The sequence below is a fragment of the Pseudoxanthomonas composti genome, from assembly GCF_004122095.1.
Lineage (GTDB): Bacteria > Pseudomonadota > Gammaproteobacteria > Xanthomonadales > Xanthomonadaceae > Pseudoxanthomonas_A > Pseudoxanthomonas_A composti.
Genome location: NZ_SAWZ01000003.1, coordinates 113986 through 170180, shown reverse-complemented (window position 1 = coordinate 170180; position 56195 = coordinate 113986). Strand labels below are relative to the sequence as shown.

The window sequence follows — 56195 nt, the reverse complement described above, 5'->3', positions numbered from 1 at the left end:
CGGCACCGCCCAGCCGACCAGCTCGACGCGGCCGAACCCAGCCTTCTCGCGTTCGGCGTTAGCCTCGCGCGTGGCGCCCTGCATGTCCTTGAGCATGCCGTCGTAGTCGATCTTGGCCGCGTCCTCGTCCGAGACATACCCCTCGTCCGAATAGGTCACCACCACCGCCCAGCTGTCGTCGGCGGCCAGCGAGGTCGAGGCCGGCACCACCATGCCCAGTACGCTGTCGTCCTCCGGGTTGCCCCAGAACTGCTCCAGCACCCGGCGCGCATCGGCCTTGTCCAGGTAGCGGAACTCCGGCCCGAGCTGGAAATGCGCCTTGGCTTCCGGCACCTGGATCTGGCCGCTGCGGAAGTGCAGCGAGTCAACGAACGCCTCGGCGCTGGAGGCCCCATCCTGGTCCTGCCGGGCCCACGCCGGCAGCGCGCACATCAGCAACGAGGCGACCAGCAGGCCGCGCAACGACACGTGTTTCATCTTCGGTTCCCCGTCCTTGGGCATCCCCATGCCCGCGGCCGAAGTGTCGCCGAGAGCGGGCGGCGCTGGCAAGGCGGGGCCGGGCTCAGCCGCCTTGCGCCAGGTATTGATCCTTGATGCGCACGTAGTGCTGTGCCGAATACAGCAGGCCTTGGATGTCCTTGTCCGACAGCGCGCGCGCCGGCCGCGCCGGATTACCCACCCACAGCGTGCCGCTGCCCACACGCTTGCCGGGGCCGACCACCGCGCCGGCGGCGACGAAGGCGTTGGGCTCGATCACCGCGCCATCCAGGATGATCGCCCCCATCCCGATCAGGCAGGCATCGCCGATCGTGCAGGCATGGATGATGGTGCCGTGGCCCAGGGTGACGTCCGCGCCGATCAGGGTCGGGTAGCCGCCCTTGTTGTACGGACTGTCGTGGCTGACGTGGATGATGGTGCCGTCCTGCACGTTGGTGCGCGCCCCGATGCGCACGTGGTTGACGTCGCCGCGGATCACCGTGCCCGGCCACACCGAGACATCGTCCTCCAGCACCACATCGCCGATCACCGTGCAGGCAGGATCGACATACACGCGTTGCCCCAATTGCGGGGTCTTGTCCAGGTACGGGCGCAGGTTGTTCATGGCGGCGATTGTAGGCCGCATGCGCGATCGCCATGGTGGACAAGCTTCGCGTTGTCCACCCTACGTCGGGTGGATGACGCGCTTTCCATCCACCATCGTCGCAACACGCACCCATCGCAACGGCAGTGACCGCGTAGGGTGGATGACGCTCTTCCATCCACCAGTGGGTCCCTCTCCAACGCATCGACGCATGCCAAATCCGGAGCCTGTGATGAAATAAGGCCGCAGGCGGCTGCGTACTCGGTTCGCAGCCGCCTGCCGAGCCAGGCGAGGCAAGGATGGAGCCGCGACCGCCGATGCGCTCCCATTCAATCATTTCAACAGGTTAGAACCCGCATGAAGATCGCCAGCTGGAACGTCAATTCGCTCAATGTGCGCCTGCCGCACCTGCAGCAGTGGCTGGCCGATTTCGCGCCGGACGTCGTCGGCATCCAGGAAACCAAGCTGGAGGACCACAAATTCCCGGACACCGCCCTGCTGGAGGCCGGCTATCGCAGCGTGTTCGCCGGGCAGAAGACCTACAACGGCGTCGCCCTGCTGTCGCGGCAGCCCGCGCAGGACGTGCAGATCGGCATCCCCGGCTTCGAGGACGCGCAGCAACGCGTGATCGCCGGCACCGTGGGCGGTGTGCGCATCATCAATCTCTACGTGGTCAACGGCCAGGACGTGGGCACGGAGAAGTACGGCTACAAGCTGCGCTGGCTCGAAGCGGTGCGCGAATGGGTGCGCAGCGAGCTGGCCATTTACCCGAAGCTGGTGGTGCTGGGCGATTTCAACATCGCGCCCGATGCGCGCGACGTGCATGACCCGGCGGTGTGGAACGAGCAGCACATCCTCACCTCGGCCGCCGAACGCGAGGCGCTGCGGGCGCTGCTGGACCTGGGCCTGCACGATGCCTTCCGACTGCACCACCAGGAAGCCGGCGTCTTCAGCTGGTGGGACTATCGCGCCGCCGGCTTCCGCCGCGACCTGGGCCTGCGCATCGACCTGACCCTGGTGTCCGACGCGCTCAAGGCCGAGGCCATCGACGCCGGCATCGACCGTGAGCCGCGCACCTGGGACCGTCCCAGCGACCACGCCCCGGCCTGGGTCCAGCTTGCCTGACGGCCAGGCCGCAACTTGCAAGCACAAAAAAGGCCCGGCAATGCCGGGCCTTTGGCAACGCGTTTGGACTGGCGTTGGTGTCTCGGTCCGCGCGCTTAGCGCACGCTCTTGCGGGTGAAGAGATTCACGATGGCCAGCAGGATCACCGCACCCAGCAACGACCACAGGAAGGTGGCGACCGTGATGCCTTCATTGATGCTGCCGCCGCCCAGGAAACCGGCGATGGCCGCGCCAACGATACCGACCACGATGTTCAGCAGAATGCCCTGCTGCGCGTCGCGACGCATGATGATGCTGGCCAGCCAGCCCACGATGCCGCCCACGATCAACCAGATGATGATGCCCATGTCTGCTCTCCTGTCAGTGTGTGAGGCCCTGCCGCCAGGGCTGGGAACGATTAAGCCGCCGGCGGCGTGAACCCCCCGTGCAAACAATCGGCTGATTTTAGGCGTTTTCACGGGGTTTTCGCATGACCGCAGGCGGCTGTCTTCACACGCCAAGCGGTTGCATACTGCGTTGCCGCATCGCGTTTCCCTGGGTTTGTGCACGTGACTGAATCGCTTGCAACATCGGCGCAATGGCGCATCGGTCCGCTGCAGGTGGCGCTGGAGCCGCATGTGCACGGCCGCAGCGGCGAGCCCATGGCCCGGCATTGGCTGGCGCGATGGACCGGCATGACCGAGCAGGCCGTGCCGCTGACGCGCGATGAGCGCACACGCCCGCAGCTGCACGGCGCACTGGCGGCGCACGACGTCGGCTGGAGCCACAGTGGCCAGGGCCTGCTGATCGGCTTCGGGCCCGGCGTGCAGCTGGGCATGGACCTGGAGTACATCAAGCCGCGACCGCGTGCGCTGGAGCTTTCCGCCCGCTTCTTCCACCCACGCGAACACGCCTGGCTGCAATCGCTGCCGCCGCCGCTGTGTGAAGCAACCTTCCTGCGCATCTGGTGCGCCAAGGAGGCGGTGCTGAAGGCCCATGGCTACGGCATCGCCTTCGGGCTGGAGAAGCTGTGCTTCGCCCAAGGCCGGCAGGGCCTGGAACTCATCGACTGCGATGCGCGCCTGGGCCTGGCGCGCCAGTGGACGCTGCACCAATGGCAGGCCGCGCCCGGCTACCTGGCCGCCGCGGCCTGGCGCGCGCAGCCTGCGCCGTGAGCGGTGAGCGCCCCTGCGCGGCCGCGCCGGCTGCGATAATGCCGGCCATGAATGATGCTTCCCTGCCCGCCGAGGTGCGGCCCGAGCTGGAACGCGGCCTGGCGGCACTGTCGCTGGACGCGGCCCTGGCCGAGCCGCTGCTGGCCTACCTGGCCCTGCTGCACCGCTGGAACGGCACCTACAACCTGACCGCCATCCGCGACCCGCGGCAGATGGTCACCGTGCACCTGCTCGACTCGCTGTCCATGGCCGGCCATGTCGCGGCCGGGCGCCTGGCCGACCTGGGCACCGGCCCCGGCCTGCCCGGCATTCCGCTGGCCATCGCCCACCCGGGCCTGCAGGTCACGCTGGTGGAGAGCAATGGCAAGAAGGCGCGGTTCCTGCGCGAGGCAGTGCGGCAGCTGGGCTTGGGCAACGCCCGCGTGGCCGAATCCCGCGCCGAGGCGGTGCCCGATGCTGGCGCCTTCGACCTGCTCACCGCGCGCGCGCTGGACCGCCTGGCCGGCATCCTGGAAGTGGGCGGCCACCTGCTCGCGCCGGCCGGAAAGCTGCTGGCGATGAAAGGCGTCCACCCGGCCGATGAGATCGCCGAGCTGCCCGCGGGCTGGGCGGCGCTGGCCGTGCATCGGCTCACCGTACCGGGACTTGCGGGCGAGCGCCATCTGGTCGAGGTGGGACGGCAGGCCCCGAAGGCCGCATAATCCCGGGTCCTCCCTCACCCGGTTCAAGGCTCCCATGGCCCGCATCATCGCCATTGCCAACCAGAAAGGCGGCGTCGGCAAGACCACCACCGCGGTCAATCTCGCCGCCGGCCTGGCCCGCAATGCCCAGCGGGTGCTGCTGGTGGACCTGGACGCCCAGGGCAATGCCACGATGGGCAGCGGCGTGGACAAGCGCGAGCTGGAGCACTCAACCTGCGACGTGCTGATGCGCGAGGCGCAGATCAAGGCCGCCATCGTGCGTACGCCGGAGGAGTTCGACCTGCTGCCGGGCAATATCGACCTGACCGCGGCCGAAGTGGAGCTGATGGACAAGCCGGCGCGCGAGCTGCGGCTGAAGGAAGCGCTGGAACCGGTGCGCCCGGACTACGACTTCATCATCATCGACTGCCCGCCGGCGCTGTCGCTGATGACCCTCAACGCCCTGGTGGCCGCCGATGCGGTGCTGGTGCCGATGCAGTGCGAGTACTACGCCCTGGAGGGCCTGAGTGCGCTGATGGACACCATCGAAGGCATTCGCGCGCGGCTGAACCCCACACTGGAGATCGAAGGCGTGCTGCGCACGATGTTCGATATCCGCAACAACCTGGCCAACGCCGTGTCCGGCGAGCTGACCGAGCATTTCGGCGACAAGGTGTTCCGCACCATCGTGCCGCGCAACGTGCGCGTGGCCGAGGCGCCCAGCCACGGCCAGAGCATCGTCGGCTACGACCGCGCCTCGCGCGGCGGCGTGGCCTATCTGGGCCTGGCCGGCGAAGTGCTGCGCCGGCAGCAGGAACGCAACCGCCCGGCCCTGGTTCCCATGGAGACGCTTTGACGATGGCAGCCCCGAAGAAGCGCGGCCTGGGCCGCGGACTGGAAGCCCTGCTCGGCCCGAAGGCCACCGAAGCCCCGCCGCCGGACGCCGAGGCCCAGCCCGGCGAGGCGCTGCGCACGCTGCCGGTGGCCCAGCTGCAGCCGGGCCAGTACCAGCCGCGCCAGGCCATGGACCCGGCCAAGTTGGACGAGCTGGCCGATTCGATCCGCGCCCAGGGTGTGATCCAGCCGATCGTGGTGCGCGAGCTGGCGCCGGGCAAGTTCGAGATCGTCGCCGGCGAGCGCCGCTGGCGCGCCTCGCAGATCGCCGGCCTGGACGAAGTGCCGGTGGTGGTGCGCGAGCTGGACGACCGCACGGTCATCGCCATGGCGCTGATCGAGAACATCCAGCGCGAGGACCTCAACCCGCTGGAAGAAGCCCAGTCGCTGCAGCGCCTGATCAACGAGTTCTCCCTGACCCATGCCGAGGCGGCGCAGGCCGTGGGCCGCTCGCGCGCGGCGGTGTCCAACCTGCTGCGCCTGCTGGAACTGCCGCCGGCCATCCGCGCCCTGCTGGAAGCGCGCCGGCTGGAGATGGGCCACGCCCGCGCGCTGCTGACGCTCTCCCCGGAGCTGGCCAGCAAGCTGGCCTCCGATGCGGCCGAACAGGGCTGGTCGGTGCGCGAGGTCGAGTACCGCGCCCAGCAGTTCGCCGCCGGCAAGGTGCCCGGCGCACAGGGCAGGAAGGCCCCGGCCAAGGCCGAGCCGCAGGCGGACATCGCCTCGCTGGAGACCGAACTGTCCGAATCGCTGGGCACCAAGGTCAGCTTCGCCCACGGCCGCAGCGGCAAGGGCCGGCTGGTGATTCATTACAGCGACCTGGATACGTTGGACGGGGTGCTGGAGCGGCTGCGGCGTTGAAGCTAGGAGCGTTGAAGCTAGGAGCGTTGAAGCTAGGAGCGTTGAAGCCAGGAGTGAGCGAAGAGGAGTGAGGAGTGAGGAGTAAGTGGGACCGTAAGGCGCCGCCATCCCTCACCTCACGTTTCGAGCCATCCCACCTGGCGTTGAAGCGAGGAGTGAGCGAAGAGGAGTGAGGAGTGAGTGGGGCCGCAAGGCGCCGCTGTGTCTCCTCACGTTCCGAGCTACCCCACCGTAAGCGCAGGCTTGGACTTAGACCCCCGCGAAGGGGAAAGTCCTTCGCGGCTACGGCCACCAGGACACGTGGAGCCGCCCTTACACGAAGCCACAGGCGCATCGCACGCCTTCTCTCGCGCCTCGCCAGGCTTCCACTCGTTCCTCGTTCCTCTCCACTCGTTTCTGTATTAGAGCGTCAGCGCTCTCCGCCACCCACCACAGGCAGACGAAGTAACGCTCCAACCCGACCGCTGCGACTCGCGCACAGCCCACGCGCTTTCCTCACTCCTCACTCCTCGCCGTCCTCCCCTCACTCCTCACTCTTCCCCGCTCACTCCTCGCTCCCCCGCCAGCGCCGCCTGAGCGCGCGCCAGCCCCAAGGCCGCCTGCCGGGTCGCCTGGTCCTGCAAGCCGCGTAGCGCGGCCAGGCCGGTGTGCGCGACCTGGAACTGGGCCAGGGCCTGCTGCCAGCGGCCGGCGCGCAGCAGCAGCTCGGCGTAGTCGTTGCGCTCCAGCAGGGTATCGACCGCCCCCAGGCCGCTGTCGCGCCCGCGCAGGGAGATGGCCTGCTCCTGCGCCGCCAGCGCCTGCTCGATCCGCCCCAGCCGCGCCAGCAGGCGCGACTCGTCCACATGCGACTGCACCACCGCCGCGGCATTGGGCAGCGCGCCGGCCTCCAGCAGGCTCTGGCGCTGCAGGCGCGTGCTGGCGACGGCGCCGTTGAGGTCTTCCAGGTTGGCCTGGGCACGCGCCAGCACGCCGTAGGCCCAGGCCAGCACCTGCGGGGCCGCGCCGGGGTCGGCACGCAGCAGCGCCACGGCCTCGTTGGCCCAGGCCAGGGCCTGTCGTGGATCGCGGGTCAGCGTGTGCTCGGCCAGGCCGGCGCGGACCTGGGCCCGCTCCTGCGTGGCCGCGCCGCGCCCGCGCGCCTGCTGCGCCATCGCCGCCTGCAGGCTGGCGATGGCCGCATCGCTGTCCCCCAGTGCGCCATAGGCCGATGCGGCCGACAGCAGCGCGCGGACATGCTGCAGGCCATCGGCCGGCGGCGCGCCCTCCAGCGATGCGCGCGTCTCCTCCAGCGCCGCCCTCAGGCCCAGCTCCTTGCCTGCGGCAGCGAACACGCGCTGGTCGAAGCCCTGTGCCGCGGCCACCCGCTCCACCTCGGCTGCCGAACGCCGCGCCAGGGCCACGGCCTGGTCGCGGGCCTGCAAGGCCTGCGCGGCGCGGACCTGGGCGAGCGCCGCCTGCGCTTGCAGTGCGCGCGCCTGCAGCACCAGCAGGCCGATCGTGCCGGCCATGGCGATAAGCGAGGCGGCAAGCGCCACGTTGCGCCAGCGGACCCGGCGCCTGGGTGCGGCCGTGGACGCGGACGCGGACGCAGGCGCAGGGACGGGTTCGACCAGCGCTGGCAACGCAGGCCGACCGGAAAGCGCCTGCGGCGGCTCGTGCGGCGATGCCTCGGCCATGGCCGCGCGCAGGTCCAGGGCCAGTCGCTCCACGCTGGAGTACGCCCCCTCCTCGGCCGCGGCCACCACCGCGGCCAGGCGGCCCGGCACGACCTGGGTCGCGGCGCGACGCAGCAGGGTCCGCATCAGGCTTGCCAGCGCGCGCGCATCGTCGGTGGTGCGCGGGGCACCCGCGCCCGGCGCCGCACCGCCCTCACCGAACCCCAGCACGCGCACCGCGCCGTCGGCATCGACCACCACCTGCGCCGGACCCAGCTGCCCGTGCACCACGGCATGGCCATGGGCATGGGCCACCGCCTCGCAGGCCTGCAGCAGCGGCGCCAGCAGCTGGGGCACGGCCAGCGACTGGCGCTCGCTCCAGGCCAGCAGCGGTTCTCCTTCGGCATGGGCCAGGGCGAACCAGGGGCGGCCGCCGGCGTCCAGGCCCTGGTCGACCAATTGCGGCAGGCCCGGGTGCACCAGGGTGGCAGCGATGCGCCGTTCGCGCAGGAAGCGCGCCACCTGCATCGGTGTCTGCGGCAGCGGCGGCAGGCAACGCAGCACGACCGGCTGCTGGTCCTGCGCCCGGATCGCGCGATAGCGGCAGCCGAACGCGGCCGGCAGGCGCTCGGCCAGGGTCCAGGCCCCGACCTGCGTGCCCAGGCGGGCATCGACGCCGGCCTGCGGCGCCTCGGCGCCAGGGGTATGCACCTGCAGCGCATCGTCCAACACCTCGGACAGCGACTGCGCGGCCAGCAGCTGGTCCAGCGCCTGGCCCAACCCGGCGCCCTCCCGCGCCGCCTGCGCCAGCAGCGCCTCACGCCCGGCCTCATCCATCAGCTGGGCCTGGTCGAACAGGGCCGCCAGGCGCTCCTGGTGCGCCTGGTCCGGCAGCGCGTTCACCGCGCCCACCTGGCATGGCCCACGGGCGTCGAAGATCTCCACGGCTTGGTCGTGTTCATAGCGGATGCCGCCCCGCGGACAGCGCAGGGTTCAGTGGCACCCTGCCAACGTGATCACCGCCGGATGCCGGACAGTACCGCCGCCGGCCTAAGTGCTTGCATAGGAAAGGAAATCCGTGCATCATGCGCGGCTCACTGTGTCCGGCTGGCCTGCATCCTTGCGATCGGGTCGGCCCGCAGATGGCCCGGAAGCATCGATCCAGGCCGTCCCACGACAGTGGATCCACTCCCGTTCGTGTGCCGCGTTCGCGTGGCGGGGCCGCCATCTCCCAGGCTATGGGCGATCAAAATCACATCGAGGTGCACAGATGTCCCGCGTATGCCAAGTGTCCGGCAAGCGTGTGCAGACGGGTAACAACGTCTCCCACGCCAACAACAAGACCCGCCGTCGTTTCCTGCCCAACCTGCACGAGCGCCGCTTCTGGGTCGCCAGCGAGAACCGCTGGGTCAAGCTGAAGGTTTCCGCGCACTCCCTGCGCACCATCGACAAGAACGGCATCGACTCCGTTCTGGCTGAGCTGCGTGCGCGCGGCGAAAAGATCTAAAGGAGATCAATCATGGCAGGCAAGCGCGACAAGATCCGCCTGATTTCTTCGGCAGGCACCGGTCACTTCTACACGACCGACAAGAACAAGAAGAACACCCCGGGCAAGATGGAAATGAGCAAGTACGACCCGGTCGTGCGCAAGCACGTGATGTACAAGGAAGGCAAGATCAAGTGATCCGATGAGGCGGCCGCGCTGCGGTCGCCCCATCATCGGCGCACGCCCGCCCTGGCGGGATCGATGCTTCCGCGAGAGCCCGCCGCAAGGTGGGCTTTTTTGTGGCTCTTTCCCGGAAGGGCAGCGGGCTACCTTCCTTGGCTTGGGAAGGGCAGCGGTCCGTCGGGCTGCAGCCGCGCTTGGTCTGTTAGAGGATCCTGGCCTGCGTCGAGGCGCTCGGCTGGTTTGCACAGCGCGACTTCGGAGGGGCAGCGGCCCGCCGGGCGGTAGCCGCTTTTCCCTCGGTCAGGGCATCCTGCCCTGACTCGCGCGCTCGGCTCCTGCCTCGCTTGCCGCGGCCACCGCCCGCCGGACCGCTGCTGCACACTTGAGGTTGGAAGGCTTCGATGGAAGAAATCCAAATCCAACTGCGGCGCAGCCTGGGCTCAAGTTGCTTCGCGGTGCCTCTCGCGAATCCTCAGGCGATGAAGCGCAGGCCCACGCCGGGTTCGGTGACGATGTAGCGCGGCGACAGTGCCGAGTCGCCCAGCTTGTGGCGCAGCTTGCCGACCAGGATGCGCAGATAGTGCGTGTCGGCGGTATGCGTGGGGCCCCAGACCTCCTGCAGGATCTGCGGCTGGGTGATGACGCGGCCGGCGTTGCGCAGCAGCAGCCCGAGCAGGGCGTACTCCTTGCGTGTCAGCGCCACCGGCGCGCCGTCCAGGCGCACCTCGCGCTTGACCAGGTCCACGTGCAGATGGCCATCGTCGAACATCGGCATGGCCGCCTCGCCGCTGCTGACCTGCTGGCGCAGCAGCCGACGCACGCGCGCCATCAGTTCCTGGGTGCCGAAGGGCTTGGTGACGTAGTCATTGGCGCCTGCGTCCAGGGCGGCGACCTTCTCCGACTCGCCAGCGCGCACGCTGAGCATGATCACCGGCGCCTGGCTCCAGCGCCGCAGCTCGGCCAGCACCTGGTGGCCTTCCATGTCCGGCAGGCCCAGGTCCAGGATGACCAGGTCCGCGCCCGGGTTGCGCAGGCTGCGCAGTCCTTCCTGGCCGGTGGCGGCCTGCTGCACCTCGTAGCCCTCCGCGCGCAGGCTGATGTCCAGGATGCGGCGGATCTGCACCTCGTCGTCGATGACCAGGATGCGCGCCGGGGGCACCGAACCGACCCGCTCACTGGCCATCGTCCACCTCGTCTTCGGGCATGGGGTTGAGCAGCGGCAGGGTCATGCGGATCAGGGTACCGCGGCCGTCGCGACCGGGCAGCGCCTCCACGCTGCCGCCGTGCGCGCCGATCATGCCCTGGCAGATGGTCAATCCCAGGCCGGTGCCGTGACGGCCGCGGTCGCCGCGCTCGACGCTGTAGAACATGTCGAAGATGCGCGCGCGCTCGGCCTCGGGAATGCCCGGCCCGGCATCGCACACGTCGATGCGCAGGCCGCCCTCGACCTGGCGGACCTCCACCTCCACCGGCGCCTGCGGTGGCGAAAACTTCACCGCGTTCTCCATCACGTTGAACACCGCCTGCTCCACCAGCGCCGGATGCACCCACAGCGCGGGCAGGTGCGGCGCGATGTCGATCCGCAGTTTGGCCTCGGGCTGGTAGCGCTGTAGGCGGCGGGCGGCCGAGCCGATCAGCTCGTCGGCGCCGATCCAGTCGCGGTTGAGGCTCAGGCCTTCATGGCCGAGCCGGGTCATGTCCAGCAGGTTCTGAATGTAGCGGTCCAGCCGCTCGCCTTCGGTCAGGATGGTGTCCAGCAGCGCGCGGCGATCCTCGGCCGGCATCGACTCGGCATAGCCGGTCAGGCTGCTGGCCGAGCCGATCATCGCCGCCAGCGGCGAGCGCAGGTCGTGCGAGACCGAGGACAGCAGCGCCGAGCGCAGGCGCTCGGTCTCGCCGGACATGCGCGCCTGCTCCAGGTCGGCCACCAGCCGGGTGCGCTGCACGGCCTGGGCGATGTCCTCGACCATGGCTTCGGCCAGGCGGCGTTGCTCGAAGTTCTGCGCGGTACCGTCCGCGTCCGTGCGCAGGCCGACCACCCCAACAGGGCCCTTTTCGCCCAGCATCGGCAGGAACGACCAGCCGGCCGCGGCCAGGGTGTCGGTGTGGCGGCCGCTGACCTGCCCGTGGCGCTGGGCCCAGTCGGCGGCGGCCTGGTCGGTGGCCGACAGGGTCTCCTCGTCGCCAGCGATCTGCTGGCCGGCGCGGATCCAGACGCGCGCATCCAGCGCATGGGCCATGACCTTGCGCCCGGCGCCCAGCACCTGGCCCAGGTCGGCGGCGCTGCCCAGCTGGCGCCCGAGTTCCTGCAGGGCGTTGGCATGGCGGTTGGCCGCGCGCAGGGCCAGCACCTGCATGCGCAGGCGCGAGGCCAGGCGCCCTGCGACCAGGGCGGCGGCCAGGAACATGAAGACCGTGACCACGCCCTGGCGCGCGGTGATGTGGAAGGTGAAGCGCGGCTCGATGAAGAAGAAGTTGTAGCCGATGAAGCACAGCGCGGCGGTCAGCATCGCCGCGGCCATGCGCGTGCGCGCGGCGACCATCAGCACCGCCACGATGAAGATCATCGACAGGTCGTCCAGCCCCAGCCAGCGCTCGGTCAGCCAGGACAGCCCGATCGCGCACAGGGTGGCCAGCACCGACAGCGCCGCATCGTTGGCGCGCAGGCGGCTGCCGGCGTGCTGCAGCGCCGCCCGGCGCGCGCGTGCGCGTTCCACCGGGGTGCTGACGATGTTGATCTCCAGGTGCGCCCCGCGCTGGATCAGCTGCTGGGTCAGGGTGCGGTTGAACATGCGCGCCAGCGGGCGCTCGCGGGTGCGCCCCAGCACCAGCGTGGACACGCCGTTCTGGCCGGCGTAGTCCAGCAGCAGGTCGGCGATGCCAGGGCCGTGCAGCAGGGCGGTCTCGCCCCCCAGGCGGCGCGCCAGCGCGAAGGCGCGGTCGATCTCTTCCTGGGTGGCCTCGCCGTAGGCGCGGCGCTGGACCGTTACCACCGTCCACGGCGCGCCGCGCCGCTCGGCCAGGCGGCGCGCCACGCGCACCATGTACTCGGACTGGCCGGCGCCATCGATGGCCACCAGCACCCGCCGGCGCAGCGGCACGCCGACCTGGCCGCGGGCGGCATCGGATTCGCGCAGGGCGTTGTCCACGCGTTCGGCCGCTTCCTGCATGGCCAGCTCGCGCAGGGCGGTGAGGTTGGCCGGGGAGAAGAAGGCCTGCAGGGCCTGGGCGGCCTGCTCGGGCAGGTAGACCTTGCCCTGCTGCAGGCGCTCGATCAGCTCGCGCGGCGGCAGGTCCACCAGGACGATGTCGTGCAGGCGGTCGAACACGGCATCGGGGACGGTCTCGGACACGCGCACGCCGGTGATGCGCAGCACCACGTCGTTCAGGCTCTCCAGGTGCTGGATGTTGATGGTGGTGTAGACGTCGATGCCGGCATCCAGCAGCTCCACCACGTCCTGCCAGCGGCGCTCGTGGCGGCTGCCGGGCACGTTGCGATGGGCCAGCTCGTCCACCAGCGCCAGTGCCGGCTTGCGCTGCAGCAGCGCATCCAGGTCCAGCTCCTGCAGGCGTCGGTGCTGGTAGGTCACCGCGCGCATCGGCTGGCGCGGCAGGCCCTCGAGCAGGGCGGCGGTTTCGCTGCGGCCGTGGGTCTCGACGATGCCCACCACCACGTCCACGCCGCGCTGGAGCTGGTCACGGGCGCGCGTGAGCATGGCGTAGGTCTTGCCCACGCCGGGGGCGGCGCCCAGGAAGACGGTGAGCTTGCCGCGGTGTTCGCGCTGCAGTCCTTCGATGAGGGCGTCGGCCTGGCGGGTGCGGGCATCGTTCATGGGCGTGGATTGTCGCGCGTTAGTGGGATGGCGGGCATCACGCCCGCGCTGTTGCTGTTGCTGTTGCTGTCGCTGTTGCTTGTAGCGGTTGCGGTTGCGGTTGCGGTTGCGGTTGCCGTTTGCCGTTGCCGTTGCCGTTGCCGTTGCTGTTGCTGTTGCTGTTGCTGTTGCTGTTGCTGTTGCCGTTGCCGTTGCCGTTGCCGTTGCCGTTGCCGTTGCCGTTGCTCGAGATTTTGCTTTTCGCCCTTGATCTTCGAGCCGTAAAGCACGCCGAGCACCGGAGCAGAATTGGGGCGAAGAGGCGCGCCTGTTTGAGCGAAGCGAGTTGAGCGCCGTCCCCAATTCTGCGAGGAGCGCAGGGGACCGGGCCGCAGGCCCGGCGTGTGTCCGGCGAAGACGGTTTTGCTTACTTTTGCCAAGACAAAAGTAAGTCGCGCCATTCGGCGCGAAAGCCTTTGACCTTGCTCTGGCCTTCCGCCTTTGCTTCAAGCGCTTTGGAGTGCAAAAAGCAGAGCAACGGCAAAGTCAGGAGCAAAGGCTTTCGCGCTTGCAGCGCGAGTGACTTTTGTCTTGTCAAAAGTCACCAAAACCGCTTTCGCCGGACACTCGCCGCCGCTGCGCGGCGGTCCCCTGCGCTCCTCGGAAAAAACGGGACGGCGCTCAACTCGCTTCGCTCAAACAGGCGCGCCTCTTCGCCCGTTTTTTCCTCCGGTGCTCGGCGAGCTTTACGGCTCCAAAGGTCAAGGACGAAAGGCAAAGGCCAAAGCAACGGCAACGGCAACGGCAACGGCAACGGCAACGGCAAAAGCGAAACACCAAGAGCCAAAGACCGAACACCGAAAACTGAAGCCGAAAATCGAGGAATCAAAAGCCAATTTCTGGTTGCCAATTTCTGGTTGCCAACTGCTCTGCGGAGAACAAGCTGGGCTGGATCAGCGCGTATCGCTGCGCGCGAGCGCCTCCACTGCCAGGTTGAGCTCGAGCACGTTCACCCGCGGCTGACCGAACACTCCCCACAGCGCCGGCTCGGTGGCCGCCTGCACCAGTGTCTCCACCTGCCTGTCGTCGAGCCCGCGCGTGCGCGCCACGCGGGCGATCTGGATGCGTGCGGCCGCTGGCGTCAGGTGCGGGTCCAGGCCACCACCGGATTGCGTGACCAGGTCGACGGGCACCTGCGACGGTGCGACGCCCTCGCGCTGGGCGACCTCGGCGATGGCCGCATCGATGCGCGCGCGCAGGGCCGGATTGCTGCGCGCCTGGTTGCTGCCGGCGGCGGCCATCGGGTTGTAGCCGGCGGCCGAGGGGCGCGGCTGGAACCAGCCATCGCCGCTGAAGGGCTGGGCCACCAGCAGCGAGCCGACGGGCTTGCCATCGCGCAGCACCAGGCTGCCGTTGGCCTGCGCCGGGAACAGCGCGCCGGTGAGGCGGGTGGCCGCCTGCGCATACAGCAGCCCGCAGCCGGCCAGGGTCAGCAGCAGCAGACCCAGCGCCGGGCGCAAATGGGCTTTGGAGTCGGGAAGCGAAACAGCGTGCATGCAAGGGTCCTCGAAAGGGGGTCAGGCGCCAACCACGGCGGCCAGCAGCAGGTCGATCAGCTTGATCGCCACGAACGGCAGCAGCAGCCCACCCACGCCGTAGACCAGCAGGTTCCGGCGCAGCAGCGCCGCGGCGCTGGAAGGACTGAAGCGCACGCCACGCAGGGCCAGCGGGATCAGCGCGGGGATGATCAGCGCGTTGAAGATCAGCGCGGCCAGCACCGCATTGCGCGGGCTGGACAGCTGCATCACGTCCAGCACCGCCATCTGCGGCACCGCCGCGGCGAACAGCGCCGGCAGGATGGCGAAGTACTTGGACACGTCGTTGGCCAGGGAGAAGGTGGTCAGCGCGCCGCGGGTGATCAGCTGCTGCTTGCCCACTTCCACCACGGCCAGCAGCTTGGCCGGATCCGAATCCAGGTCGACCATGTTGCCGGCTTCCTTGGCCGCCTGGGTGCCGGAGTTCATCGCCAGGCCTACATCGGCCTGGGCCAGGGCGGGCGCATCGTTGGTGCCGTCGCCGACCATGGCCACCAGGCGCCCGGCGGCCTGCTCGCTGCGGATGCGCGCCAGCTTGTCCTCGGGCCTGGCCTCGGCGATGTAGTCGTCCACGCCGGCTTCGGCGGCGATGGCCGCGGCGGTCAGCGGGTTGTCGCCGGTGATCATCACCGTCTTGATGCCCATCGCGCGCAGGCGGGCGAACTTCTCCTTGACCCCGGCCTTGACCACGTCGGACAGCTCGATCACGCCCAGCACGTAGCGGCCTTGGCTGACCACCAGCGGCGTGGCGCCGCCGCGCGCGACCTGCTCCACGCGCCCGTTGAGTTCCGGCGGCACGTGGCCGCCCTGCTCGGTGACGTGGCGGGTGATGGCGTCCACCGCACCCTTGCGGATGCTGCGCCCGCCGGTGTCCACGCCGGACATGCGGGTCTGCGCGGTGAAGGCCATGTACTCGGCGCGCTCGGGCTCGGCTGTGGTGCAGCCTTGCTCGCGGGCGAGCTTGACGATGGACTTGCCCTCCGGGGTGGGATCGGCCAGCGAGGACAACAGCGCGGCCTCGCGCAGCATGCCGGCATCCACCCCGGCCAGCACATGGAACGCGGTGGCCTGGCGATCGCCGTAGGTGATGGTGCCGGTCTTGTCCAGCAGCAGCACGTCCACATCGCCGGCCACTTCCACCGCCTTGCCGGACTTGGCCAGCACGTTGGCTGACAGCGCACGGTTCATGCCTGCAATGCCGATGGCCGGCAGCAGGCCGCCGATGGTGGTGGGGATCAGGCACACCAGCAGGGCGATCAGCAACAGCGGGTCGACCGCCACGCCGACGAAGGCGCCGATGGCCGGCAGGGTGGCCACCACGATCACGAAGGTCAGCGTCATCGCCACCAGCAGCAGGGTCAGGGCGATCTCGTTGGGCGTCTTCTGCCGGTTGGCGCCTTCCACCAGGGCGATCATGCGGTCCAGGAAGCTGTGGCCCGGCTCGGCGGTGACCTTGAACACGATCTCGTCGGTCAGCACCTTGGTGCCGCCGATGACGCCGCTGCGGTCGGTGCCGGCCTCGCGCAGCACCGGCGCCGATTCGCCGGTGACGGCGGCCTCGTTGATGGTGGCCAGGCCGCGGACGATCTCGCCATCGGCCGGGATGAACTCCCCGGCCGAGACGATCACGTAATCCCCGGCGCGCAGCGCGGTGGCCGGCACGCGGGCTTCGGTGGCATCGGCCAGCGCGGTATCGACCTTGCGCGCCACCAGGTCCTGGCGGGCGCTGCGCAGCGAGGCGGCCTGGCCGCGGCCGCGGGCCTCGGCGATGGCCTCGGCGAAATTGCCGAACAGCACGGTGACCAGCAGGATCGCGGTGACGGCCAGGCCGAAGCCCAGCGGCGCGTTGCCGGTCAGCGTGACCGCGGCGCTGACCAGGGTGCCGGCCATGACGATGGCCATCACCGGGCTGCGCACCAGGTGGCGCGGGGTGAGCTTGAGCACGGCATCGCGCAGCGCCGCGCGCACGACCTGCGCGTCGAACAGGCTGCTGCGGGTGCGGTGGGAAGGTTGGGTTGTCGAATTCATTGCAGGATCACTCAGTGCAGCGCGAGGGTGAGGTGTTCGGCCACCGGGCCCAGCACCAGGACGGGCATGAACTGCAGCACCGTGAGCACCACCACCACGGCGATCAGGGTCAGCGCAAAGGTCGGCGTTTCCACCTGCAGGCTGCCGGGCGACTCCGGGGCGCGGCGCTTGGCCGCCAGCTGCGCGGCCACGACCAGCGGCAGGATCAACGCCGGGTAGCGGCCCAGCAGCAGCAAGGCCACGCAGCTCAGGTTCCACCACGGCGTGGCATCGCCCAGGCCCTCGAAGCCCGAGCCGTTGTTGGCGAAGGCCGAGGCGTACTCGTAGAACACCTGGGTGATGCCGTGGAAGCCCGGGTTGGTGTTGCCGGTGACCGCCGGCAGCGCCAGCGTCAGCGCGGTCATGCCCAGCAGCACGATGGGCTGCAGCAGGATCAGCAGCGCCAGCAGCTTCACCTGGGGCGTTTCGATCTTGCGGCCGAACAGCTCCGGCGTGCGCCCGGTCATCAGCCCGGCCAGGAACACCGCCAGCAGCAGGTAGACGATGAACTGCGACAGCCCGCAGCCGATGCCGCCCCAGATGGCGTTGACCAGCATGTCCACCAGGGCGATGCCGCCGCCCAGCGGACTGAGCGAGTCGTGCATGGCGTTGACCGAGCCGTTGGAGGTCTGCGTGGTCAACGCCGCCCACAGCGCGGAGGCATCGGCGCCGAAGCGCACTTCCTTGCCTTCCATCAGCGCCGGGTCATGCGCGGTGGCCGAGTAGCCCTCGGCCCACACCAGCGCCGCGGTGGACGCGGCCGACATCGCCAGCATGGTGCCGAACACCATCGCGCTCAGGCGCTTGCGCCCGGTGAAGGCCGAGAGCATGAACACCACGGCCATCGGGATCAGTACCAACGCGATGGTTTCCAGCAGGTTGGACAGCGGCGTGGGGTTTTCCAGCGGCACGGCCGAGTTCGGCCCGTACCAGCCGCCGCCGTTGGTGCCCAGCTGCTTGACCGCCACCATCGCCGCCACCGGCCCCAGCGGGATCTTCTGCGTGGGCAGGTCGTCGCTGGCCTGCACGGGGGTCACCTCCGGGCCAGCGTTCCAGGTGGACGGCACGCCCTGGCTACCCAGCAGCAGCGTCCACAGCAGCGCCAGCGGCAGCATGAAGCGCAGGCAGGCACGCACGACATCGACGTAGTAGTTGCCCACGTCGACGGCGTCGCTCGCCGAGCGCAGTTCCTCTGGCCGGCCCTGGCGTGAGAGGGTCGGCGCCTGATCGCCCAGCCCCGCCATCCCTGGGGAGGCGCTCACCGTCGCAGGCGATGTCGATGGGACATCGCCTGAGCGCGCGACGGCGCGCCCCCCAAACAGGCCACGCAGCGTAGCCACCGCCAACGCCAGGCCCATCATCGGGGTGATGACCTGCAGGCCGGTGATCGCCACCGCCTGCGACAGGTAGGACAGCTGCGCCTGGCCGGAATAGTGCTGCTGGTTGGTGTTGGTCAGGAACGACACCGCCGTGTGCAGCGCCAGGTCCCAGGACAGGTTGGGCACCGCGTCGGGATTGAACGGCAGCCAGGCCTGGGTCATGAAGACGCCCCACACCACCAGCCCCAGCAGCAGGTTGCTCAGCAGGAAGGCGCCGGCATAGCCGCGCCAGGACATGCCGCGCGCCGGGTCCACCCCGAGCAGCGCATACAGCGGACGCTCGACCAGGCCGAACAGGCCATCGCCCGGCATCGGCGTCCCACGCATCACACGCGCCAGGTAGCGCCCCAGCGGCCAGGCCAGCGCAATGGCCAGCCCGAGTGTCAAAACAGCTTGCATCATGGTCGTGGCTCGAACTCAGAAGTCTTCAGGACGCAGGATCACGTACAGCAGATAGGCTGCCGCCACGATCACCAGCACACCGCACAGCAGGGATAGCCACTCGGGCATGGTCGTACTCCGACACGGGTCCAGCGCACGGGCGCGCGGCCCGCACGAGGTTGGATTGAAAGGTGCTGCAGGGAACGAAGAAGGCCTCTGGCGCCCTGCCCGTTCCGGGCCGGACATAGGCTCGCGCGCGGGGCCGTAAAATCTCCACGCCTGCGCACGCGCCGCGGCATAAAGTCGCCGTAAATTCGCGCGTTCTGGGCGAACCCCGCGCCGCGGCGGGGGTGGCTCAGAAGCGGTGCGAGAGGCCCAGGTAGACCTGCGCGTCGGGGGTGGCGTCGTTGAGCCCGAAGTTGCCGCCCAGATCCAGCTGCAGCGCCGGGTTGACCAGATAGCTCAGTGCGAAATCGGCCGAGGCCTGCTCGATGGTCCGCGCCGGGTCGTCGTTGATCGACGACCACAGCTCCACCGCCAGCGTCGCGCGCTGGCCCAGCGGATGGGCCAGGTTCACCAGGTTGACCAGCGCCGGGTGGTGGCCGCTGCCGTCGCTGTCGGCCAGCAGGTCAAGCTCCGGGCCGAAGGTCAAGGAGAAGCGGTTGGGCAGCGACACGCTCACGGGCAGGGCGATCCCGCCTTCCCATGCGTCATTGCCGATGCCCTGGCGGGCGGTGGGCGCCTTGACGAAGGGGATGACCGCCACGCTCACGCGCTCGCCCTCGTGGAAGCGCGCCTTCAGCCGCAGCGTGACATCCCCCGCCCCGTTCAAGGTCTCGCGCTGGCCGGTGCTGCGGTCGGTACTGCGCACACGTAGCTGCGGCGACCAGTTGAGCTGCAGGTCCATGGCCTGGGTGAGGCCGTACTTGAAGGTGGGATTGACCCAGTTGAAGGTTTCCGTGCGCGTGCCCGGCTGGGTATCGCGGGTGTAGCTGCCCAGGTCGCTTTCGATCTGCCAGGTGCCGGCGGGCACGGTGCAGGTGGCGTTGGCCTTGGTCGGGCGGTCGGTGCAGATCGGGGCCGCATCGGCCTGGGCGGCGGCGTGGCCGCAGACACCAGCCAGGGCGCAGGCCATGGCCAGCGACAGGGCGCGTGCACGCCGATGCGTGCGCGATGGGGACGGCCAGGACAGGACAGCGTGGTTCATGTGGTTCGGTTCCATGCCTGCAGCCGTGGCGGCATGCAGATCACAACACACGGACGTCCAACCGTGCACCAGGCACGCGTGGGGGCCGCGATCGAAGAAGGGAGGGTGGATGCGCCCGGCAGCAAGCGCCGCCGCGACACCCGACCACGATAGGAAAGCCGCGCGTAAAGAAGCCATGGCCGCAGGGCGGCTGTGGCGTAAAGAACGCGTCACGCCGGCTCGCGCTGCCTCGGCGCAGCAACGGGTTTGCGCAGGTTTTACGCACAGCCGGCGCGAACGGCATGGCGTCTTTACGCGCCTGCGGCCGACGCTGTGCGCCCCGCACCGCTGATGCCTGTCGTCCCCCTCCATGACCATCCTGCTCATCCAGGGGCCCGGCCTTGCCGCCGACCCCGCGCTTCCTCCCGCGTTGCCAACGCAGCCGCATGCGCGCCTGGAGCTGGCCGCCTGCGACAGCCTCGATGCGCTGCTGCACTGCCTGGCCAGCGAACGCGCCCAGCGCGCCGAGCTGGTGCTGCTGGAGTCCTGCGAGCTGGACCGGGCCCAGTGCGCCTGCTGCGGCCCGGCGCTGCGGCAGGCACTGGATGCCCTGCGCGCGCCCTACATCGAGCTGCACGACCGCGCCGACCAGGGCTGGGAGGACTGGCTGCGGCCGCGACATGCCGCGCTCGCCGTCGTGGCCATCCGCGACGACCGCCGCGCGCGCTACGCCATGGCCCTGGCCATCGCTCAGCGCACCTGCGCGCGCCTGGCCGCTTGATCCCCTGCACAAGGAAACACATTCATGTCCATCGTCATCCTGCGCGGGCCCGAAACGCCGGCCCGCCCATGTTCACCACTGCCACCGCAGGTGCTGCGTGCGCTGATCGAGCGCGCCATCGCCGCCGGCACCACCGTGGCCATCCGCAGCTGCGCCTCCGAGCGCGAACTGCTCAACGCCGTGCGCATCAGCCAGCGGCACGGGGCCGAGGTGACCTTGCTCGATCCCGGCGCCTGCTCGGGCAGCCCGCAGCTGCAGCGCACCTTGCAGGCCTGCGGGACGACCTACATCGAGGTCCACGACGACCACCCCGGCGCGCTGGAGCCCAGCCTGGCCGACCGGCACGGCCATCGCCTGGCCCTGGCCCAGGGCTATGGCGCGCAGAGCTACACCCTGGCGCTGTCGCTGGCGCTGGAGCACCTGGGCTGTGAGGAAGGCGGCGCCCAGCGCGTGGGCATCTGATCGTCATGGACTACCACTACTTCGCCGACTACGAGATCTACGACGGCGGCAGCCCGGTGCTGTGGGGCCAGGCGACCCTGACCTGGCACGTGGAGGCATCCGGCCAGCTGCGACCGGCCCAGGTGCTCGATGCGATCCGCCGGCAGGCGGCGGACCGGCACGGGCTGGAGCCGGGTGCGGTGCGCCTGCGCGCGCTGGCGCGCATGTAGGCCTTCGCTTCCACCTCACCGCGGCGCATCGCACAATCGGGCCATGACCCGATCACCGTGGATGCGATGACCGAGACCTCCGCCATCGGCGGCTGGTTGCTGATCCTGGACTGGATCATCCGCCTGGGCGCGCTGTGCTGGATCCCCACGCGCACCACCCCGGCCGCGGCGCGCAGCTGGCTGTTGCTGGTGGGCTTCGTACCGCTGGCGGGACTGCCGCTGTACCTGCTGTTCGGCCACCCCTGGCTCTCGCGCGAGCGCATCCGCCGCCAGGCCGACGCCTCGCAGGTGATCCGCGAGGAGCAAAAGCCGCTGGCCGCGCTGCGCTGGCAACCGCAGGGCCAGGGCGCCGAACAGGAGATGGTGCCGCTGCTGGAGCGGCTGGGCGACTTCATGCCCACCCACGGCAATGCGATCACGCTGCTGGACGATTACGAGGAGGCATTGCGCGCGCTGCTCGAGGACATCGCCCAGGCGCGCGATCGCGTGCACCTGCTGTACTACCTGATGTTCGATGACCGCGTGGGAGATCTGGTCTGCCAGGCGCTGCTGCAGGCCGCCGCGCGCGGCGTGGAGTGCCGCTTGATGCTGGACGCGGTGGGCGCCAAGCGCGGCCTGCGCGCCTATGCACGGCGGCTGCGCGCCGGCGGCGTGCAGGTGCAGGAGCTGCTGCCCGGCGGCCTGCGCTGGCGCCGCAGCGGCCGCATGGACCTGCGCAACCATCGCAAGATCGCCGTGTTCGACAACCGCGCCGCCTACGTGGGGTCGCAGAACCTGGCCGAGCCGCGCTTCGTGCCCGGCTATCCCAACCGCGAGCTGGTCGCGCGCGTGGAAGGTCCGGCGGTGGCGCACCTGGAGGCGGTGTTCGCCAGCGACTGGTACCTGGAAACGGGACAGCGGCTGGAGGTGATCGTCACCACGCCCGAGCGCCAGGCCAACAGCGCCACGCAGATGCTGCCCAGCGGCCCGGCCTATCCGTTCTCCAACGCGCGCGACACGGTCAACGCACTGATCCACCTGGCCAAGCGCAAGCTTGTGCTGACCACGCCGTACTTCGTGCCCGACGACGGCACGCTGAGCGCACTGCGCATCGCCGCGCTCTCGGGCGTGGACACCCAGCTGATCCTGTCCTGGAGCAACAACCAGCGTCTGACCGCCTGGGCGCAGGAGTCCTATTACGCCGAGCTGCTGGCCAGCGGGGTCAAGATCGCGCTGTACCGCCCGCACTTCCTGCACGCCAAGCACATGAGCATCGACGACAGCATGGCCCTGGTCGGTTCAATGAACCTGGACATCCGCTCCTTCGCCCTCAACGCCGAGATCGGCATGCTCTGCTACGACCCCAACGTGGTGGCGCGCATGCGCCAGATCGAGGCGCAATACCTGGCCGATGCCGAACACCTCACCCTGGACGCCTGGAACCGCCGCCCGGCCTGGCGCAGGAGCCGCGAGGGAATCGCGCGGTTGGCGGATTCCTTCATCTAGGAGTGAGTGATGAAGCGAGGAGTGGGGAGTGAGTAAAGGCGAGGAGTGAGTGGGTGGGGCGAGGAGTGAGGAGTGAGTCAAAGCGAGGCGGTGCCGCTGTTACTCACTCCTCACTCCTCGCTTCATCTACTCAATCCTCGCATGGGCCATCGAACCGATAGATATCCATCGCCAGAAACCCCATCTCGATCCCCGCATCCAGCCGCTGTGCAGTGAACGCGCCGGCCGAGGCGGCGCCCAGGGCGAAGTGCAGGGGCTGCAGGTGCTCGTCGGTGGGATGGGCCTGTTCGGCATACGGTGCCTGGCGGCGGTAGTCCAGCAGCGCATCGACATCCCCGCGCTGCAGTTGCTGCTCCACCCAGCCGATGAAGGGGCGCACGTAGGGCGCTTCCACCGCCGGGTCGGCGCCGCGCCAGTCGTGCAGGTTGTGGGTGATGCTCCCCGAGCCGATCAGCAGCACGCCCTCCTCGCGCAGCGGCGCCAGTGCGCGGCCCAGCGCCAGCTGGTGGGCAGGGCCCAGGCGCGGCTGGATCGACAGCGGCACCACGGGGATGTCCGCCTGCGGATACAGCATGCGCAGCGGCACCCAGACGCCATGGTCCAGGCCGCGGCCCGGGTCCAGCTGCACCGGCAGGCCCGCCTGGGCGATCAACTCCGCCGCGCGGCGTGCCACCTCCGGCGCGCCGGGCGCTGGGTACTGCAGCGCATAGAGCGCGGGTGGAAAGCCGCCAAAATCATGCACGGTCTGCGGCTGCGCGGCGGCGCCCACCAGCGGCGCGTGGGACAGCCAGTGCGCGCTGGCGACCACGATGGCGCGCGGCCGCGGCAGCGCGCGCGCCAGTTCGGCCAGGCGCTGGCCGGTCAGCTTGGGCTCCAGCGCCGTCATCGGCGAGCCATGGGAAATGAAGAGCGAAGGCAGGGCGTTCATGTTCCTCCGAGCGGCACGGCGCAGCGCCGCACCAGGGATGGCAGGACTGCAGGCTATTCCTCCGCAGAGTGTGGATAAACTGCGTTGTCAGCCAAGATCCTTTCCGTACAGGGAAACAATGGACACCATCGAGGCCATGCGCGTGTTCGCCACCGTCGCCGAGCGCAGCAGCTTCAGCGCCGCGGCCGAGGCCCTGGACATGTCCACCGCCAGCGTGACCCGGCACGTGGCCTGGCTGGAACAGCGCCTGGGCACGCGCCTGCTCCACCGCACCACCCGCCGCGTCAGCCTGACCAGCGCCGGGGCCAGCTACCAGGAGCGCTGCCTGGCGCTGCTGGCCGAGCTGGACGCCACCGAGGCGGCGGTCACCGCGCAGGCGCTGGCGCCGTCCGGACAGCTGCGGATCAACGTGCCGGTGAGCTTCGGCATCGCCCGCATGGGCGGGCTGCTGGGGCGCTTTGCAGAGCTGTATCCGCAGATCAGCGTGGACGTGGACCTGTCAGACCGCATGGTCGACCTGGTGGAGGAAGGCTACGACGTGGCCATCCGCATCACCCGCGAGCCGGCCCCGACCCTGATCGCCCGGCTGCTGGCCGAATCGGCGCTGGTGCTGTGCGCCTCGCCGGACTACCTGGCCCGCGCCGGCACCCCGACCACGCTGGCCGAGCTGGCCAAGCACCGCTGCCTGGGCTATCGCTACTACCACGGCGGCGACGTGTGGCGCATGACCGGGCCCGATGGCGAGGAGTCGGTGCGGGTGCACGAGCACCTGCGCGCCAACAACGGCGACCTGCTGCGCGAGGCCGCCATCGCCGGCATGGGCATCGTGCTGCAGCCGGACTTCATCGCCGGGCAGGCGCTGGACGAAGGCCGCCTGGTGCGGCTGCTGCCCGACTACCGCATCCCGCCGGTGCGGATCTTCGCCGTGTATGCCAGCCGCAGCCACCTGGCGCCCAAGGTGCGGGCCTTCATCGACTTCATGGTCCAGGCCTTCGCCGAAACCTGCGGCGAGCGCGTAACTGCCGCGTGACCCGGCGCTTCTAGAATGCCCGCCATGTCCCCCTTGCCCGACCACTGCCAGGTCGCCATCGTCGGTGGCGGCGCCGCCGGCACGCTGGTCGCGCTGCGCCTGCTGGAGGCCGCCACCGCGCCCATGCGCATCGTGGTGCTGGAGCCGGCCGCCACGCTCGGCCAGGGCGTGGCCTATGCCACCGACCGCGCCGAGCATGTGCTCAACGTGCCGGCCGGGCGCATGAGCTTGTGGCCGCAGCGGCCCGGGGATTTCATCGACTTCCTGCTAGCAGATGGCCAGGACGAGGGGGAGGCGCAGCTGGCGCATCGCTTCGCGCCGCGCCGCGACTTCGCCCGTTATCTGCAACAGCGCCTGGCCCAGGTGCGGGCGGGCAGCATGGCCACGCTGGAACATCGGCGCCTGCGCGCGCGCAGCGTCGAGCGCACGGCGCAAGGCCTGCTCTGCGCGACCCTGGAAGACGGCAGCCAGCTGCAGGCCGAAGACATCGTCCTGGCCTGCGGCAATGCCCTGCGCCCGCTGCCGGTGCGCGGGGCCGCGTCCCTGCCCGCATCGATGCGGGTGGACGCCTGGGACCTGCCGGCGCTGGCGCGCATCCCGCCGCAGGCCGCGGTGGCCATCGTCGGCACCGGCTTGAGCATGGCCGACACCGTGCTCAGCCTGCATGCGCAGGGGCACACCGGCCCGATCCACCTGCTCTCGCGCCACGGCCTGCTGCCATTGCCGCACGATCCGGCGCACGCCAGGTCCACGCTGTTGGACACCGAGGCCCTGCTCGGCGAGGGCCTGCGCGCGCGCATGCGCCGCGTGCGGGCCGCCGCGCGCCAGGCCGCACGCCTCGACCTGCCCTGGCAGGCGGTGATGGACGAAGTGCGCCCGCACGTGCAGGCGCTGTGGCGCTCGCTCGGCGAAGCTGACCAGCGCCGCTTCCTGCGCCATGTGGTGCGCTACTGGGACATCCATCGACACCGCATCGCCCCGCATGTCCACGACCTGCTGCACACGCTGCGGGCGCGCGGGCAGCTGCGCGTGCGCGCGGCGCGGCTGGAGCTGGCCATGGCCCAGGGCCGCTGCCTGCGCCTGAGCGCCCACGATGCGCACGGCCATCCCTTCGCGCTGGACGTGGACCATGTGATCAACGCCACCGGGGTGGAGCTGCGCGTGCAGGCCATGCGCAACCCGCTGCTGGAACAGCTGCAGGGCTGCGGCCTGGCCAGCCCCGGCGCGCACGGCATCGGCCTTGACTGCCAGGTGGACGGCCGCCTGCGCGACGCCCCGGGCCAGGCGCAGCCGGACCTCCACGCCATCGGCAGCCTGCGCATCGGCAGCCTGTGGGAGAGCCTGGCCATCCCGGAGCTGCGGGTGCAGGCGGGGGAGATTGTTGGCGCTTTGATTCAGAAACGAGTGGAGAGGAACGAGGAACGAGTGGGGGCAGGCGAGGAGTGAGTGGGGAGGAGTGAGGAGTGAGCGAAGGCGAGGAGTGAGTGGGGAGGAGTGAGGAGTGAGCAAGGCCCGCGATGAGCTTTCGACCCTGTGGGAGCGGCTTCAGCCGCGAAGGGGCCTGCCCCGGAAGTTGCTGAGGGGAAAGCCTTTCGCGGCTGAAGCCGCTCCCACAGGTGGGCTCGATCCACTAGGTGCGCTCATGCAAGCGGCTGTTGCTCTGCTCACTCCTCACTCCTCTGCGCTCACTCCTCGCCTTCGCTCACTCCTCGCCTGCCCCAACTCGTTCCTCGTTCCTCCCCACTCGTTCCTGCCCCATTACACTGTCCGCTCCCTAGCCCCTGCCAGGTCTGACCGTTGATCTCCAAGTGGACCCTGCTGCTGGTCTCGATGGCCTATGCGGCGATCCTGTTCACCGTGGCCTGGTGGGGTGACCGCAAGCCCCAGTATCCCAACCGCCCCTGGCTGCGCCCGATCATCTACAGCCTGGCGCTGGCGGTGTACTGCTCGTCCTGGACCTTCTACGGCGCGGTGGGCAGCGCGGTGCGCCACGGCTGGGGCTACCTGCCGATCTACCTGGGCCCGCTGCTGTTGCTGCTGTTCGGCTGGCGCATCATCGAGCGCCTGGCGCTGATCGCGCGCAGCCAGAACACCGTGTCCATCGCCGATTTCATGTCCGCCCGCTACGGGCGCTCGCGCCGGCTGGCCGCGCTGGTGACCCTGACTGCGCTGATCGGCCTGGTGCCCTACCTGGCGCTGCAGTACAAGGCCGTGGCCATGAGCCTGGCGGTGCTGACCGGCTACGTGCCCAAGCCCGATGAGTTCTTCGGCGACCCGGCGCTGCTGGTGGCGATCCTGATGGCCGCCTTCGCCATCCTGTTCGGCACGCGCCATGTCGATGCCACCGAGCACCACCACGGCATGATGCTGGCCATCGCCCTGGAATCGCTGATCAAGCTGGGCGCGCTGATCGCGGTGGCGGTGTTCGCCTACCTGTGGCTGGGCCAGCACGAGCTGCCGCTGGCCGAGTCCACGCGCATCCTGCTGGAGAACGCGCCGCCGCAGGGCTTCATCGCCCAGACCCTGCTGGCGTTCCTGGCGATCTTCTGCCTGCCGCGGCAATTCCACGTGGCGGTGGTCGAATGCGGCGATGTCGGCGATGTGCGCCATGCGCGCTGGATGTTCGGCGGCTACCTGCTGCTGATCTCGCTGATGGTGGTGCCCATCGCCGCGGCCGGCGTGGCCCTGTTCGGCAGCGACGGCACCGTGCCCAGCGATACCTTCGTGCTGGCCCTGCCGCTGGCCAACGGCAACACCGCCCTGGCGCTGGCCGCCTACATCGGCGGCTTCTCGGCCGCCACCGGCATGGTGATCATGGGCAGCATCGCCCTGGCCACCATGGTCAGCAACGACCTGGTCATGCCGGTGCTGCTGCGCCGGGACCTGGACGAGGACGGCGCCAAGGCCGCCGCCGCCCCGCGCGTGCTGTGGATCCGCCGCCTGACCATCGGCCTGCTGGCGCTGGGCGCCTACAGCTACCACCACAACATCAGCGCCGATTCCAACCTGGCCGCCTACGGCCTGGTGGCCTTCGGCGCGGTGGCGCAGTTCGCCCCGGGCATGCTGGGCGGGCTGTACTGGCGCGGGGCCAGCCGTCGCGGCGTGGAGCGCGGCCTGCTGGTGGGCTTCGTGCTGTGGGTCTACACCCTGCTGCTGCCCGCCCTGTCCCAGTCGGGCTGGCTGGGACCGCAGTGGATCGTCACCGGGCCCTTCGACATCGCCTGGCTGCGCCCGCAGGCCTTGTTCAACCTGACCGGCTGGGACCCGCTGACCCACGGCGTGTTCTGGTCGCTGCTGCTCAACGGCGCGACCATGATGATCACCTCCGCGCGCTGGCGCCCCGGCGTGGACGAGCGCCTGCGCATCGCCCAGTTCCTGGACCCGTACGCGCAGCGGCGCACGCTGGCGCCCAGCGACTGGCCGGGCAACGTGCGCGTGGCCGACCTGATGTCGCTGGCCGAGCGCGTGCTCGGCGAGCGCCATGCCCAGCGCGCCTTCGCCGAGGAGGCCGCCGAGTTGATGCGCGAGCTCAAGCCCGAGGCGCAGGCCGACCGGCTGTGGGTGCAGTTCACCGAGCGCCTGCTGGCCGCGGCCATCGGCGCGGCCTCGGCACGCCTGGTGCTGACCAGCGTGCTGCGCGGGCAAGGCATGGACCTGGGCGAGGTGGTGGCGGTGCTGGACGAGACCGGCCAGGAGCTGCGCTTCAACCGCGAGATCCTCTCCACCACGCTGGAGAACATCAGCTCCGGGGTCAGCGTGGTCGATCCGGACATGCGCCTGGTGGCCTGGAACCGCCGCTACCAGCAGATGTTCGGCTATCCCGAAGGCATGCTCTACGTCGGCCGCCCGGTCGCCGACCTGTACCGCTACAACGCCGAGCGCGGCGAGCTGGGCAACAGCAGCGACGATATCGGCGAGCAGGTCAACAAGCGCATCGAGTACATGCGCGCCGGCTCGCCGCATGTGTTCGAGCGCGTGCGCAGCGACGGCCAGGTGATCGAGATGCGCGGCCAGCCCCTGCCCGGCGGCGGCTATGTCACCAGCTACAACGACGTGACCGACTTCAAGCACGCCGAGCAGGCCCTGCGCGAGGCCAACGAGACCCTGGAGCAGCGCGTGACCGAGCGCAGCCGCGAGGCGGAGATGGCGCAGCAGTCCAAGACCCGCTTTTTGGCCGCGATCAGCCATGACGTGCTGCAGCCGCTCAACGCCGCGCGGCTGTTCACCTCGGCGCTGCGCTTCACCGACAGCTTCGACGAGCAGCGCCACCTGGCCGAGCGCGTGGACGCCTCGCTGCGCGCGGCCGAGGAACTGCTGGACGGCCTGCTGGACGTCTCGCGCCTGGATGCGGGCAAGCTGGAGGCGCAGCTGACCGACTTCGACGCTGGCGAACTGCTGCGCGACATCGCCTCGCAGTACGCGCCGGTGGCCAAGGGCCGTGGCCTGGACCTGCGCGTGCATGCGCGCAGCGCGCCGGTGCGCAGCGACCGCCGCCTGCTGCGCCGGGTGCTGCAGAACTTCATCGCCAATGCGCTGCGCTACACCCGCAAGGGCCGCATCGTGCTGGGCCTGCGCGGGCGCGGCAACGAGGTGGAGCTGCAGGTGTGGGACACCGGCCCGGGCATCCCGCCCAACCACATGCAGCAGATCTTCGACGAGTTCCACCGCTACCAGCAGGCCTTCGACTGGGGCGAACAGGGCCTGGGCCTGGGGCTGTCGATCTGCCAGCGCATCTCGCGCCTGCTCGGCCACCGCCTGGACGCGCGCAGCACGGTGGACCTGGGCAGCATGTTCTCCATCTCCGTGCCGCGCGTGCAGGTGGCCACCGACCTGTACCAGCATCGCAACCGGCCCACGCCGCAGGCCGACTCCCTGGCCGGGCTGCGCGTACTGTGCGTGGACAACGACCAGGAGATCCTGGACGGCATGCGCATGCTGCTCACGCGCTGGAAGGTGGATGTCATCACCGCCAGCACGGTCGACGAAGCGCTGGAGAAGGTGCAGCAGGGCCCGCCGATCATGCTGGTGGACTACCACCTGCACGACCGCATGGAAGGCCTGGATGCCCTGGACGCCCTGCGCGCGGCCAGCCCCCGGCCGATCGCCGGCGCGCTGCTGACCGCCGACGGCCGCGACGAGCTCAAGCGCATGGCGCGCGAGCGCGGCTATCGCCTGCTGACCAAGCCGGTCAAGCCGGCCTCGCTGCGCGCGTTCCTGGCCGCGCACCACACGCGCACGCGCGAGGAGCCCAAGTAGAAGCACCTCGCCGGCACCTCAGAAACGAAAACGCCGCCCTCGGGCGGCGTTTTCAGTTCTGCGGTGAGCGGCTGATGCTCAATCTTCTTCCGGCGGCGGGATCAGACCATCGGGGTCCACCGACAGGCGGCCGGCCATCAGCACGGCCTGGGTGCGGTTGATCACGCCCAGCTTGCGCAGGATGGCGGTGACGTGGGCCTTGATGGTGGCTTCGGACACGCCCAGGTCGTAGGCGATCTGCTTGTTGAGGCGGCCGGCGCCCAGCATCTGCAGCACGCGGAACTGCTGCGGGGTCAAATCGCGCAGGCGCTCGGCCACTTCCTGCTCGTCGCGGCCGATGGCCGGGGCGTTGTGCGCTTCTTCAGGCGCCCAGCGCTCGCCATCGAGCACCTGGCCGATGGCTGTACCGATGGTGTCCGAGTCCACCGACTTGGGGATGAAGCCCAGCGCGCCATGGTCCAGCGCGCGGCGCATCACCGCCGGCTCCTCGCGTGCGGAGACCACCACCACCGGCAGCTCCGGGTGCAGGGCGCGCAGGTGGACCAGGGCGTTGAAGCCGTGGGCGCCGGGCATGTTGAGGTCCAGCAGCAGCAGGTCGGCGTCCGGATGGGCATCGACCAGCGTGTACAGCGCATCGACGCTGTCGGCCTCGTGCAGGGTGGCGTCGGGAAGGACCCGCTGGACGGCGCCTCGCAGCGCCTCGCGGAAGAGCGGGTGGTCGTCGGCGACCAGGATGGTGTTGGCTGGGGGCATGTGGATCACGTTACATGAAAACCATGGTGACGCACCGACGAAGTGGCAGGCCCTCCCAAACCCGCCACTTCGTCCAGCTCCCTCCCAGGAGCCCCGCGCGCCTGTGCGCTGCGGTGGGCCGTCATGCGTTGAGGCTACTTGACCTTGCGCTCGCTCACCAGTGAATCGACCACCGACGGATCGGCCAGGGTCGAGGTGTCGCCGAGCTGGTCCGGCGCGTTCTCGGCGATCTTGCGCAGGATGCGGCGCATGATCTTGCCCGAGCGCGTCTTGGGCAGGCCCGGGGCCCACTGCAGGTGGTCGGGCGAGGCGATCGGCCCGATCTCCTTGCGCACGTGCGCCACCAGCTCCTTGAGCAGCGCCTCGCTCTGCTCCTCGCCGGCCACCAGGGTGACGTAGGCGTAGATGCCCTGGCCCTTGATGTCGTGCGGGAAGCCCACCACCGCCGCCTCGGCGACCTTGGGATGCGAGACCAGCGCGCTCTCCACCTCGGCCGTGCCGATGCGGTGGCCGGAGACGTTGATGACATCGTCCACGCGGCCGGTGATCCAGTAGTAGCCGTCCTCGTCGCGACGGCAGCCGTCACCGGTGAAGTAGCTGCCCGGGTAGGTGCGGAAGTAGGTGTCGATGAAGCGCTGGTGGTCGCCGTAGACCGTGCGCATCTGGCCCGGCCAGGAATCCTTGATGACCAGGTTGCCTTCCGCGGCGCCTTCCAGCTCGGCGCCGTTGGCATCGACCAGCGCCGGCTGCACGCCGAAGAACGGCACGGTCGCCGAGCCGGGCTTGAGCGCGGTGGCGCCGGGCAGCGGGGTGATCAGGTGGCCGCCGGTCTCGGTCTGCCACCAGGTGTCCACGATCGGGCAGCGCGAGTCGCCCACCACCTCGTAGTACCAGCGCCAGGCCTCGGGGTTGATCGGCTCGCCCACCGTGCCCAGCACGCGCAGCGAGGCGCGCGAGGTCTGCTTGACCGGGCCGTCGCCCTCGCGCATCAGCGCGCGGATCGCGGTGGGAGCGGTGTAGAAGATGCTGACCTTGTGCTTGTCCACCACCTGCCAGAAGCGCGAGACGTCCGGATAGTTGGGCACGCCCTCGAACACCAGCGCGGTGGCGCCGTTGGCCAGCGGCCCGTAGACGATGTAGCTGTGGCCGGTGACCCAGCCCACGTCGGCGGTGCACCAGTAGATGTCGTCTTCCTTCAGGTCGAACACGACTTCATGCGTGTAGGCGGCCCACAGCAGGTAGCCGGCGGTGGTGTGCAGCACGCCCTTGGGCTTGCCGGTGGAACCGGAGGTGTAGAGGATGAACAGCGGGTCCTCGGCATTCATGCGCTCGGGCTCGCACTCGGCGGGCTGGCCGTCCACCACGTCGTGGAACCAGCGATCGCGCGGGGCCTGCATGTCCACCGCCCCGCCGGTGTGGCGTACCACCAGCACGGTCTCCACGGTATTGGTGCCGGGCAGCTTGAGCGCGGCATCGACATTGTGCTTCAGCGGCACCTTCTTGCCGCCGCGCAGGCCTTCGTCGGCGGTGATGATCAGCTTGCTGCCGCAGTCGGACACGCGGTCGGCGATGGAATTGGCGGCAAAGCCACCGAACACCACCGAGTGCACCGCGCCGATGCGCGCGCAGGCCAGCATCGCCACGGCCGCATCGGGAATCATCGGCAGGTAGATGGTGACGCGGTCGCCCTTCTTGACGCCCAGGTTGCGCAGCGCGTTGCCCAGCTTGCACACGCGCTCGTGCAGTTCGCGATAGGTCACGCCGTAGCTGGGCGTGTCCGGGCTGTCCGGCTCGAACAGCAGCGCGACCTTGTCGCCGCGCTCGGCCAGCTGGCGGTCCAGGCAGTTGACGCTGGCGTTGAGCTCGCCGTCGGCGAACCACTTGATGCGGAAGTCTTCCAGGGCGTAGCTGACGTCCTTGATCTGGGTCGGCTGCTTGAACCACTCCAGGCGCTGCGCGGCCTTGGCCCAGAACGCTTCGGGCTGCTCGATGGACTCCCGGTAGGCCGCTTCGTAGCCGGCCTGGTCGACGAGCGCCTGCTTGGCGAACGCGGGATTCACGGGGTACAGATCGGTCATTGCAGCCTCCAAAAACACGTGCATGAGTGGGGTAGAAAAACGCCTGAACCTGCCTTCCAAGCAACGCGATCAGTGTGCCGTATTCACGCGTTGCGCGGTGCAGCAGAACGCTTAGACCATGGTCGCAAGTTGCGGATTTATCGACCAAAGATGCATATCCGGCGGCAGGAAGCCACGCGCAGTCTGCTGCCATTCCGCAATGTGATGCGGATGTTTCCGTCCGCTCGACGGCGACTTTCAAACGCTAGGGGATCGACATGACTTCACGTATTGCATCGATGGCAAGACGTCCGCTGGCCTGCGCATTGACGCTGGCCCTGATGGCGCCAGGCGCCGTGCTGGCGCAGACCGCCAAGGAGAAGGAGCTGGAAGCACGTGTGGCCCAGTTGGAAGCCATGGTGCAGACGCTGATGGAGCGCCAGCAGGCGCCCGTCGTGGCCGCCCCGCCGCCACCGCCGCCGCCGCCGAGCGGGCCGGTGACCTCCGCGCCGCCGGGCGTGGCCAGCACCACCCAGCCCAAGTTCCCCGGCACCCCGGGCAGTGGCCCGGTGGCGCAGCCGGTGGCGGTGCAGCCGCAGAACAAGCCGATCCAGGGCATCACGCTCACGCCTGGCGCCAATCCCAACACCACCATCCGTTTCGGTGGCTTCCTCAAGGCCGACTTCCTGACCACCAAGACCTACGACGGCGCGCTGGGCGAAGGCGCGGTCGGCCGGCTGCTGTACATCCCGCAGCAGACGCCGGTAGGCGGCAAGGCCGGCGGCATCGATACCGATTTCCACGCCAAGTTCTCGCGCTTCAACGTGGGCGTGGACACCATCACCGAAGACGGCAACCGCATGACCGGCTTCATCGAAATGGACTTCTTCGGGTCGGACAACGTCTCCAACCAGATCAACAACCTGCACGGCAGCACGCTGCGCCATGCGTATCTGTCCTGGAACAACTGGCTGGCCGGCCAGACCTGGTCCAACTTCATCGATGCGACCAACTTCCCCGAAGCGGCCGACATCCTGGGCCCGACCGACGGCGTGCTCTTCAGCCGTCGCGCGCAGATCCGCTACACCAAGGGCGGGCTGAGCCTGTCGGCGGAAAACCCCGAAACCCTGACCAGCGCCTACAACGGCGGCGGCGCGACCCTGGCCTCCGATCGCGGCGGCATGCCGGACCTGACCGTGCGCTATGCCTGGAAGGGCGACTGGGGCACCTTCGGCATGGCCGCCATCGCCCGTGAGTTCGCCACCCAGACCGCGCTGACCGACGACACCGCCTTCGGCGGCGCGGTCACCGCCGGCGGCAAGTGGATCCTCAGCCCCACCAACGCCATCAGCTACCAGGCCACCTACGGCAAGGGCATCGCCAGCTACATGGGCCTGGGCAGCGGCCCGGACGTGGAAGTGGATGCCCAGGGCGACCTGCATGCCATCGACACCGTCGCCGGCTGGGTGGGCTGGAACCACAAGTTCACTCCGACCCTGCGCAGCACGATGATGTACTCCATCGTGGACATGGACCGCGACATCGCCAACACCGGGCCCATGGGCACCACCCGCATGCAGAGCCTGCGCGCCAACCTGTTCTACTCGCCGCTGCCCAAGATCGATATCGGCGCCGAGGTGATGTACGGCCGTCGCAACGTCGTCAGCGGCGCTTCTGGCGACATCTCGCGCCTGCAGTTCACCGCCAAGTACAGCTTCTGATCGCGCACCGGGCGCGGGTCGCCGGCGGCACCTGGGAGGGATGCCGCTGACGATCCGCCCCCACTCACGCCGGCGCGCGCCGGCACCATCGGTCTCGCACGCGTCATCGCTTCGGAGGGGAAGCATCCATGTCCAGCAGCGCCATCCCAGGCGGCCACAAGGCCGCCCTCACCAAGGGCCACAAGAAGGTCATCTTCGCGTCCAGCCTCGGCACCGTCTTCGAGTGGTACGACTTCTTCCTGTACGGCTCGCTGGCGGCCATCATCGCCAAGCAGTTCTTCAGCGGCGTCAATGAAACCACCGGCATGATCTTCGCCCTGCTGGCCTTTGCCGCCGGGTTCTTCGTGCGCCCGTTCGGTGCGGCCTTCTTCGGCAGCCTGGGCGATCGCATCGGCCGCAAGTACACCTTCCTGGTCACCATCCTGATCATGGGCATCTCCACCTTCCTGGTGGGCGTGCTGCCCAACTACGCCTCGATCGGCTTCGCCGCGCCGGTGATCCTGATCATCCTGCGCCTGGCCCAGGGCCTGGCCATGGGCGGCGAGTACGGCGGCGCGGCGACCTACGTGGCCGAGCACGCCCCCGACGACAAGCGCGGGCTGTACACCAGCTTCATCCAGTGCACCGCCACGCTGGGCCTGTTCCTGTCGCTGGCGATCATCCTGGCCTGCCGCTACACGCTGGGCAACGAGGCCTTCGAGGCCTGGGGCTGGCGCATTCCGTTCCTGGTGTCGATCATCCTGCTGGGCGTGTCGGTGTGGATCCGCCTGCAGCTGAGCGAGTCGCCGCTGTTCCAGCAGATGAAGGCCGAGGGCAAGGGCTCCAAGACCCCGTTCCGCGACAGCGTCAAGGGCGGCAACCTCAAGCTGATGCTGCTGGTGCTGCTGGGCGCCACTGCCGGCCAGGCCGTGGTGTGGTACGGCGGCCAGTTCTACGCGCTGTTCTTCCTGAGCAGCACGCTCAAGGTCGATGCCACCGTGTCCTACCTGCTGATCGCCGGTGCGCTGCTGCTGGGCACGCCGTTGTTCATCTTCTTCGGCTGGCTGTCCGACCGCATCGGCCGCAAGAAGATCATCCTGGCCGGCTGCCTGCTGGCCGCGGTGACCTACATCCCGCTGTTCAAGGGTCTGACCCATGCGGCCAACCCGGCGGTGGAAGAAGCCCGCGCCAAGGCCCCGGCGGTGATCGTGGCCGACCCGGACACCTGCAGCTTCCAGTTCGATCCGGTGGGCGTGCGCAAGTTCAACAGCTCCTGCGACATCGCCGCCACCGCGCTGACCAAGGCCGGCGTGCCCTACAGCGTGCAGGCCGCCCCGGCCGGCACCCTGGCCAAGGTCAACGTCGGCAATGCGGAAGTGACCTCGTTCGAGGGTGAGGGCCTGGCCTCGGCCGACCTGAAGGGCAAGACCGCCGACTTCGGCAAGTCGCTCAAGGCGCAGCTGAGCGCGGCCGGCTATCCGGAGAAGGCCGATACCGCGCGCATCAACGTGCCGATGGCGCTGTTCTGCCTGTGGGTGCTGGTGGTGTACGTGACCATGGTCTACGGCCCGATCGCCGCCTATCTGGTCGAGCTGTTCCCCACCCGCATCCGCTACACCTCCATGTCCCTGCCCTACCACATCGGCAATGGCTGGTTCGGCGGCTTCCTGCCGGCGATCTCCTTCGGCCTGGTGGCCGGCACCGGCGACATGTACAAGGGCCTGTGGTATCCGATCGGCATCGCCCTGATGACGCTGGTGATCGGCGCGCTGTTCCTGCGCGAGACCAAGGACGTGGATATCACCAAGTAAGCTTTGGCGTCATGTCTGGTGCAGAAGGCCGCCCCAGGGCGGCCTTCTGTTTGTCTGGGCAGTTGGGCAAACAGCGGGCAGGCCCGCGGGCTCGCCGATGATGGATGCAAGCGCGCCATCCATGTAGGGTGGACAACGCGAAGCTTGTCCACCGAGGCGTCCGTGGCGGATAAGCCTGCTACACCGCTACGCCCACCCCGTCCGTGACGCGGTGGCGGTGGTGGATGGAAGCGCGTCATCCACCTTACCTACTGCGGTGGCGCGGCCAGCTCCTTGGCGCTCAGGTAGCCATCGCCGTTGACGTCCTGCTTGCGGAAGGTGGCGGTCAGGCGTGCGCGGTGCTGCTCGCGCGTGATCGGCTTGCCGCGGCCGCCCGGCAGCTCATCGGGCGAGAGCACGCCATCGCCGTTGCGATCGCGCGCATCGAAGCTGTAGCTCATCCATGCCAGATACTCCTCCAGGCTGACCCGGCCGTCGCCGTCGCGGTCCATCCGCGCCAGGTAATCGCCGGTGGCGGTGACCTGGGCCCACGCCAGACAGGGCAGACAACCAAGTATCAAGAGAAGTGGGCGCATGCGCGATTCTAGGCATCGCCCGGCCGTCGCGACAGGGCGTGCGAAGAGCGCGCCCATCACTGCGCCAGCGCATACCCACGCAGGCGCGCCGCATAGTCCTGCAGCACGCGGATGCCGCTGGCCTCGGCCTCCTGGCACCACTGCTGCAGCTGGCGCAGGCGCTCGGCCGCATCGTGGCTGCGCGCCTCCAGCACGGCGGCCAGGCGGCGGCGGTGCTCGACCAGGGCGTGGATGCGCGGATGCTGCTCCACCCAGCGCTGCATCTGTTCGCGCGCATCGGGCTTGAGCCAGCGGCCGTCATCGACCAGGCCGCGGCGCAGGCGTGTGGGCAGCCACGTGCGCAGCTTCGCACCGGCCTGCGCGGCCTCCTCGCGCAAAGCCGGGACCAGCACATGGCGCTGATACTCGGTCATGGCGTGGAAGCGGTGCGCCAGCAGCGCCTTGAGCGTATCTGCATCGGGCACGTGGATGTTCGGCCGCAGGTCCAGGCGCGGCGCCACGCGCAGCACCTTGGCCAGGCCCAGCGCGGCCAGCACGCGGATCGCCGCCCAGCCGATGTCGAACTCCCAGCGCCGCATGGAGAATCGCGCCGAGCTGGGGAAGGCGTGGTGGTTGTTGTGCAGCTCCTCACCGCCAATCCACACCGCCCACGGCGTGAGGTTGGTCGAGGTGTCGGCCGATTCGAAATTGCGATAGCCCCACCAGTGGCCCAGTCCGTTGATCACCCCGGCGGCCCAGAACGGGATCCACGCCATCTGGATCGCCCACAGCGCGATGCCGGGCAGGCCGAACAGGACGAAGTTCATGACGAACAGGGCCAGCGGGCCCAGATTGGCGTGCGGCGTGTACAGGTGCCGCTCGATCCAGTCCTCCGGCGCGCCCTTGCCGTACTGGGCGATGTCCGCGCGCTCGCTGCGCGCCTGGCGGTAGAGCTCCACGCCGTTCCAGAACACCCGGCCGATGCCCTTGATACGCGGGCTGTGCGGGTCTTCCTCGGTCTCCACCTTGGCGTGGTGCTTGCGGTGGATGGCCACCCACTCGCGGGTGATCATCGAGGTGGTCAGCCACGTCCAGAAGCGGAACACATGGGCGATCGCCGGGTGGAAATCCACCCCGCGATGCGCCTGGCTGCGATGCAGGTATAGCGTCACCGCGAAAATGGTCAGCTGCACGAAGCCCAGCCCCACCAGCACCAGCTCCCAGGCGCCCAACCCGGCCACGCCGCCCACCAGAAACCCGACCCACTCCATCTCCACCCGTCCCATGCCGTGCCCCTCCCGTGGGCGTGGCCGTCATAATGGGGGCTGCGCTTTCGGACTTCACCCGTCGTCGCCGTATGGTGTTGATGACGGCCAGCTTGCCTTCATGACAGACATCCCACAGACCGCGCCGCTGATCGAACTGGACCACGCCACCGTGATCCGCGGCACCGCCAGCGCCCTGGACGCGGTGTCGCTGCGTATCGACCTGGGCCAGCACACCGCCCTGCTGGGCGCCAATGGCTGCGGCAAGTCCACCTTCATCAAGCTGATCAACCGCGAGCTGTACCCGCTGGCCCGCGAAGGCCAGGCGCCGGTGCGGCTGATGGGCCAGGTGCGCTGGCGCACCCAGGACCTGCGCGCGCAGCTGGGCGTGGTGACCAGCGACCTCACCGCCGACCTGCAGTCCATGCCGTCGCTGACGGTGGAAGACGCGGTGGTCACCGGCTTCTTCGCCAGCTTCGCCCTGCCCATCGATCTGCCGGTCACCGCCGAGCATCGGACGCGCGCGACGCAGGCGCTGGCGCAGGTCGGCGCCTTGGACCTGGCAGCGCGCGAGGTGGGCGAGCTGTCCACCGGGCAGATGCGCCGGGTGCTGATCGCGCGGGCGCTGGTGCACCGGCCCAAGGCGCTGCTGCTGGATGAGCCCACCGCCGGCCTGGACCTGATCGCCCAGCGCGACTTCACCGGGCTGATGTCGCAGCTGGCGCGCGAGGGCATCACCCTGGTGCTGGTGACCCACCACATCGAGGAGATCGTGCCGGAGATCGACCGCGTGGTGCTGCTGCGCGCCGGCACGGTGCTGGCCGACGGCAGCCGCCAGGCGGTGCTGACCGACGCCCTGCTCAGCCAGGCCTACGGCGGGGCGCTGAAAGTGCGCTACGACAACGGCCGCTACTTCGCCAGCAGCTGAGCGCAGCGCACGCTGCCGCTTGGACCGTCCGCCGGCACGCCCCATGTTGATCGGCTCCCCCTGCTGAAGGCCCACACCCGTGCCCGAACTGCCCGAAGTCGAAACCACCCGCCGCGGCCTGGCCCCGCACGTGGAAGGCCGACGCGTGCGCGCGGTGACGCTGCGCCGCGCCGACCTGCGCTGGCCGATCCCGGAGCAGGTGTCCCAGCTGTTGCCGGGCCAGCGCATCGGCCAGGTCGGTCGTCGCGCCAAGTACCTGTTGCTGGAGACCGAAGCTGGCGCGGCGGTCCTGCACCTGGGCATGAGCGGCAGCCTGCGCGTGCTCCCGGCCGACACGCCACTGCGCACGCACGACCATGTGGACATCGCCCTGGACTCGGGCCAGGTGCTGCGCTTGAACGATCCGCGCCGCTTCGGCTGCCTGCTGTGGCAGCCGCCGGGCCAGACCCACGAGCTGTTGCGCGACCTGGGCCCGGAGCCTTTGTCCGAGGGCTTCGACGGGGACCTGCTGTTCGCCCTGAGCCGCGGCCGCAGCGCGCCGGTCAAGAGCTTTCTGATGGACCAGCGCGTGGTGGTGGGCGTGGGCAACATCTACGCGGCCGAAAGCCTGTTCATGGCCGGCATCTCGCCGCTGCGGGCCGCCGGCAAGGTCTCGCGCGAGCGCTACCTGGCGCTGGCCGCTGCGGTCAAGTCGGTGCTGGCCTATGCCATCGGCCGCGGCGGCACCACCCTGCGCGACTTCATCAGCCCCGACGGGCTGCCCGGCTACTTCGAGCAGGAACTGTCGGTCTATGGCCGCCAGGGCCAGGCCTGCCTGCGCTGCGGCCGTGCCCTGCGCCATGCCAGCATCGGTCAGCGCGCCAGCGTGTGGTGCCCGGGCTGCCAGCGCTGAGGCATGTAACCGATTTCTTCATGTGACGGTGTCGGGCCATCAGGTCGTCGGCCATGTGCCGCACTTGCGCGCGCCCGTGAGCGCAAGGCCCGCGCGCCAACGCATTGCCACCCAGGCAATGCGCCTCCATGCCGCTGCAAGCGCGGCGATCGACGCTGTGGTTCCGTGTGCGAGGTTCGCGCGCGCGTGACCGGTTGCCGCTATAGTCGCCGCTCGTTAAGTGGGGAAATCACATCAAGATGGACGAGGCTGCCGATATCACCCTGTGGCTGGGATCGGCGCGCGAGGGGGATCGCGCCGCACTCGACCGGGTCCTGACCACGCTCTATCAGGAGCTGCACACCATGGCCCGGCGCCAGCTGGCCGGCCAGCAGCACCAGACCCTGGACGCCACCGCCCTGGTCCACGAGTCCTATCTGAAGCTGCTGGGCAGCAGCGGCGCGGCGCGTTTCGACGACCGCGCGCACTTCTTCGCCTACGCCGCCTCGGCCATGCGCAGCGTGGTGGTGGACTACGCCCGCAGCCGCCTGGCGCGCAAGCGCGGCGGCGACCTCAAGCGCGTGGCCGAGATCCCCGAGGACGTGGAAGGCGGCTTGCGCCTGGACGAGACCACGCTGGCCTTGAACAGCGCGCTGGACCGGCTGGCCAACGTCGACGAGCGCCTGGCCAAGGTGGTGGAGCTTCGCTACTTCGCCGGCCTGTCCGAGCTGCAGATCGCCGAACTGATGCAGCGCTCCGAGCGCAGCATCCGCCGCGACTGGCAGAAGGCGCGGCTGTTCCTCATGGCCTCGATGGGGCATGAGGAATAACGCCCCGCCCCTGCCTTAAATTCCCACCCGCCTCCATGGATGCCGCACGCTGGCAGCGCCTGTCCCCGCAACTGGACGTGCTGCTCGAGCTGACCGCCACCGCGCGCGCCACGCGGCTGGCGGCGATCCGCGCCGAAGACCCGGCCCTGGCCGATGAGTTGATCGCGCTGCTGGCGCTGGAGGAAGACCAGACCTCCATCCTCGATACGCCGCTGATCCCCGAGCGCGCGCCGCCGGACCTGCGCGACACCCACATCGGCCCCTACCGGCTGCTGCAGCCGCTGGGCGAAGGCGGCATGGGCATGGTGTGGCTGGCCGAGCGCGCCGATGGCCTGTACGAGCGCAAGGTCGCGCTGAAGCTGCTGCGCCCGGGCGTGGCCGACCCCGGCCTGCAGGAACGCTTCGCCCGCGAACGCCAGATCCTGGGGCGCCTGGCCCATCCCAACATCGCGCGCCTGCTCGGCGCCGGGGTCAGCGACCAGCACCAGCCCTACCTGGTGCTGGACTACGTCGAAGGCGAGACCATCACCGACTACTGCCGGCGCACGCCGCTGACGCTGGAAGCGCGGCTGGGCCTGTTCAACCAGGTCTGCCAGGCGGTCAGCCACGCCCACACCAATCTGGTGGTGCACCGCGACCTCAAGCCCTCCAACATCCTGGTGACCGCCGATGGCCAGGTCAGGCTGCTGGATTTCGGCATCGCCAAGCTGCTGGGCGAGGCGGTGGCCGATGGCGCCCGCACCGAGGTGCGCGCCTTCACCCTGCACTACGCCGCCCCCGAGCAGATCCGCGGCGAGCCGGTCAGCACCCGCACCGACGTGTACTCGCTGGGCGTGGTGCTGTACGAGCTGCTGACCGGCGACAAGCCCTACCGCCTGCGCCGCCAGAGCGATGCCGAATGGGAACGGGCGATCCTCAGCGTCGAGCCGCTCAAGCCCTCCAGCGCCGTCCTGCGCCGCACCGACGGTGCGCCCTCGCCCGAACACAAGCGCCTGGCCCGTCAGCTGCGCGGCGATCTGGACAACATCACCCTCAAGGCCCTGGCCAAGGCGCCGGAACAGCGCTACTCCTCGGTGGAGGCCCTGCTGCAGGACCTGGGCCACTATCGCGAAGGCCGCCCGGTGCAGGCGCGCCCGCAAAGCCTGGGCTACCGCCTGCAGAAGTACGTGCACCGGCACCGCTGGGGGATCGCCTTCGGCACGCTGTTCTCGCTCGGCCTGCTGGCCGCAGCCGGCATCAGCTTCTGGCAGACCCGCCAGGCGGTCAACGAAGCCCGGCGCGCGCAGGCGATGCAGGACTTCGTCATCGGCCTGATCGAGGACGCCGGCCGCCGCAACGACGGCAACACCGACGAAACCCGGCGCCTGTTGGAGGAAGGCGAGCGCCGCGGCGAGCAGGAGCTGGCGGGCCTGCCCGCCGCGCATGCCGAGCTGCTGGGCGTGCTGGCGCGCCTGCAGATCGCCGCGGGCGACTACCTGCACGCGCTGGAGCTGCTCAAGCGCCAGCGACAGCTGCTGCAGCACCTGGGATCGGAGGCCACCGCCGATCTGCGGTATTCGGCCGCCGCCCAGCACGCCCGCGTGCTGCGCCTGCTGGGCCGCACCGGCGAGTGCGTGAACCTGCTGGCCCCGCTGTGGCCCGTGCACCCCCTGCGCGATCGCCTGCTGTCCAAGCAGGTCGAATCGGACTACCTCTCCCAGTACGGCCGCTGCCGCCGGCTGCAGGGCCAGCGCGAGGACGCCAAGGCCTTGTTCGAGCGCGCCATGGCCCTGCGCCGGCAGACCGGCAACGATGCCGGCATCGCCGAGAACCTGTTCGACCTGGCGCTGCTGCAGAACGACCTGGGCCGGGCCGAGGACGCCATCGCCGGGTTCCGCGGCGCCCTTGCATGGCAGCGCCAGCGTGCCGGCGCCGATGGCCCGCTGGCGGTGGAAATCCTGCGCAGCCTGGGGCTGGCCTACCGCGGCCTGGGCGACAGCGACATGGCCCTGCGCACCTACGATGAGGCCATCGCCCTGGCCGAACAGAGCCAGAGCCGTCATCACCCCATCCTGCTGTCCCTGCGCCGCCAGCGCCTGGCGGTGGAGGTGGACCTGGGCCGGTACACCCAGGCCGACGCGCAGATGCGCACGCTGCTGGCCCAGACCGTGGCCGCGCTCGGTCCGGAACACCGTGAGGTCGCCCTGGGCTGGAACTCGCTGGCCATCATCGCCATGGAGCGCGGCCAGACGGCGCAGGCCCTGGCCGACGTGCGCAAGGCGGTGGCGATCTGGCGACGCGAGGAAAACGCCTCGCTGCTGGCCGCCGGCCTGTTCAACTATGGCCTGGTGCTGCACGAGGCCGGGCAGGACGCGCAGGCCCTGCGCTACCTGCAGGCCGCCCGGCAGATGCGGGTGGCCCGCTTCGGCGCCAGCCATGCCCTGGTCGGGGAGACCGACCGGCTGATCGGCGAGACCCTGGCCGCCAGCGACCCGGCCGCGGCCGCGCCCTGGCTGGATCGCGCGGTCAAGCTCACCCGCGTCGGCTACGGCGCGCAGGACCCGCGCACGCGCTATGCCGAGGTCACCCAGGCGCGCCTGGACGCCCGCAGCCAGCCGCTGGACGGCCCTGCCCTGCAGGCGCTGGACCGGCTGGCCCAGCTCCCCGGCGGCGGCAGCGAGATCCCCAAGATGCGCTGGCGCGCGCAGGCTTTCGCGGCCGAGGCGCGGTGCCGGCTCGGCCAGCGCCAGGCCGCCCTGGCGTCGCTGGAGGCGCTGCAACGCACCCTGGCCCGCACGCAGCCCGACGGCGGCCTGATCCCGCGCCAGGTCGCGCAGATCCGACAGCAATGCCAGCTGCAGGGCGCCTCCGCGGGCAGCCGCTGAGCGCGCCCGGGGCCTCGGCTAGAGCGGCAGGCTGGCCTGCACCGGTTCGATCACGCCTTCGCCGCGGCTGATCTTCTTGAACTCGGCGCGGCTGACCGAGACGTAGCGCTCGTTGCCGCCGATCTCCACCTGCGGCCCGTCCTGCACCGCCCGCCCGGCCTCGTCCACGCGCACGGTCATGGTGGCCTTGGCGCCGGTATGGCAGATGGTCTTGATCTCGCTGAGCTCGTCGGCCCAGGCCAGCAGGTACTGGCTGCCCTCGAACAGCTCGCCACGGAAGTCCGTGCGCAGCCCGTAGCACAGCACCGGCAGGCGCAGCGCATCGACCACCTCGGTCAGCTGCCACACCTGCGCGCGCGCCAGGAACTGCGCCTCGTCCACCAGCACGCAGTGCAGCGGCCCATGCGCGGCGATCTCCGCGCGCACCAGCGCCTCCAGGTCGGTGCGCGGGTCGAACGCCACGCCCTCGGCCCGCAGCCCGATGCGCGAAGCCACCACCCCGCGCCCGGCACGGTCGTCCAGGCGCGGCGTCAGGATCAACGTGCGCATCCCCCGCTCGCGGTAGTTGTGCGCCGACTGCAGCAGGGTGGTGGTCTTCCCGGCATTCATCGCCGAGTAGTAGAAGTAGAGCTTGGCCATGAAGCGAGGAGTGAGCGAAGAGGAGTGAGGAGTGAGCGGCGCCCGCTGCATTGCGCAGAGTCGGACAGGATACTCGCCGGCCAGCGCGGCGCGCCGTCCCTCACTCCTCCTCGCTCACTCCTCGCCTGCGCGAGCGTCCGACCCTACTTGGCGTCCCCCGCCTTGGCGGCCGCCTCGACCTCGCCCACCCGCACCTTGCTCTTGCCGTAGTCGATCCAGCTCTTGTCCACCCATTGCTGGTACTCCACCGGGTCCCAGAACTGCGACTTGTAGTACTCCGAAGCCTGGATGGTACGCATGCCGCCCATCGCCGCCGGGAACTGGATCTCCACCTGGCCGGTGAGCGCGCCAGTCCGGCTGCCGGTGATGGCGCGCCGGCCGCGCTCCAGCTCCTTGGCAATGCGTGGGGATGCCACCGCGTCGCCGTATTCATCCCACAAGGCCTTGCGTCCGGCCTCGACTTGTTGCAATTCCTCTGGCGTCAGCGCGGCGCGGAACTTCTCGCGCAGCTCGACGAAGGTCGGGTAATCGCGCTCGGCGGCCAGCTCCATCCATTGCAGCGCCTTGACCCGGTCCGGCGCCATGTTGACGCCGTACCAGTACATCTCGCCCAGCAAGGCCTGCGACGCCTTGTCCGCATAGCGGGCGGCGCGGCGGAAGTACTCCATGGCCTTGGGCGCATCGCCCGCGCGCAGCGCTTCCATGCCGCGGTTGTTGTTGGCCATGTCCGGGTGGTAATCCAGAAAACCGCCCTGCAGCACGTCCTGCCTGGGGCCGGTCGACGCTCCATCCGGTGCGGCCTGTGCGGCCATCGGCAAGATCGCCAGCATGGCTACCATCCATAAGTTCCTGCGCATGTCCATCTCCTGAAGGGCTCGGGCCGATCATGCCCGCGACCTGTGCGCGGTAAAATAGGCCGGTCGTCATTGCCGCCGCCCCATGGATTTCCTCAACCCCCCCCAACGCGCCGCCGTGCTGCACGTGCATGGCCCCCTGCTGGTGCTGGCCGGCGCAGGCAGCGGCAAGACCCGCGTGATCATCGAGAAGATCGCCCACCTGATCGGCTCTGGGCGCATGCCGGCCAAGCGCATCGCGGCGATCACCTTCACCAACAAGGCTGCCAAGGAGATGCGCGAGCGCCTGGCCAAGCGCATCCGCGGCGATGCGGCCGATGGCCTGACCATCTGCACCTTCCACGCGCTGGGCCTGAAGTTCCTGCAGATCGAGCACGAGGCCGCGGGCCTGAAACGCAACTTCTCGATCTTCGACGCCGACGATTCGGCCGCGCAGATCAAGGACCTGATGGGCGGGGCCAAGCCCGACGAGATCGAGATGATCAAGTCGCTGATCTCGCGCGCCAAGAACATGGGCCTGTCGCCGGAGCAGGCCATGGCCGCCGCGCGCAGCCCGCGCGAGGTCAGCGCGGCGACCTTCTATGAGCTCTACCAGGCCCGCCTGAACAGCTTCAACGCGGTGGATTTCGACGACCTGATCCGCCTGCCGGTGCAGATCCTGGAAGAACACCACGACATCACCCTGGCCTGGCGCGAGCGCATCGGCTACCTGCTGGTGGACGAGTGCCAGGACACCAACGATGCCCAGTACCGGCTGCTCAAGGCCCTGGCCGGCGAGCGCGGCGACTTCACCTGCGTGGGCGACGACGACCAGAGCATCTACGCCTGGCGCGGCGCCAATCCGGACAACCTGCTGCAGATGGGCCGCGACTATCCGGCGCTGCAGATCATCAAGCTGGAGCAGAACTACCGCTGCTCCAACCGCGTGCTGCGCGCGGCCAACGCGCTGATTGCCCACAACCCGCACGAGCACCTCAAGACGCTGTGGTCCGACCAGGCCGACGGCCAGCGCATCCGCGTGTGGGAGTGCCGCGACAGCGACCACGAGGCCGAGAAGGTGGCCGCGGAGATCTCCTTCCTGGGCATTTCCAAGCAGGTGCCCTGGAGCGAGTTCTGCGTGCTGTTCCGCGGCAACTTCCAGTCGCGGGTCATCGAAAAGGCGCTGCAGCTGCTGCGCGTGCCGTATCACCTCACCGGCGGCACCGCCTTCCTTGAACGCCAGGAGGTCAAGGACACGCTGAGCTGGCTGCGCCTGGTGGCCAATCCCGACGACGACGCGGCCTTCCTGCGCGCGGTGCAGTCGCCCAAGCGCGAGGTCGGCGCCACCTCGCTGGCCAAGCTGGCCGAACTGGCCCAGCAGCGCCACATCCCGATGGCGCGCGCCTGCGAGTCGATGACCGTGCTGCAGGCGCTGAGCCCGCGCGCGGCCAATGGCCTGTCCCGCTTCAACGACATCCTGGCCGAGTTGCGCGAGAAGGCCTCGCGCGTCACCGCCGCAGAACTGGTGCGTGAGCTGGCCGAGCGCTCGGGCCTGCTGGCCGACCTGCGCGCGCAGAGCAAGGACGACGCCGGCTACCAGCGACGCAAGGCCAACGTCGAGGAACTGGCCGAGTGGTTCGAAGGCGGCGTGCGTGGCGCCAGTGTCGGCGACCTGGCCGCGCAGCTGGCGCTGCTGTCGCGCAACGACAAGGACGATGGCGGCAACCAGGTGCGGATGATGACCCTGCACGCGGCCAAGGGGCTGGAGTTTCGCTACGTCTTCATCGTCGGCTGCGAGGACGGCGTGCTGCCGCACGAGACGGCGATGGAGGAAGGCTCGCTGGAAGAGGAGCGCCGCCTGATGTACGTGGGCATTACCCGCGCCAAGGAAGGGCTGTACCTCAGCCACAGCCGCATGACCCGCAAGTTCCGCGAGCTGATCCGGCTCAAGCCCAGCCGTTTCCTCGACGAGCTGCCGGCCAGCGAGCTGCAGCGCGACGGCGCCGACCCGGAGCTGGATGCACAGCACAAGCAGGAACGCGCCAAGGCCGGCCTGGCGGCAATCCAAGCGCTATTCGATAGCTGACGCAGCTATAGACCACGGGCACTCATGCTCCCACCCGCTTATCGGGACGGTAGCCAGATGGCGGGCGTGGATCGCTCCTGCCATTGATCTTGCTGTTGCTGTTGCTGTTGCTGTTGCTGTTGATCTTGCTCTTTGCCTTTGACCTTTGGAGCCGTAAAGCTCGCCGAGCACCGGAGGAAAAAACGGGCGAAGAGGCGCGCCTGTTTGAGCGAAGCGAGTTGAGCGCCGTCCCGTTTTTTCCGAGGAGCGCAGGGGACCGCCGCGCAGCGGCGGCGAGTGTCCGGCGGAAGCGGTTTTGGTGACTTTTGACAAGACAAAAGTCACTCGCGCTGCAAGCGCGAAAGCCCTTGCTCCTGACTTTGCCGTGGCTTCGCTTTCGCCTTTCAAAGGGTTCGGAGCAAGAGCCGAAAGCCAGAGCAAGATCAAAGGCTTGACCGGCTTCGCCGTTGAAAGCCGCGCCTCAGGCGCGACTTACTGTTGTCATAGCTGATCGAATCTGCATTCCCTTGCAACTCGCAGCGGGATCGGCGCTAAGGCTGCTCATGCCGGTGCGAGCGATGCACATACGCAGCCTTGCGTCGGACGCGACTGCCGGATGGAACAGTCCGCGGTCGCAACTAAGCGCTTTTCAAGGGTTGCCAGCGTGAGGCTAGTAGCCGCGCCGCGCCAAGAGCTGTGAGAGCTCTTCATTTCCTCCAACTCTCGCGTAGTCGCTCGGAAGTTGACCGTCGTCATTTCGCAGTGGAGCGGCGCCGAGTGAAATCAAAAGATCGACCGCATCCTTATGTCCCTGGGCCACCGCTTCCATTAAGGGCGTGAAGCCATCCTCCCCGCGCTGATCGATGAAAGCGCCAGCTTCGACCAGCAGCGTGATCGCCTCGCAATCGCCCCAGACCGCTGCAACGTGTAGCGGAGCGCTCTTGCACAGACCCAACGTGTTCGCATCCACCACGTCGATGCCGGCGAAATCGGCCACGGACCCAATCTTCTCCAGCAGCGATTTCAGGTCGTCCATGGCTTGCCCTGTTGATGAAATAGCTGGCGATACGGCTGCTGATTGACGTTAACCAACTCAGTGGAACTGTACGCGCATGCCACGTGAACCCAGCACCCAGTGGTGGTTGTCGAGCAAGTAAATCTTCCTAGACCGCCGCTCCAGCACGAATGCATCAGCTGAATATGGGGCCGTCGAGTACTGGCAAGAAAGCGACGGCTTCGAGAATCAGCCCGCTGTATGATCCCGCGCCGCCAGCGCCTCCTCCAGCGCCGCCACCCGCGCTTCCAACTCAGCGATCCGCTGCTCGAACTCGGCCGCGCCCATACCCGACGCGGACGCACCGGAAGATGCCGACGGCGCACGCGCCGCCACCGCCGCCACATCCACCGGACCGCACAGCAGATGCATGTAACGGTCCTCGCGCTGGCCGGGCCCGCGCGGGATCAGCACCACCAGCGACGGCTCCCGGCCAATCATGCGGTCCAGGTGATGCTTGAGATCCTCCACATCGGCAAACTTGGCCAGCCGCTCGGCGCGCGCCAGCAGCTCATGCGGCGTCTGCGCCCCGCGCAGCAGCAGCAGGGCCAGCAGCGCGACCTGCTGGTTGGGCAGGCTGAAGTGACGCGACAAGGTGTGCTCGTAACGCTCGGCGCGCGAGGAGAACTGCTGCCGGGCCAGGCCCAGCTGCTCCAGCGCGCGCAGGCCGTGCTGCACCTGGCCGGCATCCAGCGCCATCACCGGCTCGCGCGCGGTCTTCTGGTTGGCGGCGGACTGGGCGGCGTTGACCGTCAGCGGATAGACGTCCGGCGTGGTGGCCTCCTTCTCGATCAGGCAACCCAGCAGGCGTGCCTGCGCAGGCTCCAGCACGGGCAGGGACGGGGCTTGGGATGCTTCGCTCACGGGACTCTCCAGCGGACAACGGGCCGGGCAGGATAGCGCCCTGGCCCAGCCAGGCGGGCCGGGTCGGCGGCGCGAGGCTGTAGAATCGCGCCGCAGTTTTCACCGGTCCCGCCCATGCCCCGTCTCGCGCTTCCCTCGCTGCTGGCCGCCTGCGGCCTGCTGCTCGCCGCCTGCCAGTCCGCGCCGCCGGCCGCGACCGCCCCGGCCGTCCAGCTGGTCCCCACCACCCCCACCGCCCCGGCCGACGACAACCTCAACGCCGTGCTGTGGGTGCAGCGCTCGGCCGAATACCAGGCCGCGGCCACGCAGACCTACCGCGCGGCCACCGCGCAGCTGGAGGCCGCCCTGACCTCGCGCGACTGGGACGCGCTGGTGCCGGCCGAACGCGGCAATGCCGTCAAAGGCCTCAAGCCCGCCATCGTGCTGGACCTGGACGAGACCGTGCTGGACAACTCGCCCTACCAGGCGCGCCTGATCCGCGACAACGCCGAGTACAGCGACGCCACCTGGAATGCCTGGGTCGCCGAGGCCAAGGCCAAGCCGGTGCCGGGCGTGGTGGACTTCGCCAAGGCCGCCAATGCCCGCGGCATCACCCTGGTCTACATCTCCAACCGCGCCGTCCAGCTCAAGGACGCCACCCTGTCCAACCTGCGCCAGGCCGGCTTGCCAGTGGCCGATGACAGCGTGTTCCTGGGCCTGGGCACCCAGGTGCCCGGCTGCCAGTCCAAGGGCAGCGAGAAGGATTGCCGCCGCCGCCTGGCCGGGCAGCGCTACCGCGTGCTGATGCAGTTCGGCGACCAGCTGGGCGATTTCGTCCATGTCGACCAGAACACGCCCGAGGGACGGGCGCGCCTGCTTGCCCAGTACGGCCAATGGTTCGGCCAGCGCTGGTGGATGCTGCCCGGGCCGACCTACGGGTCCTGGGAGCCGGCACTGTTCGGCAACGACTTCAAGCAGCCGCGCGAGTCCCGCCGCGCCGCCAAACGCGCCGCGCTGGAGGTGGCCGAATGAACGCACAGCCCCGCACCCCGCGTGCCCCGCTGCAGCTGGCCGCCCAGGACCGCCTGATCTTCGCCCTGGACGCCCACGATGGCGCCCAGGCCCTGGAATGGGTGGACCGCTTGGGCGATACGGTCAGCTTCTACAAGATCGGCATGGAGCTGCTGGCCTCGGGCGATTACTTCACCGTGCTCGACGCGCTGGCCAGGCGCGAGAAGAAGATCTTCGTGGACCTGAAGTTCTTCGACATCCCGGCCACCATCGCCGGGGTGATCTCCGGGTTGTCGCGCTGGCCGGTGACCTTCGCCACCATCCACGGCTGGCACCCGGCGATGATGGAAGCGGCGGCTACCGCGCGCGCCGGCGACCTGCGCCTGCTGGCGGTGACCGTGCTGACCTCGATGGATGGCGATGACCTGCGCGGCATGGGCATCGACAAGGCACCGGAGACGGTGGTGGTCGAGCGCGCCCTGGCTGCGCAGGCCGCAGGCATCGACGGGGTGATCTGCTCGGGGCAGGAGGCTGGATTGATCCGCGCGGCCACCGGGCCCGGCTTCTCCATCGTCTGTCCAGGCATCCGTCCCGGCGGGCCGGTGGGCGACGACCAGAAGCGCACCCTGGGCGTGGGCGAGGCGTTTGCCCGGGGCGCCGACGCCATCGTGGTCGGACGCCCGATCCGCCTGGCCGCCGACCCGCAGGCGGCAGCCCGCGCGATCCGGGATGAGATTCAGGAATGTATCCCCTAAATTCAATGGCTTATGTGAGTTTTCTTCAGGTATTGCATTAGCTTGATGCGGCGCGTACGCTGTGCGCCGTCCGGTGCTGCCGGAACGTTGCCACAAACCTGTCCTACGGCCTCGTGCCGTCTTGGAAAGCTCCGCCCCGCAAGGGTCGGAGCTTTTTTTTCGATGCGGCCGGGCGACGCATCCGAGTCGGCGCGCCGCTCCCACAGGGGGCACCCGCCTCGGAAGAATCCAGCATCGCTGCCGGCCCGCGCCGGCCGGCTCCCTTGCCGAGTCGCGTCGGCAGCAGCCAAGATGAACCCGGATTTCGGGGATCACCGGCAATGAGGCAAGTACTCCAGGCCGCCCGGCGGCCACTGATCGTGACCGGGCTGGCGATGTCGCTGTGGCTGACCGCCTGCAAGCCCGCGCCTGCGCCGCTGGCCGGCGCCAGCTCGCAGCCGGCCGCCTCGGTCAAGGCCCTGGCCGAACACCTGCGCCGCAACGACCTGGCCGGCTTCGCCCGCGCCGCCGCGCCGGCCGAGGATCTGCAGGCGCTGGACCAGGCCTGGCGCGAAGGCCGCAGCGACTGGCCGCTGGCCGAGCTGCCGCTGGGCGAGCGTGTGCCCGGCCTGCTGACCACCCTGACCACCCCCGACGCCGAACGCCGGCTCAATGCCGCCTTCGACCGGCAGTTCGCCCGTCAGGAGCGCGACCTCAAGGCCGCCGCACGCACCCTGGCGCTGTTCGGCAGCCAGTACGTGCAGTACCAGAGCGACTATCCCGAGCCGCAGCGCCGTTACTACGTGCAGGTGATCCAGGCGCTCGGCGACTGGGCCCAAAACGCACCGTTGGCCGATGCCACCCGCGCGCACCTGGCGGTGCGCGAACTGGTCGTGGGCGCGCGCGCCACCGGCCTGGGCAGCGCCACCGACCTGCGCAAGGCCGGCCTGCTGCCGGGCCTTTCGAAGCTGGCGCCGCTGGCGGAGGCGTTCAAGTCGGTGACCGCCAGCTATGGGCTGGACCTGGATGCCAGCCTGGACAGGCTGCGCACCGGCCTGATCTCCGAGCAGGGCGATGTGGCGCAGGTGGAGATCCGCTACCCGCTGGGCGAGCGCGAGATCGTCCACACCGTGCAGATGAAGCGCCGCAACGGGCACTGGTACCCGGCCGACGTGCTGGCCCAGGCCGAGGCAGCGCGCCAGGGTGCGCAGGCACCGGACCCACAGCCGCCGGACCCGGCTGCCGACCAGGCCAAGCCTGCAGCGGACGACAAATCCCCGCCGGCGCGTCCGGCCGACAAGGTCGCCCGGGCCGCTAAGCCATAATGTCGCCGATGCCCGACCAGAACCCGCTCCCCTTTCCTCCCCCGCAGCCCCCCGAGACGCCGGCCGCACAGGTGCCCAGCGAGGCGCCGGTGGCCGCCTCGCGGTCGTTGCCGGCCACGGTGCCCGCGCGCGCGGCAAGGCCGCCGCTGTGGAGCCGGCTGACCCGGCGCGTGGTCGATCCCTGGCTGAGCCTGAGCATCGAACCGGACGTTCCGCGCGACCTGATCGACGACCGCCCGGTCTGCTACGTGCTGGAAGACTACGGCCTGTCCAACGCGATGATCCTGGACCGCGCCTGCCAGGACGCCGGCCTGCCCTCGCCGCTGGTTCCGCTGCCCGGGGACATGCTGGGCCGCAAGCGCGCCTACGTCGCCCTGTCCCGCCGCAACGCCAGCACGCTGATCCCCGAGGCCGGCAGCACCAAGACCCATTCCGGCTCGCTGGCCAAGCTGCTGCAGGCGCACCGATTCCATCGCGAACTCGACGTCCAGCTGGTGCCGGTGTCGATCTTCGTGGGCCGCTCGCCGGACAAGGCCAGCGGCTGGTTCTCGGTGCTGTTCTCGGAGAACTGGGCCATCGTCGGCCGCTTCCGCCGGCTGCTGGCGCTGCTGCTCAACGGCCGCGACACCATCGTGCGCTTCTCCCCGCCGGTGTCGCTGCGCCAGACCATCGATGAGGGGCTGGAGCCAGAGCGCACCGTGCGCAAGCTCTCGCGCGTGCTGCGGACCCACTTCAACCGCATCCGCGAGGCGGTGATCGGCCCGGACCTGTCCACCCGCCGCCTGCTGGTGGACCAGGTGCTGGCCTCCGAGCCGGTCAAGCAGGCCATCGCCGACCAGGCCCGCCGCGACAGCGCCAAGCCCGAGGACACCTGGCGCAAGGCCCAGGCCTATGCCTGGGAGATCGCCGCGGACTACTCCAACCCGGTGGTGCGCTCGGCCAGCTTCCTGCTCAGCCATGTGTGGAACCGCATCTACCGCGGCGTGCTGGTGCATCACCTGGACACGCTGAAGGAGGCCGCGCCCGGGCACGAGGTGGTCTATGTGCCCAGCCACCGCAGCCACATGGATTACCTGCTGCTGTCCTACCTGCTGTACGAACGCGGCATCGTGCCGCCGCACATCGCCGCGGGCATCAACCTCAACCTGCCGGTGATCGGCACCCTGCTGCGCAAGGGCGGGGCGTTCTTCATGCGCCGCTCCTTCCGCGGCAACCCGCTGTACTCGGCGGTGTTCACCGAGTACGTCGCGCAGCTGGTGGCCGGCGGTTACTCCATCGAGTACTTCATCGAAGGCGGGCGCTCGCGCACCGGGCGCCTGCTGCAGCCCAAGGGCGGCATGCTGTCCATGACCGTGCGCGCCTACCTGCGCCAGCCGCGGCGCCCGGTGCTGTTCCAGCCGATCTACATCGGCTACGAGAAGCTGATCGAGGGCTCCAGCTACCTGGACGAACTCTCAGGCCGCCCCAAGGCCAAGGAATCCATCTGGGGCCTGCTGTGGTCCATCCCCAAGATCCTGCGCTCGGACTACGGCCAGGTGGTGGTGAACTTCGGCGAGGCCATCCCGCTGACCCGCATCCTGGCAGAGCGCGCCCCGGACTGGGATGGCCAACCGTTGGGCGAGGAGGAGAAGCCGGCCTGGCTGTCGGACACCATCGACCAGCTGGCCAACGAGATCCACGTACGCATCAACGGCGCCGCCGACGTCAACCCGATCAACCTGCTGGCCCTGGCGCTGCTGTCCACGCCCAAGCATGCGATGGCCGAGTCGGACCTGATCGCGCAGATCGAGCTGTCCAAGACGCTGCTCTCGCGCATGCCGTACTCGGACCGCGTCACCGTCACCCCGCACAGCGCCGAGCGCATCATCGCCCACGGCCTGGAGATCAACGTCATCCGTCGCATCAGCCACCCGCTGGGCGATGTCATCGACGTGGTCGACGAGGACACCGCGGTGCTGCTCAGCTACTACCGCAACAACGTGGTGCATCTGTTCACCGCCGCCTCGTGGATCGCCTGCTGCTTCCAGAACAACCGCCGCATGTCCTGCAACCGGGTGGTCAAGCTGGGGCGCTCGCTGTACCCGTTCCTGCAGACCGAGCTGTTCCTGCCCTGGACCGAGGACGAGTTCGCCGAGCGCATCGGGCGCGTGGTGCAGGTGTTCGTCGATGCCGGGCTGATGGAGCGGGTGGGCGATGACGATGGCGGCATCCTGCAGCGCAATGCCGGACAGACCGACGAGGTGTTTCGCCTGCGCGCGATCGGCCATTCGCTGCAGCAGGCCTTCGAGCGCTATTACATCGCCATCTCGATCCTGGTGAAGAACGGCCCCGGCGTGCTCGCCGCGGCGGAACTGGAAAGCCTGTGCCAGCAGGCGGCCCAGCGCCTGAGCCTGCTGTACGCCCCGGCGGCGCCGGAATTCTTCGACAAGGCCTTGTTCCGCAGCTTCATCCAGAAGCTGCGCGAGCTGCGCCTGGTGTGGCCGGACGAGAACAGCAAGCTGCTGTTCGACGCGCGCATGGACGCCTGGGCCAAGGACGCCAAGACCATCCTCGGCCGCGAGCTGCGCCACACCATCGAACGCGTCAGCCCGGAAGCGGCGCGCCCCGAGCCGGAAACGCCCGCCGAGTAGGCGCCCGGCACCTGCGTGCCGGGCCGGACCGTGCAGGGCTCAGTGCAGGACCGGGAAGGTCTGCTCCAGCCACGCGCGGGCTTCGCGCCCCACCGCGGCATTGCGCACCAGCCCGAGCAGGTTGGAACCGCAGGCATCGAAATGGTCCGCGTCCTCGCAGACCATAGCCATGCGCAGCAGCGCCTCGCCATTGGACTGCACCAGCGGCGGCAGGTATTCGCGGAAGCCGTAGTGTTCGAACAGCGGCCCCAGCGAGGGCACGCAGCTGATCAGGCCAAAGCGCGTGCCGCGCTCCAGGCAACGCTTGTAGGCCTCGGCCATCAGCCGGTCCAGCACGTCGCGGCGCCGCTGCTCCAGCAGCACCACCAGGCGCGAGCCCACCGAGATCGCTTCGGGCCCGAAGGCCTCGCTGAAGCGGTCCAGCGCCAGGCTGATGCCCCAGGTCTCCAGCACCCCGGCCTGGGACAGGTCGGTCATGCGCAGGGCGCCGGCCAGGTCCTGGTCGCGACTGACGCAGACATGGGTCGCGGCGCTGTCCAACAGGTCCGACACGCGGGTGTCGTGGTCCTGGGCCAGGCCCTGCTCGTTGAAGTAGACCTCCCGTCGCAGGGCGAAGATCTCCTGCAGCGCGTCGCCAGGCAGGCGGCGCGTGACCCGCCAGGCCGGCCGGGACACCGGCGGCGCAAGCGTGGACGAAACAAGCAACGGCTCAAAACGGTTCACTGGAACGATTCCCCCTGGATCACGGGGGTCTTCACGCAAAGAGCAGGCCAATCTCCAGACGGGGGCGCATTGACGTGTATGAACTGGGGCGGCGGGCACAGTTTGTAACGTTTTCAGCGCCGCTGCAGTCGCAGGGCCGCCCTGGCGTGCCCTGGCGGGCCAGCGGCGCAGCTGACGCTGCAGGGTCAATCCTGACGCGTGGCTCAGGCGGGCTGGTCGGGGATCAGCGCGCTTTCCAGACGCGCGATGCAGTCCTTGAGCCAGAGCTTGCGCTTCTTGAGCCGTTTGACGGCCAACTCGTCGGCCTGCAGCTCGGCGACCCGGCGCGCGATCTCCTCGTCCAGCTCGCGGTGTTCGCCACGAAGCTGGCTGAGGCGGCTGACGATGTCCGAGTCCGGTGCGTCCACGCCCGCAGCTTACACGCAGCCCGGTGCCCCTGTGACCCGCTCGGTGGGACCCGCACGCCAATGGGGCTGCCACCGATGCTCCCGGCATCGCACAATGGGCGCGTGGCGACGGATAGCCTGTCGCCGCGTTCGTCCATCGTTCCGGCGGCAGTGGCCGCCGACAGAAAGGAGTCTTATGCGTCCGTCCGCCTTCCCGTTGGTCCTGTGCGCCGTCCTGGGCCTGGCCGCTTCCGCCACCCCGGCCTCTGCCGCCGACAAGTACAGCGGCTTCCTCTGCTGCAACCTGCGCACCGATGGCAGCTGGGCCAGCGACAACAACTACGCCGAGAACGGCAAGCGCATCCTGCCGGTGGGCACGCCGGTGGAAGTGACCGGCTATGGCCGCTACCGCACCCACATCCGCGTCGACGGCCAGAAGCAGTCCATCGGCAACGACTACAGCCGCGACCTGGACGATGCCGCCTTCACCAAGCGCTGGGTGGTGACCGAGGACCCCAAGACCAAGATCGCCGGCTACCCGGAGAAGATCAAGACCGCCATCGCCAACGCGCAGATCACCAAGGGCATGACCCGCGAGCAGGTGCTGATGTCGCTGGGCTATCCGA

At 69.5% G+C, this 56195-nt stretch carries 50 protein-coding genes (2 of these 50 only partly in view); 27 read left to right on the top strand and 23 right to left on the bottom strand.

Annotation, left to right across the window (positions count from 1 at the left end):
• Positions 1–477 carry the 5' portion of a DUF2167 domain-containing protein gene (locus EPA99_RS07255; RefSeq protein ID WP_129470544.1) on the bottom strand. The gene continues 426 nt to the left of window position 1, outside the view, so the window shows 477 of its 903 coding nt (coding positions 1–477); the start codon lies at positions 475–477; the stop codon falls past the left edge of the window.
• Positions 478–562: 85 nt separating this feature from the next.
• A complete protein-coding gene (locus EPA99_RS07250; protein WP_129470543.1) occupies positions 563–1102 on the bottom strand; it encodes a gamma carbonic anhydrase family protein in 540 nt (179 codons plus the stop codon).
• 336 nt (positions 1103–1438) lie between these two features.
• Here EPA99_RS07250 and xth point away from each other — a divergent pair, with 336 nt between their 5' ends.
• Positions 1439–2206: an exodeoxyribonuclease III gene (gene xth / locus EPA99_RS07245; protein WP_129470542.1), complete on the top strand. Its 768-nt coding sequence runs from the start codon at positions 1439–1441 to the stop codon at positions 2204–2206.
• 95 nt (positions 2207–2301) lie between these two features.
• On the opposite strand, the gene EPA99_RS07240 is transcribed toward xth, so the two are convergent.
• Positions 2302–2553, bottom strand: coding sequence for a GlsB/YeaQ/YmgE family stress response membrane protein (locus EPA99_RS07240; RefSeq protein ID WP_129470541.1), 252 nt, complete (start codon positions 2551–2553; stop codon positions 2302–2304).
• A 201-nt stretch (positions 2554–2754) separates the two neighbouring features.
• On the opposite strand from EPA99_RS07240, the gene EPA99_RS07235 reads away from it, so the two are divergent.
• From EPA99_RS07235 to EPA99_RS07220, 4 genes are read left to right on the top strand one after another with little or no spacing between them, the layout of a single operon-like run.
• A complete protein-coding gene (locus EPA99_RS07235; protein WP_241688307.1) occupies positions 2755–3360 on the top strand; it encodes a 4'-phosphopantetheinyl transferase family protein in 606 nt (201 codons plus the stop codon).
• 47 nt (positions 3361–3407) lie between these two features.
• A complete protein-coding gene (gene rsmG / locus EPA99_RS07230) occupies positions 3408–4061 on the top strand; it encodes a 16S rRNA (guanine(527)-N(7))-methyltransferase RsmG (protein ID WP_129470540.1) in 654 nt (217 codons plus the stop codon).
• A gap of 34 nt (positions 4062–4095) precedes the next feature.
• The gene (locus EPA99_RS07225) at positions 4096–4896 is read left to right on the top strand and encodes a ParA family protein (RefSeq protein WP_129470539.1); all 801 of its coding nucleotides are present in this window, start codon (positions 4096–4098) and stop codon (positions 4894–4896) included.
• Positions 4897–4898: 2 nt separating this feature from the next.
• On the top strand, positions 4899–5795 hold the full coding sequence (locus EPA99_RS07220) for a ParB/RepB/Spo0J family partition protein (protein ID WP_129470538.1): 897 nt from the start codon (positions 4899–4901) through the stop codon (positions 5793–5795).
• Between the two features lie 530 nt (positions 5796–6325).
• On the opposite strand, the gene EPA99_RS07215 is transcribed toward EPA99_RS07220, so the two are convergent.
• Complete coding sequence (locus tag EPA99_RS07215; protein ID WP_164978596.1) at positions 6326–8356, bottom strand: protein kinase family protein; 2031 nt, start codon at positions 8354–8356, stop codon at positions 6326–6328.
• 367 nt (positions 8357–8723) lie between these two features.
• Between EPA99_RS07215 and rpmB the strand changes: the two genes are divergently transcribed.
• Positions 8724–8960, top strand: coding sequence for a 50S ribosomal protein L28 (rpmB, locus tag EPA99_RS07210; protein ID WP_129470536.1), 237 nt, complete (start codon positions 8724–8726; stop codon positions 8958–8960).
• Positions 8961–8969: 9 nt separating this feature from the next.
• A complete protein-coding gene (gene rpmG, locus EPA99_RS07205) occupies positions 8970–9137 on the top strand; it encodes a 50S ribosomal protein L33 (protein ID WP_206733724.1) in 168 nt (55 codons plus the stop codon).
• 457 nt (positions 9138–9594) lie between these two features.
• Here rpmG and EPA99_RS07200 read toward each other — a convergent pair whose 3' ends face one another.
• From EPA99_RS07200 to EPA99_RS18680, 3 genes are read right to left on the bottom strand one after another with little or no spacing between them, the layout of a single operon-like run.
• On the bottom strand, positions 9595–10305 hold the full coding sequence (locus tag EPA99_RS07200) for a response regulator (protein ID WP_129470534.1): 711 nt from the start codon (positions 10303–10305) through the stop codon (positions 9595–9597).
• The gene (locus tag EPA99_RS07195; protein WP_129470533.1) at positions 10295–12955 is read right to left on the bottom strand and encodes a sensor histidine kinase; all 2661 of its coding nucleotides are present in this window, start codon (positions 12953–12955) and stop codon (positions 10295–10297) included. Before EPA99_RS07195 ends, EPA99_RS07200 begins: the two co-directional genes overlap by 11 nt.
• Positions 12952–13395: a hypothetical protein gene (locus tag EPA99_RS18680; RefSeq protein ID WP_164978588.1), complete on the bottom strand. Its 444-nt coding sequence runs from the start codon at positions 13393–13395 to the stop codon at positions 12952–12954. The genes EPA99_RS07195 and EPA99_RS18680 overlap by 4 nt, the downstream gene beginning before the upstream one ends.
• 130 nt (positions 13396–13525) lie before the next feature.
• Here EPA99_RS18680 and EPA99_RS18675 point away from each other — a divergent pair, with 130 nt between their 5' ends.
• Positions 13526–13957: a hypothetical protein gene (locus tag EPA99_RS18675; protein ID WP_164978595.1), complete on the top strand. Its 432-nt coding sequence runs from the start codon at positions 13526–13528 to the stop codon at positions 13955–13957.
• Here EPA99_RS18675 and kdpC read toward each other — a convergent pair.
• From kdpC to EPA99_RS07165, 5 genes are all read right to left on the bottom strand, one after another.
• Positions 13888–14490 carry a potassium-transporting ATPase subunit KdpC gene (gene kdpC / locus EPA99_RS07185; RefSeq protein ID WP_129470532.1) on the bottom strand — a complete coding sequence of 201 codons (603 nt, stop codon included), beginning with the start codon at positions 14488–14490 and terminating at the stop codon, positions 13888–13890. The two genes, EPA99_RS18675 and kdpC, sit on opposite strands and share 70 nt — an antisense overlap.
• Before the next feature lie 21 nt (positions 14491–14511).
• Positions 14512–16557 (bottom strand): potassium-transporting ATPase subunit KdpB, encoded by a 2046-nt coding sequence (kdpB, locus tag EPA99_RS07180; protein ID WP_129470531.1) that lies wholly within the window; start codon positions 16555–16557, stop codon positions 14512–14514.
• Positions 16558–16568: 11 nt separating this feature from the next.
• Entirely contained in the window at positions 16569–18377 is a 1809-nt protein-coding gene (gene kdpA / locus EPA99_RS07175; RefSeq protein WP_129470530.1) for a potassium-transporting ATPase subunit KdpA, read from the bottom strand.
• 15 nt (positions 18378–18392) lie between these two features.
• Positions 18393–18485 (bottom strand): potassium-transporting ATPase subunit F, encoded by a 93-nt coding sequence (locus EPA99_RS07170; RefSeq protein ID WP_129470529.1) that lies wholly within the window; start codon positions 18483–18485, stop codon positions 18393–18395.
• 226 nt (positions 18486–18711) lie between these two features.
• Entirely contained in the window at positions 18712–19491 is a 780-nt protein-coding gene (locus EPA99_RS07165; RefSeq protein ID WP_425479186.1) for a transporter, read from the bottom strand.
• A 421-nt stretch (positions 19492–19912) separates the two neighbouring features.
• On the opposite strand from EPA99_RS07165, the gene EPA99_RS07160 reads away from it, so the two are divergent.
• The 4 genes from EPA99_RS07160 to cls all read left to right on the top strand — a co-directional run bounded on the left by EPA99_RS07160 (position 19913) and on the right by cls (position 22479).
• Complete coding sequence (locus EPA99_RS07160) at positions 19913–20323, top strand: hypothetical protein (protein WP_129470527.1); 411 nt, start codon at positions 19913–19915, stop codon at positions 20321–20323.
• 24 nt (positions 20324–20347) lie between these two features.
• The gene (locus EPA99_RS07155; protein WP_129470526.1) at positions 20348–20785 is read left to right on the top strand and encodes a 3-dehydroquinate dehydratase; all 438 of its coding nucleotides are present in this window, start codon (positions 20348–20350) and stop codon (positions 20783–20785) included.
• Positions 20786–20790: 5 nt separating this feature from the next.
• Complete coding sequence (locus EPA99_RS07150) at positions 20791–20994, top strand: hypothetical protein (RefSeq protein ID WP_129470525.1); 204 nt, start codon at positions 20791–20793, stop codon at positions 20992–20994.
• A 66-nt stretch (positions 20995–21060) separates the two neighbouring features.
• Positions 21061–22479: a cardiolipin synthase gene (cls, locus tag EPA99_RS07145; protein WP_129470524.1), complete on the top strand. Its 1419-nt coding sequence runs from the start codon at positions 21061–21063 to the stop codon at positions 22477–22479.
• 130 nt (positions 22480–22609) lie between these two features.
• On the opposite strand, the gene EPA99_RS07140 is transcribed toward cls, so the two are convergent.
• Positions 22610–23407 (bottom strand): DODA-type extradiol aromatic ring-opening family dioxygenase, encoded by a 798-nt coding sequence (locus tag EPA99_RS07140; RefSeq protein ID WP_129470523.1) that lies wholly within the window; start codon positions 23405–23407, stop codon positions 22610–22612.
• A 118-nt stretch (positions 23408–23525) separates the two neighbouring features.
• On the opposite strand from EPA99_RS07140, the gene EPA99_RS07135 reads away from it, so the two are divergent.
• The 3 genes from EPA99_RS07135 to EPA99_RS07125 all read left to right on the top strand — a co-directional run bounded on the left by EPA99_RS07135 (position 23526) and on the right by EPA99_RS07125 (position 29693).
• A complete protein-coding gene (locus tag EPA99_RS07135) occupies positions 23526–24437 on the top strand; it encodes a LysR family transcriptional regulator (RefSeq protein WP_129470522.1) in 912 nt (303 codons plus the stop codon).
• 24 nt (positions 24438–24461) lie between these two features.
• Entirely contained in the window at positions 24462–25883 is a 1422-nt protein-coding gene (locus tag EPA99_RS07130; RefSeq protein ID WP_129470521.1) for an FAD/NAD(P)-binding protein, read from the top strand.
• 351 nt (positions 25884–26234) lie between these two features.
• Complete coding sequence (locus EPA99_RS07125) at positions 26235–29693, top strand: PAS domain-containing hybrid sensor histidine kinase/response regulator (RefSeq protein WP_129470520.1); 3459 nt, start codon at positions 26235–26237, stop codon at positions 29691–29693.
• Positions 29694–29771: 78 nt separating this feature from the next.
• Here the strand turns inward: EPA99_RS07125 and EPA99_RS07120 are convergent, their stop codons facing one another.
• Positions 29772–30446 (bottom strand): response regulator transcription factor, encoded by a 675-nt coding sequence (locus EPA99_RS07120; RefSeq protein ID WP_129470519.1) that lies wholly within the window; start codon positions 30444–30446, stop codon positions 29772–29774.
• 134 nt (positions 30447–30580) lie between these two features.
• The gene (acs, locus tag EPA99_RS07115) at positions 30581–32524 is read right to left on the bottom strand and encodes an acetate--CoA ligase (protein ID WP_129470518.1); all 1944 of its coding nucleotides are present in this window, start codon (positions 32522–32524) and stop codon (positions 30581–30583) included.
• A gap of 257 nt (positions 32525–32781) precedes the next feature.
• Between acs and EPA99_RS07110 the strand changes: the two genes are divergently transcribed.
• Positions 32782–34224 carry a DcaP family trimeric outer membrane transporter gene (locus EPA99_RS07110; protein ID WP_129470517.1) on the top strand — a complete coding sequence of 481 codons (1443 nt, stop codon included), beginning with the start codon at positions 32782–32784 and terminating at the stop codon, positions 34222–34224.
• 128 nt (positions 34225–34352) lie between these two features.
• The gene (locus EPA99_RS07105) at positions 34353–36014 is read left to right on the top strand and encodes an MFS transporter (RefSeq protein WP_129470516.1); all 1662 of its coding nucleotides are present in this window, start codon (positions 34353–34355) and stop codon (positions 36012–36014) included.
• A 248-nt stretch (positions 36015–36262) separates the two neighbouring features.
• Here the strand turns inward: EPA99_RS07105 and EPA99_RS07100 are convergent, their stop codons facing one another.
• Both EPA99_RS07100 and EPA99_RS07095 read right to left on the bottom strand, forming a co-directional pair.
• Positions 36263–36589: an EF-hand domain-containing protein gene (locus EPA99_RS07100; RefSeq protein WP_241688306.1), complete on the bottom strand. Its 327-nt coding sequence runs from the start codon at positions 36587–36589 to the stop codon at positions 36263–36265.
• 56 nt (positions 36590–36645) lie between these two features.
• A complete protein-coding gene (locus tag EPA99_RS07095; protein WP_206733714.1) occupies positions 36646–37854 on the bottom strand; it encodes a DesA family fatty acid desaturase in 1209 nt (402 codons plus the stop codon).
• A 100-nt stretch (positions 37855–37954) separates the two neighbouring features.
• Here EPA99_RS07095 and EPA99_RS07090 point away from each other — a divergent pair, with 100 nt between their 5' ends.
• The 4 genes from EPA99_RS07090 (at position 37955) to EPA99_RS07075 (ending at position 43326) form a co-directional block, all read left to right on the top strand.
• Positions 37955–38761, top strand: a complete 807-nt coding sequence (locus EPA99_RS07090; protein WP_129470514.1) for an ABC transporter ATP-binding protein — start codon at positions 37955–37957, stop codon at positions 38759–38761.
• Positions 38762–38840: 79 nt separating this feature from the next.
• Entirely contained in the window at positions 38841–39653 is an 813-nt protein-coding gene (gene mutM, locus EPA99_RS07085) for a bifunctional DNA-formamidopyrimidine glycosylase/DNA-(apurinic or apyrimidinic site) lyase (protein ID WP_129470513.1), read from the top strand.
• 239 nt (positions 39654–39892) lie between these two features.
• Positions 39893–40462, top strand: coding sequence for an ECF-type sigma factor (locus EPA99_RS07080; RefSeq protein WP_129470512.1), 570 nt, complete (start codon positions 39893–39895; stop codon positions 40460–40462).
• A 35-nt stretch (positions 40463–40497) separates the two neighbouring features.
• A complete protein-coding gene (locus tag EPA99_RS07075) occupies positions 40498–43326 on the top strand; it encodes a serine/threonine-protein kinase (protein ID WP_129470511.1) in 2829 nt (942 codons plus the stop codon).
• 18 nt (positions 43327–43344) lie between these two features.
• Here the strand turns inward: EPA99_RS07075 and EPA99_RS07070 are convergent, their stop codons facing one another.
• Positions 43345–43965, bottom strand: a complete 621-nt coding sequence (locus EPA99_RS07070; protein ID WP_129470510.1) for a thymidine kinase — start codon at positions 43963–43965, stop codon at positions 43345–43347.
• A 143-nt stretch (positions 43966–44108) separates the two neighbouring features.
• Complete coding sequence (locus tag EPA99_RS07065) at positions 44109–44795, bottom strand: SEL1-like repeat protein (protein WP_164978594.1); 687 nt, start codon at positions 44793–44795, stop codon at positions 44109–44111.
• Between the two features lie 109 nt (positions 44796–44904).
• Here EPA99_RS07065 and EPA99_RS07060 point away from each other — a divergent pair, with 109 nt between their 5' ends.
• Complete coding sequence (locus tag EPA99_RS07060; RefSeq protein WP_129470508.1) at positions 44905–46884, top strand: UvrD-helicase domain-containing protein; 1980 nt, start codon at positions 44905–44907, stop codon at positions 46882–46884.
• 649 nt (positions 46885–47533) lie between these two features.
• Here the strand turns inward: EPA99_RS07060 and EPA99_RS07050 are convergent.
• Both EPA99_RS07050 and EPA99_RS07045 read right to left on the bottom strand, forming a co-directional pair.
• Positions 47534–47899, bottom strand: coding sequence for an ankyrin repeat domain-containing protein (locus EPA99_RS07050; protein ID WP_129470507.1), 366 nt, complete (start codon positions 47897–47899; stop codon positions 47534–47536).
• 207 nt (positions 47900–48106) lie between these two features.
• Positions 48107–48781, bottom strand: a complete 675-nt coding sequence (locus EPA99_RS07045) for a YceH family protein (RefSeq protein WP_129470506.1) — start codon at positions 48779–48781, stop codon at positions 48107–48109.
• A gap of 114 nt (positions 48782–48895) precedes the next feature.
• Between EPA99_RS07045 and EPA99_RS18910 the strand changes: the two genes are divergently transcribed.
• The 4 genes from EPA99_RS18910 (at position 48896) to plsB (ending at position 54460) form a co-directional block, all read left to right on the top strand.
• Positions 48896–49792, top strand: a complete 897-nt coding sequence (locus EPA99_RS18910; RefSeq protein ID WP_129470505.1) for a 5'-nucleotidase, lipoprotein e(P4) family — start codon at positions 48896–48898, stop codon at positions 49790–49792.
• Positions 49789–50526: an orotidine-5'-phosphate decarboxylase gene (pyrF, locus tag EPA99_RS07035; RefSeq protein ID WP_241688305.1), complete on the top strand. Its 738-nt coding sequence runs from the start codon at positions 49789–49791 to the stop codon at positions 50524–50526. Before EPA99_RS18910 ends, pyrF begins: the two co-directional genes overlap by 4 nt.
• 320 nt (positions 50527–50846) lie before the next feature.
• Positions 50847–51830, top strand: coding sequence for a hypothetical protein (locus tag EPA99_RS07030; RefSeq protein WP_241688304.1), 984 nt, complete (start codon positions 50847–50849; stop codon positions 51828–51830).
• A complete protein-coding gene (gene plsB, locus EPA99_RS07025; RefSeq protein ID WP_129470503.1) occupies positions 51830–54460 on the top strand; it encodes a glycerol-3-phosphate 1-O-acyltransferase PlsB in 2631 nt (876 codons plus the stop codon). The genes EPA99_RS07030 and plsB overlap by 1 nt, the downstream gene beginning before the upstream one ends.
• A gap of 39 nt (positions 54461–54499) precedes the next feature.
• Here plsB and EPA99_RS07020 read toward each other — a convergent pair whose 3' ends face one another.
• Together EPA99_RS07020 and EPA99_RS07015 are read right to left on the bottom strand one after the other, a co-directional pair.
• Complete coding sequence (locus EPA99_RS07020; RefSeq protein ID WP_129470502.1) at positions 54500–55183, bottom strand: GNAT family N-acetyltransferase; 684 nt, start codon at positions 55181–55183, stop codon at positions 54500–54502.
• A gap of 203 nt (positions 55184–55386) precedes the next feature.
• Positions 55387–55590 carry a YdcH family protein gene (locus tag EPA99_RS07015; protein WP_129470501.1) on the bottom strand — a complete coding sequence of 68 codons (204 nt, stop codon included), beginning with the start codon at positions 55588–55590 and terminating at the stop codon, positions 55387–55389.
• 175 nt (positions 55591–55765) lie between these two features.
• Between EPA99_RS07015 and bamE the strand changes: the two genes are divergently transcribed.
• Positions 55766–56195, top strand: the 5' portion of a protein-coding gene (bamE, locus tag EPA99_RS07010; protein WP_129470500.1) for an outer membrane protein assembly factor BamE domain-containing protein. It continues 146 nt past the right edge of the window; the window shows 430 of its 576 coding nt (coding positions 1–430); it begins with the start codon at positions 55766–55768; its stop codon lies beyond the right edge, outside the window.

Excerpts from the sequence above, each read along its gene's own strand:
- EPA99_RS07250 (WP_129470543.1), bottom strand. The coding sequence starts at position 1,102 with ATGAACAACCTGCGCCCGTACCTGGACAAGACCCCGCAATTGGGGCAA.
- xth (WP_129470542.1), top strand. The coding sequence starts at position 1,439 with ATGAAGATCGCCAGCTGGAACGTCAATTCGCTCAATGTGCGCCTGCCG.
- EPA99_RS07240 (WP_129470541.1), bottom strand. The coding sequence starts at position 2,553 with ATGGGCATCATCATCTGGTTGATCGTGGGCGGCATCGTGGGCTGGCTG.
- rsmG (WP_129470540.1), top strand. The coding sequence starts at position 3,408 with ATGAATGATGCTTCCCTGCCCGCCGAGGTGCGGCCCGAGCTGGAACGC.
- EPA99_RS07225 (WP_129470539.1), top strand. The coding sequence starts at position 4,096 with ATGGCCCGCATCATCGCCATTGCCAACCAGAAAGGCGGCGTCGGCAAG.
- EPA99_RS07220 (WP_129470538.1), top strand. The coding sequence starts at position 4,899 with ATGGCAGCCCCGAAGAAGCGCGGCCTGGGCCGCGGACTGGAAGCCCTG.
- rpmB (WP_129470536.1), top strand. The coding sequence starts at position 8,724 with ATGTCCCGCGTATGCCAAGTGTCCGGCAAGCGTGTGCAGACGGGTAAC.
- EPA99_RS07200 (WP_129470534.1), bottom strand. The coding sequence starts at position 10,305 with ATGGCCAGTGAGCGGGTCGGTTCGGTGCCCCCGGCGCGCATCCTGGTC.
- EPA99_RS07195 (WP_129470533.1), bottom strand. The coding sequence starts at position 12,955 with ATGAACGATGCCCGCACCCGCCAGGCCGACGCCCTCATCGAAGGACTG.
- EPA99_RS18680 (WP_164978588.1), bottom strand. The coding sequence starts at position 13,395 with ATGGCGCGACTTACTTTTGTCTTGGCAAAAGTAAGCAAAACCGTCTTC.
- kdpC (WP_129470532.1), bottom strand. The coding sequence starts at position 14,490 with ATGCACGCTGTTTCGCTTCCCGACTCCAAAGCCCATTTGCGCCCGGCG.
- kdpB (WP_129470531.1), bottom strand. The coding sequence starts at position 16,557 with ATGAATTCGACAACCCAACCTTCCCACCGCACCCGCAGCAGCCTGTTC.
- kdpA (WP_129470530.1), bottom strand. The coding sequence starts at position 18,377 with ATGATGCAAGCTGTTTTGACACTCGGGCTGGCCATTGCGCTGGCCTGG.
- EPA99_RS07170 (WP_129470529.1), bottom strand. The coding sequence starts at position 18,485 with ATGCCCGAGTGGCTATCCCTGCTGTGCGGTGTGCTGGTGATCGTGGCG.
- EPA99_RS07165 (WP_425479186.1), bottom strand. The coding sequence starts at position 19,491 with ATGGCCTGCGCCCTGGCTGGTGTCTGCGGCCACGCCGCCGCCCAGGCC.
- EPA99_RS07160 (WP_129470527.1), top strand. The coding sequence starts at position 19,913 with ATGACCATCCTGCTCATCCAGGGGCCCGGCCTTGCCGCCGACCCCGCG.
- EPA99_RS07155 (WP_129470526.1), top strand. The coding sequence starts at position 20,348 with ATGTCCATCGTCATCCTGCGCGGGCCCGAAACGCCGGCCCGCCCATGT.
- EPA99_RS07150 (WP_129470525.1), top strand. The coding sequence starts at position 20,791 with ATGGACTACCACTACTTCGCCGACTACGAGATCTACGACGGCGGCAGC.
- cls (WP_129470524.1), top strand. The coding sequence starts at position 21,061 with ATGACCGAGACCTCCGCCATCGGCGGCTGGTTGCTGATCCTGGACTGG.
- EPA99_RS07140 (WP_129470523.1), bottom strand. The coding sequence starts at position 23,407 with ATGAACGCCCTGCCTTCGCTCTTCATTTCCCATGGCTCGCCGATGACG.
- EPA99_RS07135 (WP_129470522.1), top strand. The coding sequence starts at position 23,526 with ATGGACACCATCGAGGCCATGCGCGTGTTCGCCACCGTCGCCGAGCGC.
- EPA99_RS07130 (WP_129470521.1), top strand. The coding sequence starts at position 24,462 with ATGTCCCCCTTGCCCGACCACTGCCAGGTCGCCATCGTCGGTGGCGGC.
- EPA99_RS07120 (WP_129470519.1), bottom strand. The coding sequence starts at position 30,446 with ATGCCCCCAGCCAACACCATCCTGGTCGCCGACGACCACCCGCTCTTC.
- acs (WP_129470518.1), bottom strand. The coding sequence starts at position 32,524 with ATGACCGATCTGTACCCCGTGAATCCCGCGTTCGCCAAGCAGGCGCTC.
- EPA99_RS07110 (WP_129470517.1), top strand. The coding sequence starts at position 32,782 with ATGACTTCACGTATTGCATCGATGGCAAGACGTCCGCTGGCCTGCGCA.
- EPA99_RS07105 (WP_129470516.1), top strand. The coding sequence starts at position 34,353 with ATGTCCAGCAGCGCCATCCCAGGCGGCCACAAGGCCGCCCTCACCAAG.
- EPA99_RS07100 (WP_241688306.1), bottom strand. The coding sequence starts at position 36,589 with ATGCGCCCACTTCTCTTGATACTTGGTTGTCTGCCCTGTCTGGCGTGG.
- EPA99_RS07095 (WP_206733714.1), bottom strand. The coding sequence starts at position 37,854 with ATGGGACGGGTGGAGATGGAGTGGGTCGGGTTTCTGGTGGGCGGCGTG.
- EPA99_RS07090 (WP_129470514.1), top strand. The coding sequence starts at position 37,955 with ATGACAGACATCCCACAGACCGCGCCGCTGATCGAACTGGACCACGCC.
- EPA99_RS07080 (WP_129470512.1), top strand. The coding sequence starts at position 39,893 with ATGGACGAGGCTGCCGATATCACCCTGTGGCTGGGATCGGCGCGCGAG.
- EPA99_RS07075 (WP_129470511.1), top strand. The coding sequence starts at position 40,498 with ATGGATGCCGCACGCTGGCAGCGCCTGTCCCCGCAACTGGACGTGCTG.
- EPA99_RS07070 (WP_129470510.1), bottom strand. The coding sequence starts at position 43,965 with ATGGCCAAGCTCTACTTCTACTACTCGGCGATGAATGCCGGGAAGACC.
- EPA99_RS07065 (WP_164978594.1), bottom strand. The coding sequence starts at position 44,795 with ATGCTGGCGATCTTGCCGATGGCCGCACAGGCCGCACCGGATGGAGCG.
- EPA99_RS07060 (WP_129470508.1), top strand. The coding sequence starts at position 44,905 with ATGGATTTCCTCAACCCCCCCCAACGCGCCGCCGTGCTGCACGTGCAT.
- EPA99_RS07050 (WP_129470507.1), bottom strand. The coding sequence starts at position 47,899 with ATGGACGACCTGAAATCGCTGCTGGAGAAGATTGGGTCCGTGGCCGAT.
- EPA99_RS18910 (WP_129470505.1), top strand. The coding sequence starts at position 48,896 with ATGCCCCGTCTCGCGCTTCCCTCGCTGCTGGCCGCCTGCGGCCTGCTG.
- pyrF (WP_241688305.1), top strand. The coding sequence starts at position 49,789 with ATGAACGCACAGCCCCGCACCCCGCGTGCCCCGCTGCAGCTGGCCGCC.
- EPA99_RS07030 (WP_241688304.1), top strand. The coding sequence starts at position 50,847 with ATGAGGCAAGTACTCCAGGCCGCCCGGCGGCCACTGATCGTGACCGGG.
- plsB (WP_129470503.1), top strand. The coding sequence starts at position 51,830 with ATGTCGCCGATGCCCGACCAGAACCCGCTCCCCTTTCCTCCCCCGCAG.